The organism is Pseudomonas sp. NFX98 (assembly GCF_047784845.1).
GTDB lineage: Bacteria > Pseudomonadota > Gammaproteobacteria > Pseudomonadales > Pseudomonadaceae > Aquipseudomonas.
In genome coordinates, this window is the sequence record NZ_JBLNNF010000013.1 from 172,690 (window position 1) to 215,503 (window position 42,814).

Annotated in this window: 45 protein-coding genes and 1 tRNA gene (1 of these 46 cut by a window edge); 15 read left to right on the plus strand and 31 right to left on the minus strand. The window is 59.4% G+C overall.

Features of this window, described 5'->3' with window-relative positions; translation table 11 throughout:
* The 3 genes in view from ACM110_RS18710 to ACM110_RS18720 are tightly spaced (at most 34 nt apart) and all read right to left on the minus strand, a layout consistent with a single transcriptional unit that may run on beyond the window.
* On the minus strand, positions 1–277 hold the start of the coding sequence (locus ACM110_RS18710) for a winged helix-turn-helix domain-containing protein (RefSeq protein WP_416128929.1). It extends 410 nt beyond the left edge of the window; the window shows 277 of its 687 coding nt (coding positions 1–277); its start codon is at positions 275–277; its stop codon lies beyond the left edge, outside the window.
* A 34-nt stretch (positions 278–311) separates the two neighbouring features.
* A complete protein-coding gene (locus ACM110_RS18715; RefSeq protein WP_416128930.1) occupies positions 312–1,067 on the minus strand; it encodes an EAL domain-containing protein in 756 nt (251 codons plus the stop codon).
* 27 nt (positions 1,068–1,094) lie between these two features.
* Positions 1,095–1,835, minus strand: a complete 741-nt coding sequence (locus ACM110_RS18720; protein WP_416128931.1) for a winged helix-turn-helix domain-containing protein — start codon at positions 1,833–1,835, stop codon at positions 1,095–1,097.
* 533 nt (positions 1,836–2,368) lie between these two features.
* Here ACM110_RS18720 and ACM110_RS18725 point away from each other — a divergent pair.
* The gene (locus ACM110_RS18725) at positions 2,369–3,202 is read left to right on the plus strand and encodes an undecaprenyl-diphosphate phosphatase (protein ID WP_416128932.1); all 834 of its coding nucleotides are present in this window, start codon (positions 2,369–2,371) and stop codon (positions 3,200–3,202) included.
* 48 nt (positions 3,203–3,250) lie between these two features.
* Here the strand turns inward: ACM110_RS18725 and dusA are convergent, their stop codons facing one another.
* Entirely contained in the window at positions 3,251–4,246 is a 996-nt protein-coding gene (gene dusA, locus ACM110_RS18730) for a tRNA dihydrouridine(20/20a) synthase DusA (protein ID WP_416128933.1), read from the minus strand.
* A gap of 225 nt (positions 4,247–4,471) precedes the next feature.
* On the opposite strand from dusA, the gene ACM110_RS18735 reads away from it, so the two are divergent.
* Positions 4,472–4,693, plus strand: a complete 222-nt coding sequence (locus ACM110_RS18735; protein WP_416128934.1) for a hypothetical protein — start codon at positions 4,472–4,474, stop codon at positions 4,691–4,693.
* A gap of 68 nt (positions 4,694–4,761) precedes the next feature.
* Here the strand turns inward: ACM110_RS18735 and ACM110_RS18740 are convergent, their stop codons facing one another.
* The 6 genes from ACM110_RS18740 to ACM110_RS18765 form a co-directional block, all read right to left on the minus strand.
* The gene (locus tag ACM110_RS18740) at positions 4,762–5,553 is read right to left on the minus strand and encodes a transporter substrate-binding domain-containing protein (protein WP_416128935.1); all 792 of its coding nucleotides are present in this window, start codon (positions 5,551–5,553) and stop codon (positions 4,762–4,764) included.
* Positions 5,554–5,633: 80 nt separating this feature from the next.
* Positions 5,634–6,554 carry a copper homeostasis membrane protein CopD gene (gene copD / locus ACM110_RS18745; protein ID WP_416128936.1) on the minus strand — a complete coding sequence of 307 codons (921 nt, stop codon included), beginning with the start codon at positions 6,552–6,554 and terminating at the stop codon, positions 5,634–5,636.
* Positions 6,555–6,557: 3 nt separating this feature from the next.
* Positions 6,558–6,941, minus strand: coding sequence for a copper homeostasis periplasmic binding protein CopC (gene copC / locus ACM110_RS18750; protein ID WP_416128937.1), 384 nt, complete (start codon positions 6,939–6,941; stop codon positions 6,558–6,560).
* Positions 6,942–6,996: 55 nt separating this feature from the next.
* Complete coding sequence (locus ACM110_RS18755) at positions 6,997–7,881, minus strand: copper resistance protein B (RefSeq protein ID WP_416128938.1); 885 nt, start codon at positions 7,879–7,881, stop codon at positions 6,997–6,999.
* 10 nt (positions 7,882–7,891) lie between these two features.
* A complete protein-coding gene (locus tag ACM110_RS18760) occupies positions 7,892–9,589 on the minus strand; it encodes a copper resistance system multicopper oxidase (RefSeq protein WP_416128939.1) in 1,698 nt (565 codons plus the stop codon).
* 107 nt (positions 9,590–9,696) lie between these two features.
* Positions 9,697–10,401 (minus strand): murein L,D-transpeptidase catalytic domain family protein, encoded by a 705-nt coding sequence (locus ACM110_RS18765; protein ID WP_416128940.1) that lies wholly within the window; start codon positions 10,399–10,401, stop codon positions 9,697–9,699.
* 84 nt (positions 10,402–10,485) lie between these two features.
* On the opposite strand from ACM110_RS18765, the gene ACM110_RS18770 reads away from it, so the two are divergent.
* Both ACM110_RS18770 and ACM110_RS18775 read left to right on the plus strand, forming a co-directional pair.
* The gene (locus tag ACM110_RS18770) at positions 10,486–12,237 is read left to right on the plus strand and encodes a L,D-transpeptidase family protein (RefSeq protein WP_416128941.1); all 1,752 of its coding nucleotides are present in this window, start codon (positions 10,486–10,488) and stop codon (positions 12,235–12,237) included.
* Between the two features lie 95 nt (positions 12,238–12,332).
* Positions 12,333–13,121 (plus strand): lipopolysaccharide biosynthesis protein, encoded by a 789-nt coding sequence (locus tag ACM110_RS18775; protein ID WP_416128942.1) that lies wholly within the window; start codon positions 12,333–12,335, stop codon positions 13,119–13,121.
* A 3-nt stretch (positions 13,122–13,124) separates the two neighbouring features.
* Here the strand turns inward: ACM110_RS18775 and ACM110_RS18780 are convergent, their stop codons facing one another.
* A complete protein-coding gene (locus ACM110_RS18780; protein ID WP_416128943.1) occupies positions 13,125–13,967 on the minus strand; it encodes a LysR substrate-binding domain-containing protein in 843 nt (280 codons plus the stop codon).
* Positions 13,968–14,076: 109 nt separating this feature from the next.
* On the opposite strand from ACM110_RS18780, the gene ACM110_RS18785 reads away from it, so the two are divergent.
* The 4 genes from ACM110_RS18785 to ACM110_RS18800 all read left to right on the plus strand — a co-directional run bounded on the left by ACM110_RS18785 (position 14,077) and on the right by ACM110_RS18800 (position 18,819).
* Positions 14,077–14,781, plus strand: a complete 705-nt coding sequence (locus tag ACM110_RS18785; RefSeq protein ID WP_416128944.1) for a haloacid dehalogenase type II — start codon at positions 14,077–14,079, stop codon at positions 14,779–14,781.
* Positions 14,782–14,798: 17 nt separating this feature from the next.
* Entirely contained in the window at positions 14,799–15,575 is a 777-nt protein-coding gene (locus tag ACM110_RS18790; protein ID WP_416128945.1) for an aldolase, read from the plus strand.
* 93 nt (positions 15,576–15,668) lie between these two features.
* Positions 15,669–17,267 (plus strand): diguanylate cyclase, encoded by a 1,599-nt coding sequence (locus ACM110_RS18795; protein WP_416128946.1) that lies wholly within the window; start codon positions 15,669–15,671, stop codon positions 17,265–17,267.
* Positions 17,268–17,412: 145 nt separating this feature from the next.
* Positions 17,413–18,819 (plus strand): DUF1254 domain-containing protein, encoded by a 1,407-nt coding sequence (locus ACM110_RS18800; RefSeq protein ID WP_416128947.1) that lies wholly within the window; start codon positions 17,413–17,415, stop codon positions 18,817–18,819.
* A 55-nt stretch (positions 18,820–18,874) separates the two neighbouring features.
* Here ACM110_RS18800 and ACM110_RS18805 read toward each other — a convergent pair whose 3' ends face one another.
* Positions 18,875–19,186, minus strand: coding sequence for a hypothetical protein (locus tag ACM110_RS18805; protein ID WP_416128948.1), 312 nt, complete (start codon positions 19,184–19,186; stop codon positions 18,875–18,877).
* 327 nt (positions 19,187–19,513) lie between these two features.
* Between ACM110_RS18805 and ACM110_RS18810 the strand changes: the two genes are divergently transcribed.
* Both ACM110_RS18810 and ACM110_RS18815 read left to right on the plus strand, forming a co-directional pair.
* A complete protein-coding gene (locus ACM110_RS18810; RefSeq protein ID WP_416128949.1) occupies positions 19,514–20,308 on the plus strand; it encodes an exodeoxyribonuclease III in 795 nt (264 codons plus the stop codon).
* A 112-nt stretch (positions 20,309–20,420) separates the two neighbouring features.
* On the plus strand, positions 20,421–21,248 hold the full coding sequence (locus ACM110_RS18815; RefSeq protein ID WP_416128950.1) for an arylamine N-acetyltransferase family protein: 828 nt from the start codon (positions 20,421–20,423) through the stop codon (positions 21,246–21,248).
* 62 nt (positions 21,249–21,310) lie between these two features.
* Here ACM110_RS18815 and ACM110_RS18820 read toward each other — a convergent pair whose 3' ends face one another.
* Both ACM110_RS18820 and ACM110_RS18825 read right to left on the minus strand, forming a co-directional pair.
* Positions 21,311–21,634, minus strand: a complete 324-nt coding sequence (locus ACM110_RS18820; RefSeq protein ID WP_416128951.1) for a BrnA antitoxin family protein — start codon at positions 21,632–21,634, stop codon at positions 21,311–21,313.
* A gap of 3 nt (positions 21,635–21,637) precedes the next feature.
* Positions 21,638–21,919, minus strand: coding sequence for a BrnT family toxin (locus ACM110_RS18825; protein WP_416128952.1), 282 nt, complete (start codon positions 21,917–21,919; stop codon positions 21,638–21,640).
* Positions 21,920–22,174: 255 nt separating this feature from the next.
* On the opposite strand from ACM110_RS18825, the gene ACM110_RS18830 reads away from it, so the two are divergent.
* Positions 22,175–23,692 (plus strand): nucleobase:cation symporter-2 family protein, encoded by a 1,518-nt coding sequence (locus tag ACM110_RS18830; RefSeq protein ID WP_338585767.1) that lies wholly within the window; start codon positions 22,175–22,177, stop codon positions 23,690–23,692.
* Positions 23,693–23,761: 69 nt separating this feature from the next.
* On the opposite strand, the gene ACM110_RS18835 is transcribed toward ACM110_RS18830, so the two are convergent.
* The 15 genes from ACM110_RS18835 to antA form a co-directional block, all read right to left on the minus strand.
* Positions 23,762–24,994, minus strand: a complete 1,233-nt coding sequence (locus ACM110_RS18835; protein WP_416128953.1) for a dienelactone hydrolase family protein — start codon at positions 24,992–24,994, stop codon at positions 23,762–23,764.
* Between the two features lie 27 nt (positions 24,995–25,021).
* Positions 25,022–25,810, minus strand: coding sequence for an SDR family oxidoreductase (locus ACM110_RS18840; protein ID WP_416128954.1), 789 nt, complete (start codon positions 25,808–25,810; stop codon positions 25,022–25,024).
* The gene (locus ACM110_RS18845; protein ID WP_416128955.1) at positions 25,807–26,400 is read right to left on the minus strand and encodes a cysteine hydrolase family protein; all 594 of its coding nucleotides are present in this window, start codon (positions 26,398–26,400) and stop codon (positions 25,807–25,809) included. Before ACM110_RS18845 ends, ACM110_RS18840 begins: the two co-directional genes overlap by 4 nt.
* Entirely contained in the window at positions 26,400–26,933 is a 534-nt protein-coding gene (locus ACM110_RS18850; protein WP_338585772.1) for an aromatic-ring-hydroxylating dioxygenase subunit beta, read from the minus strand. The genes ACM110_RS18845 and ACM110_RS18850 overlap by 1 nt, the downstream gene beginning before the upstream one ends.
* Positions 26,923–28,254: an aromatic ring-hydroxylating dioxygenase subunit alpha gene (locus ACM110_RS18855; RefSeq protein WP_416128956.1), complete on the minus strand. Its 1,332-nt coding sequence runs from the start codon at positions 28,252–28,254 to the stop codon at positions 26,923–26,925. The genes ACM110_RS18850 and ACM110_RS18855 overlap by 11 nt, the downstream gene beginning before the upstream one ends.
* A 17-nt stretch (positions 28,255–28,271) precedes the next feature.
* Positions 28,272–29,216, minus strand: coding sequence for a PDR/VanB family oxidoreductase (locus ACM110_RS18860; protein ID WP_416128957.1), 945 nt, complete (start codon positions 29,214–29,216; stop codon positions 28,272–28,274).
* A gap of 223 nt (positions 29,217–29,439) precedes the next feature.
* Positions 29,440–30,243 carry an alpha/beta hydrolase gene (locus ACM110_RS18865; protein ID WP_416128958.1) on the minus strand — a complete coding sequence of 268 codons (804 nt, stop codon included), beginning with the start codon at positions 30,241–30,243 and terminating at the stop codon, positions 29,440–29,442.
* Positions 30,244–30,249: 6 nt separating this feature from the next.
* Positions 30,250–30,936, minus strand: coding sequence for an ABC transporter ATP-binding protein (locus ACM110_RS18870; protein ID WP_416128959.1), 687 nt, complete (start codon positions 30,934–30,936; stop codon positions 30,250–30,252).
* Positions 30,929–31,678 (minus strand): ABC transporter ATP-binding protein, encoded by a 750-nt coding sequence (locus ACM110_RS18875; RefSeq protein ID WP_416128960.1) that lies wholly within the window; start codon positions 31,676–31,678, stop codon positions 30,929–30,931. The genes ACM110_RS18870 and ACM110_RS18875 overlap by 8 nt, the downstream gene beginning before the upstream one ends.
* A complete protein-coding gene (locus ACM110_RS18880; protein WP_416128961.1) occupies positions 31,675–32,691 on the minus strand; it encodes a branched-chain amino acid ABC transporter permease in 1,017 nt (338 codons plus the stop codon). The genes ACM110_RS18875 and ACM110_RS18880 overlap by 4 nt, the downstream gene beginning before the upstream one ends.
* A 10-nt stretch (positions 32,692–32,701) precedes the next feature.
* A complete protein-coding gene (locus tag ACM110_RS18885; protein WP_416128962.1) occupies positions 32,702–33,613 on the minus strand; it encodes a branched-chain amino acid ABC transporter permease in 912 nt (303 codons plus the stop codon).
* Between the two features lie 66 nt (positions 33,614–33,679).
* The gene (locus tag ACM110_RS18890; RefSeq protein WP_338585780.1) at positions 33,680–34,840 is read right to left on the minus strand and encodes an ABC transporter substrate-binding protein; all 1,161 of its coding nucleotides are present in this window, start codon (positions 34,838–34,840) and stop codon (positions 33,680–33,682) included.
* 104 nt (positions 34,841–34,944) lie between these two features.
* On the minus strand, positions 34,945–35,967 hold the full coding sequence (antC, locus tag ACM110_RS18895) for an anthranilate 1,2-dioxygenase electron transfer component AntC (protein WP_416128963.1): 1,023 nt from the start codon (positions 35,965–35,967) through the stop codon (positions 34,945–34,947).
* 19 nt (positions 35,968–35,986) lie between these two features.
* Positions 35,987–36,478: an anthranilate 1,2-dioxygenase small subunit gene (gene antB, locus ACM110_RS18900; RefSeq protein WP_416128964.1), complete on the minus strand. Its 492-nt coding sequence runs from the start codon at positions 36,476–36,478 to the stop codon at positions 35,987–35,989.
* 2 nt (positions 36,479–36,480) lie between these two features.
* Complete coding sequence (gene antA, locus ACM110_RS18905) at positions 36,481–37,884, minus strand: anthranilate 1,2-dioxygenase large subunit (protein ID WP_416128965.1); 1,404 nt, start codon at positions 37,882–37,884, stop codon at positions 36,481–36,483.
* Positions 37,885–38,244: 360 nt separating this feature from the next.
* Between antA and ACM110_RS18910 the strand changes: the two genes are divergently transcribed.
* The 3 genes from ACM110_RS18910 to ACM110_RS18920 all read left to right on the plus strand — a co-directional run bounded on the left by ACM110_RS18910 (position 38,245) and on the right by ACM110_RS18920 (position 41,765).
* Positions 38,245–39,495 (plus strand): OprD family porin, encoded by a 1,251-nt coding sequence (locus tag ACM110_RS18910; RefSeq protein ID WP_416128966.1) that lies wholly within the window; start codon positions 38,245–38,247, stop codon positions 39,493–39,495.
* A 259-nt stretch (positions 39,496–39,754) separates the two neighbouring features.
* Positions 39,755–40,768: an AraC family transcriptional regulator gene (locus ACM110_RS18915; protein WP_248691348.1), complete on the plus strand. Its 1,014-nt coding sequence runs from the start codon at positions 39,755–39,757 to the stop codon at positions 40,766–40,768.
* 1 nt (position 40,769) lies between these two features.
* On the plus strand, positions 40,770–41,765 hold the full coding sequence (locus ACM110_RS18920) for an AraC family transcriptional regulator (RefSeq protein ID WP_416128967.1): 996 nt from the start codon (positions 40,770–40,772) through the stop codon (positions 41,763–41,765).
* Between the two features lie 79 nt (positions 41,766–41,844).
* On the opposite strand, the gene ACM110_RS18925 is transcribed toward ACM110_RS18920, so the two are convergent.
* Positions 41,845–41,920, minus strand: a tRNA-Asn gene (locus tag ACM110_RS18925).
* Positions 41,921–42,150: 230 nt separating this feature from the next.
* On the opposite strand from ACM110_RS18925, the gene ACM110_RS18930 reads away from it, so the two are divergent.
* Positions 42,151–42,381 (plus strand): hypothetical protein, encoded by a 231-nt coding sequence (locus tag ACM110_RS18930; protein WP_416128968.1) that lies wholly within the window; start codon positions 42,151–42,153, stop codon positions 42,379–42,381.
* Here the strand turns inward: ACM110_RS18930 and ACM110_RS18935 are convergent.
* Positions 42,378–42,587 carry a hypothetical protein gene (locus tag ACM110_RS18935; RefSeq protein ID WP_416128969.1) on the minus strand — a complete coding sequence of 70 codons (210 nt, stop codon included), beginning with the start codon at positions 42,585–42,587 and terminating at the stop codon, positions 42,378–42,380. The two genes, ACM110_RS18930 and ACM110_RS18935, sit on opposite strands and share 4 nt — an antisense overlap.
* Between the last annotated feature and the right edge of the window lie 227 nt (positions 42,588–42,814).

Below are 42,814 nucleotides of genomic sequence, written 5' to 3' on the forward strand. Positions count from 1 at the left end.
GAGCCGCTTGCCACTCGGACTTGAATGTCGAAAGAATGCGCTGTGTATCATGCTTGATAACAGGCGAGATCATTCTGTCCACGTGCGGGAAAATAAACTCCATAAGCTTAGGGGCGGAGGAAGGTGGGGCCACGCCTTCTACAAACATCTTGGCTTGTGACGTACCGAACGAGTTATATCGCTTGCTGGAGAGTAACGTCTCCAGTTCCAACTGTAGCGCGGGACTATGAGTGACTACTACAAAGTATTTTCTCGGGAGGTTTGTACCGCTTTCCATGTCTCTCTCCTGAATTGCACGCCTGGGTATTGGTTTAAAGGTTGTCGGCAGGGGAGTAATGGCTCCCTTGGAAATAATCGAAGGGCAAGGCTCGCGCCAATACATGGCTTGCAGCATGCTCTACTCTGTCCGCAATAAAGCTGACTTTGGTATTGTGAGCCTGCAGGGTCATACGCTCGTAGAGTCGATTGAATAGTTCCGGGTTGCCCGTGAGTTTGAGGCTCAAGTCTAAGGTGGAAACAGAGATCTTTATATAGTCGAATAGATTCAGGGTTGTAAAGATCTCGATACTTTCGTCGTGAATGTTGAAACCGTCGAATGCGATTTCGATACCGTGATCTTTCAATAGATACACGTTATGGATGATTTTCTTTTTGTCGGTAAAGTTGACCGCCGGAAAAGGTAGCTCATTGAGTGCGACCACCAGTGTCTGACCAAATCCGCGCAGGGCCTCGTTGCACTGGATCAGTTCTTCGGTGAGGGCAGCATTAATGAGCGCTGACTGTTCGATACAAACGAATCGGCGACTCAAATACTTGTTTTCGCTAGAGGCGTTGCGCTCTTTTAATGAGAAGGCAATCAGCCGAGTGTGCATCAGTGCTTCACTGTAGATGCTGCTCATCTGATGCGTTGCTGGTGCGTAAGATGCAAGAGTGGACAGGAACTGGCTGTCGTCGGTTTTTACTCTGATCTCGCTGCCAAATGGGCGGTCATCGCGTGTAAGAATCAGTTGCCGAGACAAATACTGATTTGCACGGTCGAAGCGAGGCACGCATTCGGTTGCGTTCATAATGCAATAACTCCGTTGCATAAATAATCAGGTGGAAGAAATCAAACCCCTGATTAAGCGATATCCATACCCGCGAATACTTTGAATGGCGTTGGTGCCATACATGCCTTTTATTTTGCCGCGAAGGCGGCTGATCGATTTTTCCAAGGCTCTCGGGTCATAAAAATTAATATTGAGGCCCATGGCTCTGGCGATTTCGTCATGGCTCAATATATGGTTTTTCGTTTCAGAAAAAGCTTCAAGAATTTTCATTTCTGCAAACGATACATCAAGTTTTTTATCATCTCCGATGAGGCACATACGCGTGGGGTCGAGAAGCAGGTTGTCCTTTGACTGCCATTCCTGACTACCAAAAAAATCGGAAAATACCTGGACGTTATCGTCAGGAGCGCTGCTGAATTTTACGCAGTAATCCGCACCGGCAAGATAGTACTTCATCTTGTTGTAAGTGCCTGATCCGGTGATCGCTGCAAAAATTATTGACGCCATATTGTTGGCGCGCAGACCTTCGATCAATGCAATGCTTTCAATGAACGCCTGAGGGTTGTCAACGACGATAAAGACCGCTCGATACAACTCCGGGTGCATATTCCTATTGAATGAGTTGCTGTAGCACGTTGCATCGACGGGTACTTCATTGCCTGCGTGACTGGCGACTAACTCACGGAAATCCTCAGCTGACATATGGGTCCGCCCAATGGTGAGAATCCCTGTCTGCTCCCTTGCGTGGTTGTGGTTTGAGGTCGTTTTGTTACCTGTAAGCATCATGCTTTGACTCGGCTGGGTGCTGACGTTTGGATGTTAAAGCACCGATTCTCATTTGTGACTGACAATTGGTAACATTTCACCGGAATTTGAAGTGGTCGACACGGTTTTTCTAACATTGTTGATGAATCTGACGTGATCGTTTGCTCTCCAGAGGAATGGAGCGCTCAATTATCTGAGACACTCCGGACGATATGAGAGCATAGCATTATGCCATCTTTTTTCCCGATATCCCGGTTTCACGAACCCATAGGCTGTACGTGTGGCTGGCGCTTGTATCGTTTTTTGTTTTCTATCGAAAGTTCACCAAGCCTTGAAAATCTGTTGTCGATTGAGGGGGCTCATGCAGTTTCGGAGAGCGATATATCCTTTAATAACTTGTATATAACTTCTTGATTACAGCTGCGGAGGCTGGACATTTAATAACAAGCGGTTCTAATGCGCGGCTTGATGCGTTTTACTATTTCTTTCGCCTAATGTTCGAATGGTCAACAGACCTTGCACGCGAGAGTCGCGAGGGTCTACACGGGGGGTTAATGGATTTTTGGACTACGGTAACGGTTTTGATTTTAGGGGCAGTCGAGGGGCTCACGGAGTTTCTGCCCATATCAAGTACCGGGCACCAGATTATTGTCGCGGACTTGCTCGATTTCGGCGGTGAGCGAGCAATGGCCTTTAACATCATTATCCAACTAGGGGCGATCCTGGCGGTCGTCTGGGAGTTCCGGCGCAAGATCCTCGAAATCGTTAGTGGATTGCCGACCCAGCGTAATGCGCAACGGTTTACCTTGAATCTATTGATTGGATTTATGCCTGCCGTTGTCCTCGGAGTACTGTTCGCCGATAAAATTCACGAATACCTGTTCAACCCGATAACCGTAGCGGTGGCGCTGGTCTTGGGTGGCATCGTCATGTTGTGGGCTGAGCGACGCGTCCATGTGGTGTACGTCGACCACGTCGACGATATGCGCTGGACCGACGCCCTCAAAGTCGGTTTTGCGCAATGCCTGGCGATGATACCGGGCACTTCGCGCTCGGGATCGACCATTATCGGCGGGCTGCTGTTTGGTCTGTCACGCAAGGCCGCGACCGAGTTCTCGTTCTTTCTGGCGATGCCAACCATGGTTGGCGCCGCCGTTTACTCCGGATACAAATACCGAGACCTGTTCCAGGCCGGCGACTTGCCAGTCTTCGCCTTGGGCTTCGTGACAGCGTTCGTGTTCGCCATGCTCGCGGTACGCGGTTTGCTGAAGTTCATCGCCAGCCACAGCTACGCCGCATTCGCTTGGTATCGAATTGCATTCGGTTTGCTGATTTTGGCAACGTGGGTATTCGGTTGGGTCAACTGGACTGAAGCGGCGGCGCTCTGAACACCGGCACCAGGTTGCGTGAGCTGGAACCTGGTGCTCAATCAGCGCTTAACGCCCTTCAAGCAACTGCGCCGCCTGATCCAGCAAGGCCAACGGATCTTTGGCCTTGTGGATATCCACGGACAACAGCTGCCGAAATTTGCGCGCCCCTGGAAAACCGGTGCCAAGCCCCAACACATGTCGCGTGATGTGGTGCATCGAACCGCCCGCAGCGATGTGCGCGGCGATGTAAGGCCTCAATTGCGCGAGTGCTTCGGCGCGAGTGACCACCGGCGCGGTGCTGCCGAACAACTGCTGATCCACTTCAGCCATCACATAAGGATTGTGATAAGCCTCGCGGCCGAGCATCACGCCGTCGAACGTCTGCAAATGCTCACGGCAGGCTTCCAGCGTCTTGATCCCGCCGTTGAGAATAATCTCCAGCTCCGGGAAATCCGCCTTCAACCGCGCCGCCACGTCATAACGCAGCGGTGGAATGTCACGGTTCTCCTTCGGCGACAACCCCTCCAGAATCGCGATCCGCGCATGCACGGTAAAACTCGTGCACCCGGCCTCGCGAACCGTGCCGACGAAATCACACAACTCCTCGTAGCTGTCACGCCCATTGATGCCGATGCGGTGCTTCACCGTCACCGGAATCGACACCGCATCGCGCATTGCCTTCACACAATCGGCCACCAACTGCGGATGCCCCATCAGGCATGCGCCGATCATGTTGTTCTGCACCCGATCACTCGGGCAACCGACATTCAGGTTCACCTCGTCGTAGCCGTGCTCCTGCGCCATGCGTGCACACGCGGCCAGGTCCAGCGGGACGCTACCACCAAGCTGCAAGGCAAGCGGGTGCTCGGCCTCGTCATGGCGCAGGAAACGCTCGTGATCGCCATTGAGCAAGGCACCGGTGGTGACCATTTCGGTGTAGAGCAGGGCATTTCTCGACAGCAGGCGCAGGAAGAAGCGGCAATGGCGGTCCGTCCAATCCATCATCGGCGCGACGGAGAACCTACGGGACAGCGGGGCAGGTGTTGCGGTAGCTACGGACATTGGGGATCTGGAATCGGTGAGGCTGGGAAGCGGGGGAGTTTAACAGGATTGGACTTTTGAGGTTTGGACAGGTCCAGGGACATTGATCGCGCGATTGATTTCAGAAGCCTTCCTACCTGAACCAACGCTGTCGCCCAGCAAAGTTTCATATTCCCCGCCTGACCAGAGGCCTACGATGAGTACACAGGATCAAGCCACCGCGCCCCCACCCACAGGAACAAAAAAATGCTCTCAAACCTCATCAAAGTCGCATTGATCGCCGGTGCTGTGCTGTTGAGCGCCTGTTCGGGTGTGAGTACCGATCACCGTTATGCGGATGACGCCCAGTTCTCTAATGGATTCGGGCCGGGGCCGACCAATAACAACCCCAATAAACTGAATTTCCATGGCAGTGCGCTCGGCAACAGCTTCGGTGAGTACAGTTCCGGCCTGTTGCACGACGACTGAGTCCCGAACGAAAACAAAAAAGGCGCTCCTGTAGAGGGGCGCTTTTTTTGCTGTTCGCAGGCGTCTCGTTACTTGACCTCAGGCACCGCCAACCACTGGCCTAAAACCTTCTGATAATTCCCCGTCACCTTGGCCAAATGCAGCCACTGATCGACATACAACTTCCAGGTCATGTCATCCCGAGGCAACAGATAGGCCTTCTCGCCGTACTGCATGTATTGCGTCGGATTGACCGCACACAGCCCCGGTTTTTGCTTTTGTTGATACAGCGCTTCCGACGCATCCGTGATCATCACGTCCGCTTTCTTGTCGAGCAGTTCCTGAAAAATGGTCACGTTATCGTGCAGTTGCAATTGCGCCTTGGGCAGGAAGGCGTGAACGAAGGCTTCATTGGTGCCGCCAGCCGGTTCGACCAGCCGAACCGAGGGTTGGTTGATCTGGTCGATGGTCCGGTACAGCGCCTGGTTTTCGCAACGCACCAGCGGAATCTTGCCGTCGACGTCCAGGGTGGTGCTGAAGAACGCTTTTTTCTGCCGTTCCAGTGTGACCGAGATTCCGCCCATGCCGATGTCGCACTTGCCCGCGAGCATGTCGGGCATCAGGGTTTTCCAGGTGGTCGGCACCCATTCCACCTTGACGCCAAGACTGTCGGCCAAGGCGCGGGCCATCGAGATATCGATGCCGGAATATTCGCCGTCTTCGGCTTTGAAGGTGTAGGGCTTGTAGTCACCCGTGGTGCAAACCCGCAGCTGGCCTTGTTGAATGACGCTGTCCAGATGCGATGGGCTTTCCTGAGCCTGGGCGCCAAACGACAGGGCGATCAGGCCACCGAGCATCAAGGTGCTTTTAATATTTTTCATTGTTATCGGGCTTTTGTGATGGAGTGGCTTGGAGGAGGGAGTGTAGTGAAAACTTTCAGGGACTTAAAAGTGAGCGAGCATTACTGTCCGCCCATCTCCGGACTCAGTGTCCCCAGCCACGCCACCAATCCGACAATCAAAACCGCTGCAACCAGTTCCATCATCACGCTGCGATGTAACGCATTCGCCGCGACTCGGTGTTGACCATCGCGCAATGATCGCTCCAGAAACGGTCCCAAGTGGAAGCGGTTCAGCGCGGCGAGTACGAGCATGCCGGCAAACAGCGCGACTTTGATAAACAGCAAAATCCCGTAGGCGCTGAGAAATACTTCGTCGACTTTCGGCCCGGCGATGAAGAGGTAGTTCACAACACCGGTCACTGCGATGACCGCCACAATCAGTGCGCCTACAGATTCAAACCGGCTGACGGCACGAGCGAGCAGACGGATGCGTTTCTCGGTTTGCAAGACGTTGGTTTGTGACATCAAGGCAAACGCGACCAGCGCACCCAGCCAGGCGCCCGCGGCCAGCAGGTGCAAAATGTCCGCGGTGAAATGCCAGATGCCTTCGTCCATTGCGCCGTGGCCAGTCCACGCCAGAGAGGCGAGGGCGACACCGCCAGCTAAAGCCGTCAGCACTAATCCAACAGTCGGAGCGCGAGGGTGGATCAGCATCGCCAGCCCAGCGACGAGCAGCGCGATGATCCGAATCGTCCAGGCCGAGCCTGCGTCCGTTTCCAACACCATCATTTCAATGTGCGGACGCAGTTGGGCAAGGTTCGACTCGCCGCTCATGTTGCTGACCATCAGCAGCATGCCAACGACGGATAGCACCATTGCGAGCACGGTCGTCGCCCCCAGCAATGATCGAAACGGTAGTACTGCCCCTGAAACCCGCTCCGGCCCTCTGAGGCTGTACAGACCAAACAACGCCACGCCAAACAACAGCAGCAAATCCACATACAACGCAAATCGCAGGACGATGTTGGCTGAGTCGCTCATCACTCACTTCACTTTGAAAGTAACGTTGCCGGTGATCGGGTGGGTGTCCGACGACACGGCGCGCCACTCCACTTTGTAGGTGCCAGCGGGCAGAGGCGATAGCGGGGTGATGAGCATGGTTTTCGGGTCGCTGCCGCCGCTGACTTTGGCTTTCATGGGCATGGGCGAGTGGGCCATGCCGGGCATTTCGGTCATGGCCAGTTTTGCACCGGAAAACTGCGTCACCAGGTTTTCGGAAAAGTGCAGTTCGATGGTGCTCGGTGCTGCACCCTGCGCACCTTCGGTGGGGCTGGAAGACAGCAGCTTCGGATGGGCTTGAGCGAGACCGCTCAGCAGCAGCCAGGTAGACAACAACACAGATATAACAGTGATTTTGATGGTGCGCATGCAAGGCCTCTCGCCGCTCAATGCGGCTGATTTTTTAGTGTTTGGGTTAACGGGTTCAGAACCACATCCGTACGCCGAGAACCAGGCGCGCCTCGCTGCGGTCCTCGCCTTCTGTGGCGGCGTAATCGGCGGTTTTGCCGTAGGTGCGGTTCCAGGTCACGCCAATGTACGGCGCAAATTCCCGGCGGATTTCGTAGCGCAGGCGCAGGCCGGCTTCGCTGTTGGACAGGCCGGAGCCGATCCCCCGTTGTGGATCGTTTTTGCCGTAGAAGTTGAGCTCGGCGGTGGGCTGCAGGATGAGTCGGTTGGTCAGCAGGATGTCGTAGTCACCCTCCAGTCGCGCGGCGCTCTGGCCGCCTTCGCCAATGAACGCCGTGGCCTCGGCTTCGAAGTTGTACAGCACCATGCCTTGCACGCCGAACGCGGCCCAGGTTTGCGGGGCGCCGGGTTTGAAGTCCTGACGAATGCCGCTGACCACGTCCCACCATGGGCTGATCGCGTGGCCCCACAGCGCCTGGATTTCGGCGTCTTCAGTCTTGCCGTTGGTGCGCTCGCCTTCGGAGCGCATCCACAGGCGATCGATGTCGCCGCCGATCCAGCCGGACAGATCCCAGGCCAGGGTGCTGCCGTCGTCGGCGTCCTGCCATTCGAGTTTGTCCGCAAGGAAGAATGAGTTGAGTGCGCTGTCATGCACACGGTGCCCGGCCGGGTCGACATAAATGGCGGCTCGGTCCGCATCGGTCAACGATGGAATGGGCGTACGACTTTCAGTCGGCGCCGCGGGCTGCATCTGGCCCTCGTCCATGCTTTGCATCTGGCCATGGTCCATTCCTGTCATCTGGCTGTGATCCATGCCCTGCATGTCGTCAGTGGCTGCGATGGCGAAAGAAAACGGCAGGCCGGTAAGGACGGCCATGGCAACGGAGGTGAATCTGATCATGGTTGGCGCCTCATTCTTCCACGCGAACTTCACGGAACATGCCCATTTCCATGTGGTACAGGAGATGGCAGTGATAGGCCCAGCGACCGAGCGCATCGGCGGTAACCCGATAATTGCGGCGTGAGCCCGGTGGCATGTCGATGGTGTGTTTGCGCACCATGAAGTCGCCGTTCTCGTCTTCGAGATCGCTCCACATGCCGTGCAGATGGATGGGGTGCATCATCATCGTGTCGTTGACCAGGACCACCCGGACGCGCTCGCCATACTTGAGGCGCAGCGGCTCGGCGTCGGAAAACTTCACGCCGTTGAACGACCAGGCGAATTTCTCCATGTGACCGGTGAGGTGCAGTTCGAGGGTGCGGCCCGGTTCGCGCCCGTCCGGGTCGTCGAAGGTACTGCGCAGGTCGGAGTAGGTCAGGACTCGGCGGCCGTTGTTGCGCAGGCCGAGGCCGGGGTCGTCGAGTTTGGGTGAGGTGGACATGGCTTGCATGTCTACCAGCGGGTTGTCGTTTTCCGAATCGGGATGGGACTGCATGCCGGGCATGGTCATGTTGCTATGGTCCATGCCGGCCATGCTGCCGTGATCCATACCGCCCATGCCCATGTCATCCATGGTGACCAGCGGGCGCGGGTCCAGCGATGGCACTGGCGCCGACAATCCGGATCTCAACGCGAGAGTGCCGCGGGCATAACCGGTGCGGTCCATCGATTGGGCGAACAGGGTGTAGGCGGCTTCGCTCGGCTCGACAATCACGTCGAAGGTTTCCGCCACGGCGATTCGGAATTCGTCGACGGTTACCGGTTTTACGTGAAGACCATCGGCGGCGACCACGGTCATTTTCAGGCCCGGAATGCGCACGTCGAAGTAGGTCATGGCCGAGCCGTTGATGAAGCGCAGCCGCAGCTTTTCACCGGGGCGGAACACGCCGGTCCAGTTGGCGTCCGGCGCCTGGCCGTTCATGAAGTAGGTGTAGGTGGCGCCACTGACGTCGGCCAGGTCGGTGGGATTCATCTTCATTTCGGCCCACATCTTGCGATCGGCCACTGTCGCGCTCCAGCCCTTCTCGCTGATGTCGTCGATGAAATCGCCCACGGTGCGCTTGTTGTAGTTGTAGTAATCGGACTGTTTTTTCAGGGTCTTCATCAGGCTGGCCGGATCTTCGTCGGTCCAGTCGGTGAGCATCACCACGTAATCGCGGTCGTACTGGAACGGCTCCGGTTCCCTGGCATCAATCACCAGCGGCCCGTAGACGCCGGCCTGTTCCTGCAACCCTGAATGGCTGTGATACCAGTAGGTGCCGTTTTGCCGGACCTTGAATTGGTAGACGTACAAACCACCCGGCTCGATGCCTTTGAAACTCAAGCCCGGCACACCGTCCATGTTTGCCGGCAGCAGAATGCCGTGCCAGTGAATGGAGGTGCTGTCCTTGAGTGCGTTCTTCACCCGCAACGTGACCGTGTCACCTTCGCGCCAGCGCAGGAGCGGGCCGGGAAGGCTGCCGTTGATGGTCATCGCGGTGCGCGGGTTGCCGGTGAAGTTGACCGGGGTTTCACCGATGAACAGCTCGAAATCGCTGCCCGTCAGCACTTGCGGTTGGCCGGGGCTGCTGACAGCCCAGACCGGCGGTCGGCATAACCCGAGGCCGCCCAGCAAGCCGCCGGCGGCCAGGCCTTTGACGAAGGTGCGTCGTGAAGTGTTGGAGCGCATGCCGATTATCCCGTCCGTCAGCCTGGTGAACTTGTCGACGAGGCTAACGGGCGATGGCTTTCAGCAGGCTGAGGCGGGGATTACAGTTTTGACAGGTAGGGCGGTGGTTACTGGCGTTTAGTAGGCTTATCGGACGACGCCACGGTGCCGCTACCGCAATTAATGTACGAAGACGACTTCAGCCAGCGCTGATCCGGATAGTAGGAAAACAGCAGTTGGCCGTCCTTCATCGAGTCGATCAGCCGATGCGCAATCGCCGGCCGGACCGCCGGGCAGCCGAGGCTTCTGCCGATACGGCCGTTGGCGCGCGCCAAGACGGGACTGACGTACGGTGCACCGTGAATGACGATTGCCCGGTCAAAAGCGTTATCGTTGAAGCCCGGCTCCAGGCCTTCCATGCGCAATGAATAGCCGTTCTGGCCGCGGTAGCTTTCTTGCGTGCGGAACAAACCGATACTGGTGGCGAAACTTTCGTTCTGGTTGGAGAACCAGGTAGCCATGTTTTCGCCGCTGTTGCGGCCATGGGCGACGAGTTCGTGAAAGAGCAATTTGCGCTTTTTCAGGTCGAAAACCCACAGTCGTTGTTCAGTCGAGGGCAGGGAATAATCGATCACTGCTAGTCTCTGTGCCGGGACTGCGCCTTGGGCGCGAGTGCACTGGGTGGCGCGTACAGCCAGGGCGATGACTTTTGCATTGGCTTTTGGAGCGGCTTTGGCCAGCGCGACTTCCAGCGAATCGGCGTAGGCTGCGGGTATGCAGACCGACGTCAACAGCAGCGCTGTAAGTAGAAAGCCAAAGCGTTGTAACGACATAAGGTAAGTCTCATCAGGAATATATCGAGTCTAGCAGCGAGTGGAACGCTAGCCTTTTGATTTGCGGGAGATTAAGGATTATCCATGGGGCAATTAACAAGGTTATTCGTCATAAGCCGCGTATTTTTTATGGTCTTTCTGATCAGCGGCGCTGCTTTTGGTGAAAGTTCGCCGATCGTGCCGGCATCTCCGGAAACGACCGTTTTGTCTGCGGCGCCCGATGATGTCGTGGGCCAAGCAATCCAGGCAGTGCTCGAACCGCTGAAATCGGCGTTTCCACCGTTGCTCACTGCGCGCAAGCATCAGCGGGTGGATATCAGCCGGGTGGTCATGGATTTTTACTCGCACCGTAATTATCGCGCTGCGTGGACCAACGGACGCGATGTCACCCAGTTGCTCAAAAGCCTGAATGACACGCAAATCGATGGCCTGATCCCTGAGGACTATCGGATTCACGAACTGGCCCAGGCGCAATTGGCGATGCAGGCCACCGCGCCGACACCGACGCAATCGGCAGCCTTCGATATCGCGCTGACCCGCACCTACATCACTGCGCTGCTGCAATTACGACGCGGCAAAGTCGATCCGTCGCGGCTGGATTTTCACTGGAATTTCGACCCGGTCGGCGTTGATCCCCGTGAGGACGTGAACAGTTTCTTCACCGCCCTCGACGATCACGACGTGGCACGCGGGTTCGCCCAGGCTCCGCCGCAGGAAGCGGTTTACCGCAGCATGCGAGAGGCCTTGGCGCAGTTGCGCCAGGTACGCGATGCCGGCGGTTGGCCGAAAGTTACCGAAGGGCAATCGCTCAAGCCGGGGATGAACGGTACAGCAGTCGCGCAGTTGCGTGCCCGTTTGACGGCCGGTGGATACCTGGCCACTCCGAAAAGCAAGCGTAACGATTACGACGACAGCGTCATCGCGGCAGTGAAGAAGTATCAGACCGAGCAATACCTTGGCGCGGATGGCGTGGCGGGGGCGGCGACCCTGGCGGCGTTGAATGTGCCCGTTGAAGCGCGGATCGACCAGGTCCGGGTGAACATGGAGCGGGCGCGTTGGCTGCTGTACAAACTCCAGGGCACTTTTGTCGTGGTCGACATCGCCGGGTACAAGGTTGCGCTGTATCGCGACGGCCAGCCGATCTGGCGTTCCCGGGTGCAGGTCGGCAAGCCGTTTCGCAGTACGCCGGTGTTTCAGTCCGAAATTACCTACATCACGTTCAACCCCACCTGGACCGTGCCGCCGACGATTCTGGTCAAGGACATGCTGCCCAAGATTCAACAGAACCCGGACTACCTGGCCGCTAACCGGATCAGAGCCCTGGACCGGGAAGGACATGTGCTCGATCCGTCGGGCATCGACTGGTACAACGCGCGCGGTATCACGCTGCGTCAGGATGCCGGCCCCGAGAATTCGTTAGGGCAGGTGGTCATTCGATTCCCCAACGACTATGCGATTTATCTGCACGACACGCCGCATCGCGAGTTGTTTGCCAAGTCCATGCGCGCCACCAGTTCCGGCTGCATCCGGGTGGAAAACCCGCTGCAGTTGGTTGAACTGTTGTTCAACGACCCGGTGCGCTGGAACAGTGAAGGCATTCAAAAGCAGTTGGCCAACGGCAAGACCGAAAACATCAAGCTCCCGGTCAAGATTCCGGTGCTGCTGGCGTACTGGACGGTCGACTTGAGCAAAGAGGGAAGGGTGACGTTCAAGCCTGACGTTTACGGCTACGATTCTCCGGTACTTCGACAATTGAACCTGCCTTCAAAACTGCCCGCTTTGGAATTGCCGGGGGGAGAAAGCACGCTGGTCGTAACAGGACAGAGCAAGCCGTAGCAAGGGAGCGGCGGAATGCGTTTTCAGAGCAAAACTATTGTTCTGGAAACGGGTCAGAGATCATCGATCGACCGACATGGATAGGGAATTCGTTAATGGATGTTGCGCAAAAAAAGCCGTCACTCAGCACCGGGCCACTTCATGTGCGCGACCTGGATGAATGCCGCAACTCTGAAAAAGGCTCAGTGCTGATCATTGCCTCGGGGTCTTCCGCCAAAGACTTTCCGCTGCACAAGTACGCAGACGTTCCAATGATCACCATGAACGGTGCCATTTCGAAATTTATCGGGACAGGCATCAATCCGTTTTTCTATGTGTGCACCGATCAGGGTTTTTCCGAACAGCAACCCGAACTCTTCACAAAAGCCATGCGCCTCAGTGCGCGGGTAGCGTTGTGGGAAAAACATATCTGGCATACCTCGTTCAAGCCCCAGGGGGATCTGTATTTTTTGAGGCGGGCACCGAGACTTTCCTGGCGAGACCTGTTCAGGACGGATAAGGAACTGGTGAGAAATCGCAAGATCGGCAATGGACGCAATAAAACCCTTGGCTTCAGCAAGAACCTCAAGCGCGGCTTTTTTGATGCGCGGACGGTGGCCTACCTGGCCATACAGCTTGCCTATCACTTGGGGTTTAACAAGGTGTTCCTGGTCGGTGTCGATCTGGACCCATCGGTGAGTCGCTTTTACGAAACACCCGGAACGTTCATTTCTCCCTGCGTACTCGACGATCATTTTCATAAGAGAATCCTGCCGTCTTTCGCGATCCTGGCGAAAAGCGTCGTGAATGCGGATTTTCGGGTTTACAACGTGTCCAGCACGTCGAAGATTCCTGTCGATCTCGTCCCACGCGTGACGCTGGATGAACTCGATCGGCTGATCTGACGATCAAACCTGACTCAACTCCACCCGCAGAAACTCCACCAGTGCTCGTTGCAATCCGCTCAGTGCGCCCTCGCGGCTGATCAGTGCCACCTCTGTGGGTGGCAATGGCGGCAGGTCGGTACAAATGCTGTGCTCGGGCAGCACCGCTGAAGCAGGCAATACCGAAATACCCAATCCGCAGGCTACCGCCGCTTGAATCCCGGTCAGGCTGTGACTGCCAAACGCGACCCGCCACGGCCGTTGCGCCACGTCCAGCAGGCGGATGGCCCGTTGTCGATAAATGCAGCCCTGAGGAAACAGCGCCAGCGGCAACACGCCGTTGGCCGGGTCGGTCTGTGCACCTTTGACCCACACCAGCGCTTCCGGCCAGGCGGCCCAACACGGGCCGCTGTCCGGCTCGCGTTTGACCAGCGCAATGTCGATGTCACCGCTGGCGAGTTTCTGCTTGAGGTCGGTGCTCATGCCGCTGACGGTCTCCAGGCGTGCCTGAGGTTTTTCGCGGTTGAAGCCGGCGAGGATCATCGCCATGCGCCGGGCGTCGAAATCTTCCGGCACGCCGATGCGCAGGATTTCCAGGTCGACGTCGCTGGCCAGCGCTTCTACGGCCTCCGAGGACAACGCCAGCAAGCGACGCGCATAGTGAATCAGCATTTCGCCGTGCTCGGTGAGGTTGATGTTTTGCCCCGTGCGATCGCGCATCAGCAATGAATGCCCGACCAGTTCTTCGAGTTTGCGCACCTGTTGGCTCACGGTGGATTGAGTCCGGTGCACGCGCTCGGCCGCGCGGGTAAAGCTGCCTTCATCGACCACACAGACGAAGGTTTTGAGCAGTTCGAGATCGAGCATCGCGGGCACCTTTGATATTCATTTTTCAACTGAGGATTAGGTACTAATTTAATTTCACACTATCACTATTGACGCATAACCTGAAGGCCACACCTCAGAGGATTCCGCCATGACACTTAAAGACACCTCTCGCCCCGAATGGCTGACCTTCGATTGCTACGGCACGCTGATTCAATGGGATGAAGGCTTGAAAGCCGTGGTGGCCGAGATTTTGCGCGAAAAGGGCGAGCACAGCGTGGAGGTCGAGCGCCTGATCGAGGTCTACGACCGGCACGAGCATCGGCTGGAGCAGATTCCGCCGCATCGCTCGTTCCGCCAATTGAGCACCCTCGGTTTGCATCTGGCTCTGGAAGAGCTTGGCCTGGCCAGCGCGCCTGAAGACAGTCAGCGCCTGGCCGCGGCGATTCCGCGGATGCCGCCGTTTCCCGAAGTAATCGCGACCCTCGCGCAACTCAAGGAAATGGGCTTCAAGCTGTGCATCGTCTCCAACACCGACGACGACATCATTGCCGGCAATGTCGCGCAACTGGGCGGCCATATCGACAGGGTCATCACGGCCCAACAGGCCGGCGCCTACAAACCCGATCCGCGATTGTTCGACTATGCGCACGAACAACTTGGCGTCACCCGCGACCAAGTGGTGCACATCTGCGCCAGCCCGACACTGGACCACACCGCCGCCCGGGACATGCACTTTCGTTGCGTATGGATCGACCGTGGCACCGGTCGGCAATTGCTGCCGGATTACCGGCCCGATGCGATATTGAACACACTGGATCAGGTCGTGCCCTTGTTCACGTCCCTTGGCTGGTAACCCACGGAGGCATCGCCATGGCTCACACCCTTGCAGGCAGTTCGCGTCCCTCGATTTACGCCGGCCTCAATCTGGATTCGCCTGCTGTCATCACCGCTCGTATGGAGTTGGCGGCGTGTTTTCAACTGGCGGCGCGTCATGGTCTGGAGGAGGGCATCTGCAATCATTTTTCGGCCATGGTGCCGGGGCGCGATGATTTGTTTTTTGTGAACCCCTACGGCTACGCCTTCGAAGAAGTCACGGCTGACAAGCTGCTAGTCTGCGATTTCCATGGCCATGTGGTTCAGGGCGAAGGTCAGCCGGAGGCGACGGCGTTCTATATTCATGCGCGGCTTCATAAACAGTTGCCGCGCGTGAAAGTGGCGTTCCACACGCACATGCCGCACGCCACCGCGCTATGCCTGCTGCAAGGTCCACCGCTGTTGTGGCTGGGGCAGACGGCGTTGAAGTTTTACGGTCGCACGGCGGTGGACGAACACTACAATGGCCTGGCGCTTGATGAGTCCGAAGGCGATCGCATTGCCAGTGTGATGGGCAACGCCGACATCCTGTTCTTGAAGAATCACGGGGTGATCGTGGCCGGTCCCACTATCGCCGAAGCCTGGGATGATCTGTATTACCTGGAGCGTGCCGCCCAGGTCCAGTTGATGGCAATGGCGACCCAGCGAGAACTTCTGCCGGTGCCCCATGACATCGCCCAACGTTCCTATGAGCAGATGCGCCTGGGCGATGCCGAAAGTGCGCGGGCGCATCTGCACAGTGCGATGCGGCGGTTGCAGCGTTCTGACGGTTGAGGCGGATGGCGACCACGTGACATATGGCTGCCATTTGTTGGTAGTAACCCCGTAGACTTGGCGCACAAAACCAGGGGATTTGGGCCGCCGCCCATGCCTTGCCCTTTCAGGACGCGCTTTTTGCCTACACGCCAGTACGACCCCCACCACGCCCCTGGCGTCGCATTGAAACGCATACCGTTGCGCAAGGCAGCGGTATTGTTCATTGCCACGGTGTGCTTGTGCCTGTGCGCGTTGCTTTATCTGCAACTGGAGCAATCCCGGCGGCATGCCTTGAGCCAGGCCCAGGTCGCCTCGTCGAACCTGACGCGGGCCATGGCACAGCAAGCCGAAGACACGTTCATGCAGGCCGACCTGGTGCTGACCAGTCTGGTGGACTGGATTCAGGTCGATGGATTCGCTCCCTCCCTGAGAGCTCGCTTGCAGAGTACTTTCGCCCGAAGGGTGCAGGCGTTGAGTCAATTGCACGGCATCCTGCTGTTCGACCAGAAAGGCCAGTGGGTCGTGACCTCATTCGAGAATCTGCCTCGGGGACCGGGCGTGGCAGACCGCGAGTACTTCAAGTTTCACCAGCAAAACGTGTCGTCCGTGGCGCACATCGGCCCGGCGATTCGCAGTCGGGAAAATGGCGAGTGGATCATTCCGGTTTCCAAACGAGTGAACGACAAGAACGGCCAGTTCCAGGGCGTGTTGCTGGCCGGAATCAAAATGTCCTACTTCGACCAGTTCTTCAAAAGCTTCGACATTGATGACAACGGCTCGATGTTCCTCGGTTTGACCGACGGAACGCTGCTGGCGCGCCGGCCGTTCATGGAGTCGCAGATCGGCACGTCGTTGGCCCAGGGCGAAATCTTTCAGAACCTGCTGCCGCGAGCGCCATCAGGCAACGCGATCTTCACCTCGGTGGTGGATGGCGTTGTCCGTTTGCATGGCTATCGGCAGCTGGAGGCTTACCCGCTGGTGGTCTCGGCGGCATCGTCCCGGGATTCGATTCTGGCGCAATGGTACGACACGGCGTTTCGCTCCAGTGCCATCGTCGCGCTGGTGATGCTCGGCGTGGGCCTGTTCGGTTGGGTATTCATCCGTCAGGTGCGCGTCGGCGAACGGGTCGAGGCGGATTTGCGCAAGGCCCAGGAAGCGCTGGAGTTGATCGCCACCCACGACAGCCTGACCGGTCTGGCCAACCGGCGATTGTTCGAGCGGGCGCTGGATATCGAGTTCGGACGTGGCGCACGCCAGCACAGTGCGTTGAGCCTGATCATGCTCGATATCGATTACTTCAAGTGCTACAACGACACTTACGGCCATGTGGTGGGGGATCACTGCCTGGCTGAGGTTGCGCGGGCGGTCAAAGCCTGCTGCCATCGCAAGGCCGACCTGGCGGTGCGTTACGGTGGTGAAGAGTTTGCGGTGTTGCTCCCCGATACCGACATTCATGGCGCCATGACGATAGCCGAACATATCCGCCGCAGCGTCATGGACAAAAACATCAGCCACAGCGGTTCGCCCACCGGGTACGTCACGGTCAGCCTCGGCTGTTATTCGTTTATACCGACGGGGCGCGACAGCATGGAAGTGTTTATCCAGCGTGCGGACGCGGCGCTGTACCAGGCCAAGCATTCGGGGCGTAATCGCTCGGCCGTGCTGTCGATGGAGGGCGGCGTCCCGGCGCTGATGCGCTCGGATCGTTGAAGCGTTTCGCCCCGGTTGTATCACCCTCGAAACACCACAAACGGCCCGGCTGTCCGCCTGTCAAAAGTTGTCCTGTTGATCGTCTAGAGTTCCGTAAGCTCTGCCGAACCCGGCAGATCTCCCTTACGCACGGATGATCGCCAACATGCCGATAACCCAAGCATTGACAGCCGTTGCTCTAACCGTTGCAGCCTCCGCCGTTTTTCCGCTGACCAGTCACGCGCAATCGAAAATCACTGCCGAAGAGGCGCATGCAATCGGCGTGGATGCCTACGTTTATTTCTATCCGCTGCTGACCATGGACATCACCCGCCAGCAATTCACCAACATCGAACCGGGCAAGGAATTCGGTAAAGGTCCGATGAACATGTTTGTGAGCGTGCCGCAATATCCACCAGCAGATTTCAAAGGCGTGGTGCGCTCCAACTTCGACACGTTGTATTCCATTGCCTGGCTCGACTTGACCAAAGAACCGCTGGTAATCGCCGCGCCGGACACCGCCGGGCGTTTCTATTTGCTGCCTATGCTCGATATGTGGAGCGACGTGTTCGCCTCGCCGGGCTGGCGCACCACCGGCACCGACGCGGCGCAATTTCTGGTGACGCCACCGGGCTGGACCGGCACCGTGCCGGCAGGGATGAGTCACTTGCCGGCGCCAACACCCTTTGTCTGGATCATCGGCCGCACCAAGACGGATGGCGCAGCTGACTACGCGGCCGTGCACAAGATTCAGGCGGGCTATACCGTGACGCCGTTGTCGCGGTTGGGCAAAGAAGCGGAAGCGGTCAGTGTGAAAATCGATCCGGCCGTGGACATGAAAACCCCGCCCAAAGTCCAGGTCGATACGATGTCGGCCGGCAGCTACTTCGCCTATGCCGCCGAACTGCTGAAAGTGAACCCGCCGCACATCACCGATCAGCCGATGCTGGCGCAGATCAAGCGCATCGGCATTGAGCCCGGCAAGCCATTCAACCTGGATGCGCTGGACCCTGATGTAAAAGCGGCGCTTGCAACGGTGCCCAAGGACGCGCAAGCGCTGATGGCGTGGAAGTTGCCGACGCTGGCGCGGGTGGAGAACGGCTGGTCGATGAACACCGACACCATGGGGGTCTACGGCAACTATTACCTCAAGCGTGCGATCGTTGCCCAGGTAGGGCTCGGCGCCAACTTGCCCGAGGATGCGATTTATCCGTTGAACGTGGGCGACTCAAACGGCAAGGCGCTCGATGGCGTGAATAAATACGTGCTGCATTTCGACAAAGGGCAAGAGCCGCCGGTGAATGCGTTCTGGTCAGTCACGCTGTACGACCCTGAAGGTTTTCAGGTCGGTAATAAACTGGACCGTTTCGCGGTCAGCAGCTGGATGCCGTTCAAGACCAATGCCGATGGATCGCTTGATCTGTATTTCCAGAACGAAAGCCCCGGCAAGGAGCTTGAGGCCAATTGGCTGCCGGCGCCCAAAGGCCCGTTCAACCTGACCATGCGTTTGTATGGGCCTCGGGCCGAAGCAATGAACGGCAAGTGGAACCCGCCTGCGGTCAAACAGATGTAAAACTCAGGCAGTTAAAGGCAGCCAACGATGCTCACCATCGGCTGCCTTTACGCGTTCAGCTGCCCGTCCCGCCGCCAGCACCGCCGGTTCCACCACCCGCCGAACCGGTACCGCCACCTGCGCCCGAGCCACTGTTGCCGCCTGCACCACCCGCGCTGCCGCTTGAAGAACCCGTCGCGCCGCCATCCCCGGAATTGCCGCCAGAAGGCGCAGCGGGGGTATTGTCGGGCGGCATGACGGGGCCGCTGGTTGCACCGGACTTGGTGCCCGTCGCATCAGCGCCGTCGTTGGAGGCTGCAAACGAGGTCAAGGACGCCGCAGACAGCAATCCGGCCATCAACAGGGAGGTAATTTTGATGTTCATCATGGTACGTCTCCAAAGGTGAGTCGTTACCTGATGTTGGTGTAAAGGGCGGGGTGCTTGGTGCCGGCTGGATGACGAGCGGCACATTCCACGTTCAACCGAAAACCCTGCGGGAGCGAGCTTGCTCGCGATGAGGCCGGCACATTCAACATCTTCATCGATGGAACCACCGCTATCGCGAGCACGCTCGCTCCCACATTGGTTTGGCGTGTTAGCGACGAACGAGATCAGACAGCTTGAGTTCAAGACGCTTTACATCCGTCGGCCGACGCAACCACGGGCGGGCACTGAGGTCACAGTTTTTACACCCCGCCAAATGGAACGGTGGTCATGAAAAAGCTGCGAATTGCGACCTTCAACGTCAACGGCATGCGTGCCCGGTTGCCGAACCTGCTGGCCTGGCTTGAACGCGAGAAACCGGACATCGCCTGTCTGCAGGAGCTCAAATCGGTCGACAGCGCCTTTCCCGCTGCCGAGCTTGAGGCCATCGGCTACGGCGCGATCTGGCAGGGGCAGGCGTCGTGGAACGGGGTGGCGATTCTGGCGCGGGATGCGCAGCCGCTGGAGAGTCGGCGAGGGTTGCCGGGCGATGAAGGAGACAGTCACAGTCGATATTTGGAAGCCGCCGTGCATGGTGTGCTGGTGGGCTGCCTGTACCTGCCCAATGGCAACCCGCAGCCGGGGCCGAAATTCGATTACAAACTGGCCTGGTTCGAGCGGCTGATCCGCCATGCGCAGACGTTGCAGGGCAGCGATCACCCGGTGGTGCTGGCGGGCGACTACAACGTGGTTCCTACCGACATGGATATCTACAACCCGCGCTCCTGGCTCAAGGACGCCTTGCTGCAACCCGAGAGCCGCGCGTGCTACCAACGTTTGCTGGATCAGGGCTGGACCGATTCACTGCGCCACTTGTATCCCGAGGATCGGCTCTACACCTTCTGGGATTACTTTCGTCAGCACTGGCAGAAAAATTCCGGCTTGCGCATCGATCACCTGTTGCTCAACCCGGCCTTGAGCCCTTACTTGCAGGACGCCGGTGTTGATGCCTGGGTGCGCAACGAACCGCATGCCAGCGACCATGCGCCAACCTGGATTCAACTGGACTCGCGCAAACGCCGTTGATTGTTTTTGCGGGGCCATTGGCTAAATCAATTGTCGTGCGCAACGGTTCATCCCTTATACATAGCGGCCATTGGCGGAACGATCCGCAGCCGCCGTGCAAAAGGACTGAACGATGAGCGAGCCACGCCTGACCGACCGTGCGCTGTACCTGCGGCGCCTGGGCTTCGATGCGCCTCCGGCACCGACCCTGGAAACCTTGCTGCAGCTCCAATTGCGCCACACCGGAGCTTTCCCGTTTGAAAATCTCACCACACTGTCGGGCGAACCTGTGCTGATCGACCTGCCGTCGATAGAGCAGAAAGTCCTGCACAACGGGCGAGGCGGGTACTGCTACGAACTCAACTATCTGTACCTGATTTTGCTTCAGGAATTGGGATTCAACGCGCGTGGCATCAGCGGCCGCGTGGTCATGGGCCAGCCCGAAGGCGCATGGACCGCTCGCACCCATCGCTTGACCCTGGTGACACTGGACGGCGTGCGCTACATCACCGATGTCGGCTTCGGCGGCATGGTGCCCACCGCGCCACTATTGCTCGACAGCCCTGCCGAGCAATTCACGCCTCACGAACCCTATCGCATTGAACAGCACGAAGATGGCTACACACTCCGCGCAAAGGTCGGCGACGAATGGCGAGCGATGTACATCTTCGATCTGCAACGCCAGGAAGACATCGATTACAGCGTCGGCAACTGGTACGTCTCGACTCATCCGGAATCATCGTTCGCCAAGCAGTTGATGGTGGCGCGAACCGGGGAAGGTTGGCGGCGTACGCTCAACAACGGCAGTTTCGCGATCCATCGCATAGGCCATGAGAGCGAACGCCGGCAGGTGGACGATGTGCCGCAACTGATCGCCTTGCTGGAAAACGAGTTCGGCATTCGGGTGCCGCCCCATGCGACCTTGATGCACACACTTGAACGCTTGATCGAACCGCAATAGAAACAGCATCGTGCACACAAAAAAGGGGCAGATTGAAGCAATCTGCCCCTTTTTGCGTCAGTTCAGGGTTGTGCATCGGGTTCCATCACACGATGAATTTCTCTGAGGGCCTCCAACAATTTTTTCTCCAGGTTTTTCAGTTCGGGAACCGTGACCCCGGATTTGAGGTGCGCGGCAGAATTGGCCTCAGCGACTTTGCCATCGGCCAGCAACGCCCGGCGCAGAGTGTTGTTGATTGCGGTCTGGTAGCCGTAGCCCTCACTTTCGGCCAGCGCGCGTGCCGCCTCAATGACGACATCATCGAGCATGATGGTGATGCGGGTCTTGCCTTTGCTGGAGGCCACCGCCCCGCGCTTGGCGTTACTGAAGTCGTACTCGTCTTTCATGGGTCAAGCCTCCAGATACTGGCGCCGCTCGTTTTTGCTGGCGAGGCGCGCTGAAATGATTCGAACGAAATTCGGGTCACGGTAGGTGTACGCGACGACCAGCAAACGCCCTTTGTTATCCAGCCCCAGGGTGATCCAGCGTTGTTCATCATGGTGATCGTCCTGAAAGGTCAGGGCGCGCTCGTCATGGAACACCGGTTCTGTCTCGGCGAGGCTGATCCCTTGGTGCTTGAGTTTGTTGGCTGCGTTCTTTGCCTTGTGATACTGAATTTCGAATGGCTTCATTATGCATACTTTATATGTATATGGAAGGTGGCGATCACGACCGATGGTCGCCAGGAATTCAAAAGACTAGCGGGCGGGGGAGAATGGCTCGCGAGGATGTATTTCAAGGTTTTAGGTGCGATTGCGCACGATGGCAGACGGCTTGCATGACCAACCGTTCATAATTTGACGGGCAAGTTGTATACAACTCTATAGACATTTGTCCTGAGTCTTGCATACAGTGTGCGCATAACAAAAACCAGGGAACCCCCTAACATGAAAACGCCCCATGTTTCACACCAACGGCCAGAAGATGAAAATCTTGGTATCGGCGCGAATATGGCTTACGGCCTGCAACATGTTCTGACCATGTACGGCGGCATTGTCGCGGTGCCTTTGATCATTGGTCAGGCGGCCGGCCTCTCGCCGGCGGACATTGGATTGTTGATTGCTGCTTCATTGTTTGCGGGGGGGCTGGCGACGTTGCTGCAAACCCTGGGTCTACCGTTTTTCGGTTGTCAGTTGCCGCTGGTACAGGGCGTGTCATTTTCCGGCGTCGCGACCATGGTGGCGATTGTCAGCAGCGGTGGTGAGGGAGGGTTCCAGTCGATTCTGGGGGCGGTGATAGCGGCGTCCCTGATTGGATTGCTGATCACGCCGGTGTTCTCTCGAATCACCAAGTTCTTCCCACCGCTGGTCACGGGCATCGTGATCACCACCATCGGCCTGACGTTGATGCCGGTGGCCGCACGCTGGGCCATGGGCGGTAACAGCCATTCCCCAGAGTTCGGCAGCATGGCCAACATCGGCCTGGCCGCAATGACACTGGTGCTGGTGCTGCTGCTGAGCAAGATTGGCAGCGCGACCATCTCCCGTCTCTCGATCCTGCTGGCAATGGTCATCGGCACGATCGTCGCGGTGTTCCTGGGCATGGCGGATTTCTCATCCGTCAGCGAAGGTCCGATGTTCGGCTTCCCGACCCCGTTCCACTTCGGCATGCCGACCTTCCACTTCGCGGCAATCCTGTCGATGTGCATCGTGGTCATGGTGACGCTGGTGGAAACCTCGGCGGATATCCTGGCGGTCGGTGAAATCATCGAGACCAAGGTTGACTCCAAGCGTCTGGGCAATGGTCTGCGCGCCGACATGCTGTCGAGCATGATCGCGCCGATCTTTGGCTCCTTTACCCAGAGCGCCTTCGCCCAGAACGTAGGGCTGGTGGCGGTGACCGGGATCAAGAGCCGTTACGTGGTGGCTACCGGCGGTCTGTTCCTGGTGCTGCTCGGCCTGCTGCCGTTCATGGGCCGGGTCATCGCCGCCGTGCCGACCTCCGTTCTCGGTGGCGCCGGTATCGTGTTGTTCGGCACCGTCGCGGCCAGCGGCATTCGTACGCTATCGAAGGTCGACTACCGCAACAACGTCAACCTGATCATCGTGGCAACCTCGATCGGCTTCGGCATGATCCCGATCGCAGCACCGAACTTCTACGATCACTTCCCAAGCTGGTTCGCCACGATTTTCCATTCCGGCATCAGTTCGTCGGCGATCATGGCGATCGTGCTCAACCTGACCTTCAACCACCTCACGGCCGGTAACTCCGACCAGCAGTCGGTGTTTGCGGCGGGCACCGAGCGGGTCTTGCGTTATCAGGATCTGGCAGCGCTGCGCGAAGGGGATTACTTCAGCGACGGCAAGTTGCATGACTGTGATGGCAAGGAAATTCCGGTGGTTGAGGTGGACCACGGGCATGGCGAGCCACGGGCGGTGCATGCGAAAAGCAGTGAACATGTCTGACGTTTTAGGCGAATGAAAAAAGGCCGTTCTGTTGAATGACAGATCGGCCTTTTTGCATTCATGCAGTCTCTATTGTTCGCTTTGCGTCCAGCGCCCCATCAACGTGTTGGACGGCAGTTGTTCATCCAGCAGCTTTCTCGCCGTTTCCACCCCGGCCACCGGCAGCCCTTCAGGGTTCAGCAAGCCAATCTGCACCAGTACGCTGGCCTGATCCCAGTAGATGTGCTCGTGGTACAGCTTGTCCCCGCGGAACTTGATCACGCCCAGCATCGGAATCTCGACGTATTTTCCGGTGGGCGCCACGTTGGGCAGCATCCAGTCGATTTCGGTGCTGTGGGTGAAGCACATGATGAATTCATCGACGATCTGCAATGCGCCGATGGTGCGTGAGATCGGGATGAGCTTCATGTCAGGCGGGTTGCCATGGACAAAATGGTGTTGGTAGAAGCGGCTGAGTTGCTTGGCGCCGACGCCGCCGGTCATGGTCGGGATATGGTTGACGTAGGGCTCGGCGACCATGGTCGCCATGGTGGCCGGTACGTCGCGGGTCTCGAATTCGTGGCGGATGTGGTCTTCCCACAGGGCTGACAGGTTGAAGTGGGGGCCGATCTCGCGCTTGAGGGCGGCGATGCTGCGCTCATGGGCCATCAGCGAGGCCGGTTTGTCGTAGTGTGAACTCCCGGCCCGGGCGAAGGCGTGGTCGACGCCTGGGTACACGTAGATTTCGGCCCTGTCGTTGCCGGCCAGGTGTTGGCTGATCTGGGCGCGGGCGCTGGCGTCGCAGTAGCCATCGTTTTCGGCAAAATGCAGGACCAGGCGGCCCTTGAGGTTTTCCGATTCGTGCAGCAGGTGTTCGATGCCCATGCCGTAGTAGCCGACGGCGCAAGCCACATCGGTGCGCGTGGCGGTCAGCCAGGCCAGCTTGCCGCCCATGCAGAAGCCGACATAACCCAGGCCCGCGCTTTCGACTTCAGGCAGCGCACGCAGGGCGTTGAAACTGGCGTCGATGTCCGTGACCGCCTTGTCCACATCCAGGCGCTGAAACAGGTCGATCGCCGTCGCAAAATCGGCTTCGGTGTAGCCCAGGTCAATCCCCGGTTGCAGGCGCCAGAACAGATCCGGCACCAACGCCACATAGCCTTCCTCGGCATAGAAATCGGCCACGGCGCGCATGTTGGCGTTGATCCCGAAAATCTCCTGGCCGATCACTACCCCGGGGCCTTTGCCGCTGGCCGGCAGGGCCAGGTAACCGCTGAACGTGGCGTTGCTGTCCGTTGCCCGGATCTCAATCATCTTGCCCATGTCATCTACCTCATTCGGTTATCAGATTTATTGGCTGTCACGGTGTTGCTGGAACCACACGCGCGGCGACACGCCGCGGTCAGGCCCGAGAATCGAAAAGCCGCCATCCACCGGCACGTCGACACCGGTCATCCAGCCGGCACCGGCACTGCACAGAAACGCCACCACGCTGCCGATCTCATGACCCCGGCCGATGCGCCCGAGCGGATGAAAAGGCGCCCCGACCCGATCGGCCAGTTGCGGATCGTTGTCGCTGAACTCGGCGACGCTGGGCGACCAGGTCCAGGCCGGGGAAACGCTCAGCACGCGGATTTGCTCCGGGGCCAGGGTCATCGCCAGGTTTTTCGTCAGTTGCAGGATGCCGGCCTTGGACGCAGGGTAGAGCGCGCGCCCGGCCGCACCGAATTTGCCGCCGGTACTGCCGATGTTGATCACCACGCCGCCGCTGGGCAGGTGCACGGCGGCCTTCTGGGTAAAGATCGCCGCCGACACCAGGTTGACGTTGAGGGTTTTCAGCCACTGCGCGCGGTCCGACGCCAGTCCCTGATCGGCGTACAGGCACGCGTTGTTGACCAGAATGTCGAGCCTGCCGAAGCGGGCCAGCGTGGCAGCGATGCACGCGTCGATGTCTTCGTCGCGCTCCACATCGCAGGCGCAAAATCCGCAGTCCAGCGCTTGCGCCAATGCCAGACCACTGTCGGCGTTGCGCCCCACCAGCATCACCCGGGCACCCTCAGCCAACAGCTGCCGAGCGATGTCCAGACCCAGCCCTTGCGTGCTGCCGGTCACAATCGCCACTTTGCCTTCGAGCATCATGACAAGTCCTCCAGCGCTTCGTTGACGTGACTGATACGGGCGATCAGCGCCATGCTCGCCAGCGAGGCCGCGTGTACGCCGCTGTCCGCGCTGGCGCAGGCATCGGCCGCGACCGTCACCTCGAAACCGCAATCCACCGCATGGCGCACGGTGCTTTCCACCACCGAGTGGGTTGCCACGCCGGCGATCAACAGGTGCGAGGGATTGAACCGGCGCACCACGGTTTCCAGCGGTGAGCCATAAAACGCATTGATCCTGTTGTGGGAGACGACGAACTCGCGGCGACTGTTCAGTGGCGTTAGGGCGCTGAAAAACTCCGCGCCCCAACTGCCCTCCCGGACGGCGCCAAGGGTGGCGACCGTGCGCAGGATCGGCGCGTTCTGGATCAGGTCGGCGTAGTCCGGTCGGAACGCCACACGCACGTGAACGATCGGCCAGCCCTTGGCGCGTGCGCCGGCGAGCAATCGGCCGGCCGCATCGAGCAGCGCCGCACGCACGCTGTCATCAGCCCCCAGCCCGACCCGAATCTTGCCCTCGGGGTGCAACACGTCGTTCTGATAGTGCAGGGCGATCACCAGTGGCGTGTTCATCACACGAACACCTCAAGGTTGGCGAACACATCGTTGCAGTTGATGAGGTCCACGCGCTTGAGCTGGATCTGCCAGCCACCACCCTCCTGGGCGGCCAATTTGTAGGTGTAGCGACCGGCGAGCTGGCGTTGTTCCAGGCGCCATTCGCTGTACTGGAAGCTGGCGCTGATCACCAGCAAGCCCTGGGCGTCAAGACCTTCGACCATGACGTTGCCGACCAGGTGCGCGGTTTGGGTCTGCGGTTGCTGCGACCAGTTGCGGGCGTTTTCCACCCGCCGGATCCGCACTTCGCGCAGCATGCGGTTTTCCCAGAACAGCGAGATATGGTCGAACGGGTTGGCTTGCTCGTGCTTGTGCGGCACCCAGTACATGCCGGTGTCGGTGAACAGCTTGTCCCACTCCCAGAAACGTCGCTCATCGAGCAGGCGCGCTTCCTGATAAAGAAACTGTTCGATCTGGCGCAGGGTCTCGGCTGGCACCTGAGCGGGGGTCAATTGGCGGGTGTCGACGTCGATTCGGCGGTCAAGCAGCATGGGTGCTCTCCTTGGCAATCAGGGTGGCAGTCATGAACTGTTTCCAGGCGGCGAACTGGTTGCGCATCGGCAGTTCGCTTGTGCCGTTGATGGACACTGCGCCGTCTTCCAGCGACTTATCGGTGCCGGCGTAGCGGTGCATGCTGATCCACTCGCCACCACGGGTCATGTTGCCTTCCTGACACCGAGCATAGACTTCGACGTCGTCGGGCATCACGTTGGAGGAGGGCGAGTTGATGACGTTGGCGTAGGTCAGCGCGCGGTCGAATACGGCATCCGGAGCACCCTTGCAACGGAAGGTCTGGATCTCGACCATGGTCTGGTCCACGGCGATGGGACGGATGACCCGGAATTGCATGAACACCGTGTGCGGTGATCCGCTGCCGTAAATCACCGTGTTGTGGCGATTCATGCCCAGGATCTCTTTGGCACGCTGCTCGCCATAGGCCTGGCTCAGGCAGTCGAAGTGGGCGCGGGAGACCTCGTCGCGCTCGGCGGCGGCCGGGTCGAAGATCGCTTCCATGTAGCCGTGGCCGTTGTGGTAGGCGCGCAGTTCGAGTTTTTCCCAGAAGTCGTAGGGTTCGCCATTGCCGTCCATGATCAACAGTTCGAAGGGCATTTCACCGATGGCTTCGGCTTCGCCACGCGCCGCGTCTACCGACGATTCGTGGGTGACGCGGGCGTGCATGGTGTCGTGCAGGTTCTCGTAGAACACTTTCCAGTTCGAGCGCTGCTGAACACGGAAGATGCCGCCAGCCACCTCGACTTCGCCGACCGGTGAGCGGTCGCAGAGGTTGTCGATGGAAGTGATGACGCCACCCAGAAATGCTTTCAGGTCCGGTCCGAACGCCGCCTGGCTGGCGAACACGAAGCCGCGATAAGTCTCGACGCGGGCGACGCTGACCATGGAAAAATCCGGGTGCTTGGGGTCGTAGCAAGTGCCTTCGAAACCGCTCTTGAGCGGCGCCGACAGATGCTGGCCGTCGAGTTTGAAGGTCCAGGCGTGGTACGGGCAGCGGAAGAATTTGCCGACACTGCCGTCGCCGTCGGCAACCAGTTTGGCGCCTTTGTGCGGGCAGCGGTTGTACAGCACGCTGACCTGCTGGTTGGCGCCACGCACCATGATCACGTCCTGATCGCCGATGCGCGTGGTGTGATAGTCGCCGGGGTTCTTCACCTGGCTTTCATGGCCGACGTAGATCCAGGCGTTGCCGTAGATGCGCTCCATTTCCAGCTTGAACAGGGTCGGGTCGGTGTAGACGCTCTTGTGAACGCTGTCCTCGCGGATCAAGGCAGCGATTTGTTCGTTGGTCGGTATCACGGGATGTCCTCGGCTTGTCACAGATCGAGCACCAGCAGCGCGCTGCTGGCACGGGAGACACAGGTGCAGAAACTGCCGCTGGCGCGGTCGCGCTCCGACAGGCAGATGTCGCGGTGATCGGGTTGGCCGTCGATGACTTGGGCGACGCACACCCCGCAGTCACCCCGTCGGCAGTCGAACATCGGGTCCAGACCGGCCTGGAGCATGGCCTCCAGCACGCTTTGCCCGGCGGCCACTTGCAGGTTCACGCCGCTTTCGCGCAGGTGCACCTCAAAGCCTTTGTCGCCAGCCACTTCCAGGGCGCCGCTGAACAGTTCGTAATGCAGGTGATCTTCTGCCCAACCCTGTTCGCGAGCGCAGGCCAACACACTGCTGAGCATGGCGGTCGGGCCGCAGATGTAGAGGTGCAGGCCGGGTCTTGGCGTGGCCAGGATCGCAGCGGCAGGAAAGCGTTTTTGCGGGTCGCCGCCGCTGATCCAGCAATGGTTGTCCGGGCAGGCGCGGGCCTCGGGCAGATAGGCCATCTGCGCTTCATCGCGACCGGCGTAGTGCAGGGTGAACGGCTTGCCCGCCGCGTGCAGCGACCGGGCCATGCCAAGCATCGGGGTGATGCCGATTCCGCCGGCGATCAGCAATGCATGTTCGGTGTTTTCACACAGTGGGAAGTGGTTGCGTGGCGCATCGGCGAGCAGTTCATCGCCGACCTTGAGCGAGTGCACCCAACGCGATCCACCGCTACTCGCTTCTTCGAGCTGGACGGCGATTTCGTAGTGTTCACTGTCGGGCAGGTTGACCAGTGAATAGGCCCGGCGTTGAGCGCGACTGCCCGGTACATGCAGCTCCAGATGGGCTCCGGCGGTGAAGTCCGGCAGCGGCTGGGCATCGCTGGACACCAGCAGCACGCGGCGGATTCTGGGGGTCAGAGGATCAATTTGTTGGACCCTGAGCGAGAGGCTGGACATACGCAATTCCTGTCTGAATTCGTAGTCACTGTATGAAGCTTGAGAGGGTCAAAAAAGCCGCAAACGGCAAACCGGTATCCACTTCTGGCGAGAGTGATCCACTTCCTGAAAACATGTACCCCGTACCCTGTAGGAGCGAGCTTGCTCGCGATGGTCGTCAACGATGACGCGGCGAACCTGATTCCCCGCGGTGTTCTCTGGTTCATCTCGAGCAAGCTCGCTCCTACAGGGAATGGGGGGGCAGGAGTTTCAACAATGCACGCAAGTGTTCGCCATCAACCCTGGCCAGATCGTCGAGCACCGCGAAGTGATGACACCCGGCAAGCTCGACAAGGCTCACAGTCTGGCCGGCCTCAAGGCAGGCACTGGCGTATTCGCGCGAATGCCGAATCAACTCCGGCAATTCATCCCCGCCCACGGTCACCAGCAACGGTGCGCCATTGCCGATCAGCCTTTGCGGGCTAAAACGGCGGATCTCTTCTTCGCTCAGTTGCAGCTTGTCGTTGAGCCAGCAGCGGCGGATGGGTTCAAGCTCCATCAGGCCGCTGATCGGCATGGCCAGGGTCACCAGTGGATGCCGTAGATACAGCGCGGTCAGATGGCCACCCGCCGAGTGCCCGCACAGCACCACCTGCTGACCAATGTTCAAGGCTTCGCGATGCGCCAAAAGATAGTCCAGTGCCTTGCCGATCTGGCCGACGATGGTGCTCATGCTCGCTTCGGGCGCGAGGGTGTATTCCAGCAAACCGACATTGAAGCCGGCCTCAATCAGGCCTTCGGCGATAAAGGCGTAGTCGTCCTTGTCCGAGGCCTGCCAGTAACCGCCGTGAATGAACAGCAGTGTTGGTGCCCCGGCATTCGCCTGCGCATACCAGTCGAATCGCTCGCGCATGGCATTGCCATACGGCACATCACGCTGCCAGGCGTGGCTCGCATAAGTCTCGGCGCTGCGCTGGCGAAAACGCTGCATGATCTGCGGAAAATTGCCCACGGCGGCGACGTTGTTGTAAGCCTGATCGAGGTCCATGGCTGCTCACACTCCCAGGTAGCGTTGCGACAATTCGGGTTGGGCCGCCAGCTCCAGCGGTGTGCCGTCCCAGACCTGTCGACCCTTCTCGATGATGTGATGGCGGTCGACCACTCGAGCCATTTCCTTGAGGTTTTTGTCGATCACCAGAATCGTCTCGCCCTCGGCCTTGAGGGTGGCCAGGCAACTCCAGATCTGTTCGCGAATGATCGGCGCCAAACCTTCAGTGGCTTCGTCGAGAATCAGCAGGCTGGGGTTGGTCAGCAACGCGCGGCCGACCACCAGCATCTGCTGCTCGCCGCCCGACAGCGTGCGTGACAGTTGGTCCTGGCGCTCCAGCAGTCGCGGGAACAGTTCATAGACTCGCGCCAGGTCCCATTTGCCCCGCGTGGACGTGGCCAGCAGATTCTCCCGCACGCTCAAGGTGCCGAAGGCGCGGCGGCCTTCCGGCACAAGACCAAGGCCAGCCTTGGCGATGCGATAGGGCGCGGCGCCGCGCATTTCCGTGCCGTTGATGCGGATACTGCCGGCACTGGGCTTGAGCAATCCCATGATCGATTTGACCGTGGTGGTCTTGCCCATGCCGTTGCGGCCGATCAGCGACACCACTTGGCCCTGCTCGATGCTCAGGTGCATGTCGAACAACACCTGGCTCAAGCCATAACCCGCTTTCAAACCCTGAACTTCAAGCATGTTCTTCTCCCAGGTAAGCGGCCCGTACTTGCGGGTCGTTGCGCACTTGTTCGACGCTTCCGGTCAGTACTGTCTGGCCGTACACCAGCACCGTGATGCGGTCGGCGAGGGCGAATACCGCATCCATGTCGTGCTCGACCAGCAGGATCGCGTAGCGGCCCTTGAGGCTGTGCAGCAACTCGGTCATGCGCGCGGATTCGTCGGCACCCATCCCGGCCATCGGCTCATCGAGCAACAGCACCGACGCTTCCTGAGCCAGCGCCAGGGCAATCTCCAGTTGCCGCCGTTCGCCGTGGGACAGCGCCTGCACCGAGTCTTGCGCGCGAAGGCCCAGGCCCACCTGCTGCAAGTAGCCGAGTGCCGGTTCCAGCAGGCGGGTGTCGCGGCTCAACGGGCGCCACATGCCGAATGCCTTGCCCTCGCGGGCGGCGATGGCCAGGGCGACGTTCTCCAGCAGGGTGAACTCGGTGTAAAGCTGGCTGACCTGAAAAGCCCGCGCCAGCCCCAGGCGCGGCCGCTGCCAGGCCGGCACGTGGGTGATGTCCTGGCCGTTGAGATGAATCTGGCCCCGGTCGGGGAAAATCTCGCCGGCAATCTGCGCGATCAAGGTGGACTTGCCGGCGCCGTTGGGGCCGATGATGGCGTGCAGTTCGCCCTTGAGCAGTTCAAGGCTGGCGCCGTTGGTGGCTTTCACGGCACCGAAGGCTTTGTGCAGATCACGAATCGACAGTTGTGCGCTCATGGGCGTGCCTCCACGGCGGCGTTCGGTTTGACGGCAACCACCTTCGGCTTGCGCTGCAACAGGCTCAGCAGCAAACCGTAAACGCCTTTCTTGCCGAACAGCACCACCAGCAGCAGCAATGGTCCGAAGATCAGCATCCAGTGCTCGGTCCATTGGCTCAGCACCTGTTCAAGACCCAGGTAGGTAGCGGCGCCCAGCAGAGGGCCGAGCAGGGTGCCGACGCCACCGAGAATCACCATCGCCATCAGCTCGCCGGACTTGTGCCAGGCGCCCATGTCGGGGCTGACGAACAGTGCGTAGTTGGCCCACAGAATCCCCGCCAGACCACCGCCGGTGCCGGCGATCACAAACGCCGTCAAGCGATAGCGCAAGGGTTTGAGGCCCAGGCTGACGGTGCGCCGCTCGCTCTGCTTGAGCCCGCGCAGGACAAACCCGAAGTGCGAATTGACCAGCCGTCGACACAGCAGCAACCAGCCGGCCAGCAAGGCCACGCACAGGTAGTAGAAGTGGTTGGCGTCAGTCAGATCCAGTGCGCCGAGGGTATTGCGCTCGTTGAGCAGAATGCCGTCGTCGCCGCCGTACAGCGACAGCGAGCCGAGCACGAAATAAAGCATCTGGCCGAACGCCAGGGTGATCATGATGAACTGCACGCCGCTGGTGCGCAGCGACAGATAACCCACCAGCAGCGAGAACAGCGCGCACACCAACAGGGCCAGCGGCCACACCACCAGCGCGCTGTTGTTGCCTTCCCAGCCCCACAGCGGCAGGCCTTGGGACGTGTGAAAGGCAATGACGCCGACGATGTAACCACCGAGGCCGAAGAACGCGGCATGGCCGAAGCTGACCATGGCGCCGTAGCCGATCAGCAAGTCCAGACTGATGGCCGCCATGCCGTAGATTGCGAGGCGGGTGAAGAAGCTGACCAGGTAAGGCTCGTGCAGCCAGTGGGCCAGCAGCGGCATGCAGGCGAAGGTCGCCAGGCACGCAAGGTCAATGATGAGGCGTGGTGACATAGCGTTCTCCTCAGGCGCGGGCCGGCAGCAGGCCGCGCGGGCGCACCAGCAGCACCAGGGCCATGACGATGTAGGCGCTGGCGGAAATCAGCCCGGCGCTCAGGGTGCCGCTGGTTTCGCTGGGCAACAGTTGGTCCAGCAGCGGCGGAATGTAGGCACGGCCCAGGCTGTCCACCATGCCGATCAGCAAGGCTCCCACCAACGCGCCGCGCACCGAGCCGACACCGCCGACGACGATGACCACGAAGGTGGTGATCAGGATCTTCTCGCCCATGCCGATTTCCACCGACAGCAACGGTGCGGCCATGAAACCCGCCAGGCCACACAGCACGCAGCCGAACACGAACACCAGGGTGTACAGCCTTGCGATGTTGACGCCCAGCGCGCCGACCATTTCATGATCGTCGGCACCGGCGCGAATCAGCATGCCCAGGCGTGTGTGGTTGATCAGCAGCCACATGCCGACCGCCACGATCAGCCCGGCGGCGATGAACAGCAGCCGGCTGACCGGGTACATCAATCCCGGCAGCACTTCGACGAAACTGGAGTACCACTCGGGCGTGGGCATCGCCGGTGGGCTGCGGCCGAAGATCAGGGTCAGCAGTTCATTGCTGAAAAACACCACGGCCAACGTCGCCAGCACCTGATCCAGGTGATCGCGATTGTAGAGGCGGCGCATGATCGAGGTTTCGATCAGCGCGCCATAGCAGGCCGAGCCGACCAACGCGGCCAGGCCGCCAAGCCAGAACGAACCGGTGGCCATGGCGGTGTAGGCGGCGCAGAAAGCCCCGACCATGTAAAAGGCGCCGTGGGCCAGATTGATCACGCCCATGATGCCGAAAATCAGGGTCAGGCCTGAGGCCAGCAGAAACAGCAAGGCGCTGTATTGCAGGCCGTTGAGAATCTGTTCGAGCAATAGCATTGCTGCGTTCCTCATGAAAACGCCCCGCAGTTGTGCTGCAGGGCGAGGACGGGAGTCAGGTGCCGGTCAGATCGCGCATTGAGCGGCGTAGCTGTCGACGTGGCGGGTCGCCAGGGTCTTGATCGGTACTTCGATCAACTTGCCGTCGGCGCCGGCCTGCACTTGCAGCAGATACCAGTCGATCACCGGGTGTTGGTTCTGGGCGAAGCTGAAGTCACCGCGAATGGAATCGAACTTGACGTTCTTCATCGCCGACCGGAAGGCTGGCTGGTCTTTGAGATTACCCTGGGAGGTTTTCAGGGCGGCGCCGATCAACCGGGCCGTGTCGTAAGTCTGGGCGGCATACACCGTCGGGACGCGTTTGTATTTCTCGGTGAAAGCCTTGACGAAGGCCTGGTTGGCCGGGTTGTCCGATTGCGGGTTCCACAGGGTGACGATGTTGGTGCCCTTGGCCACGTCGCCGGTGGCGGCGAGCATGCGCTCATCCATGGAGAACACCGGCACCACCATCGGGATTTGCGCCGACAGGCCCGAGCCGCCGTATTGCTTGGCGAAGTTGATACCGCCGCCGCCCGGGTGAAACTGGAAGATCGCATCCGGCGCCAGCGCCCGCACGCGCGCCAGTTCCACCGAGAAATCCAGCTGATTGAGCTTGGTGTAGATCTCGGTCACTTCGCCTTTGAAGGTGCGTTTGAAACCGGCCAGTGCATCACGGCCACCCTGATAGTTGGGCGCCAGGATCACCATCTTCTTGTAGCCCAGTTCATTGGCGGCGACGCCGGCCATTTCGTGCGGGGTGTCGTTCTGGTACGAGCCGACGAAGTAGTTGGCCATGCACTTTTCACCGGCAAGGGTCGACGGCGCGGTGTTGTTGCTGACGTAGAAACCGTCCTTGGTAGCGGTGTTGATCACGGCCGCCAGCACGTTGGAAAAAATCACCCCGGTGTACAGCGAGATACCGTCCAGGCTCATGCGGTCGGCGATCTGCTTGGCCTTGGCCGGTTGCAAGCCATCATCTTCCACGATGAGTTGCACCGGCACGCCGCCGAGCTTGCCGCCTTCCTGATCGATCGCCAGCTGGAAGCCGTCTCGCGAGTCTTCGCCCAGGTAACCGGCGGGGGTGGAGAGGGTGGTGATGAAGCCGATTCGGACTGGCTCCACGGCCTGGGCAGCCGTCGCTGCGCAGAGGGAGGTTGCCAGACATGCACGCAATACCAGGTTTTTCATGAGGCGGCCTATGAAGTAGGTCGTGCCAACGCACGGTAGATGTCGATGAGGGCAGTGATTCAGTGTTCGGTCGGGCCGATTGATTGTTGTTATGGGTCGCTGTGTCAGCTGTTGCTCTCGGTGAACTTCTCCAGATAAAGGCGGCTTTGATCCAGGCCCTGCTGCTGGCGCCAGTCCTTGATCGACTCGACCATTGGCGGCGGGCCGCACAGGTACAGGTCGAATGGCTGGTCACGCAGCTCGGCCAACTCCAGGTGTTCGGCGATGTAGCCGGTCTTGCCCGGCCAGTCGGGGTTGGGGTTGCTGACCACGGGTGTGAAACGGAACCCCGGGATCCTGGCGGCATAGGCCTCGATGCGTGAGATCTCACACAGGTCCTCGGCTTCGCGCACGCCGTAGTAAAGGTGTACCGGGTGACCGCAGCCTTGCTGCTCGGCGATCTGGTCGAGCATGCCGAGGAATGCCGACAGCCCGGTGCCGCCGGCCACCATCACCAGCGGGCGGTCGATATGGCGCAAGTAGAAGGCACCCAGTGGCGCCTCCATGTGAATCACGTCACCGACCTGGCAGCGATCGCGCACGTAGTCGGTCATCACGCCGCTGGGCAGCAGGCGAATGAGGAATTGCAGGTTGCTGCTGCCCGGCGCGCACGCAAACGAATACGAGCGCCGATGCTCGGTGCCCGGTACTTGCAGGCGTGCGTACTGGCCCGGCAGATAGTCCAGCGCCGCGCCCGCTGCGCCGACCTCCACGTGCACGATGGCGGTGGTCGGGGAGACCTGTCGAACCTCGCTCACAGTGCCTTGCAAGCTGCTCGGGCCGCTACTTCCGCAGAGGCTCGAATCGAAGTCGAAGTAGAACGCGGCATCCGACTGCACCCGCGTCTGGCAGCTCAGCACCTTGCGTTCAGCCAGGTCGCTGGCCGACAGCGCTTTATCGTCCACGTAGTCCTGGGTGTATTGCCCGGATTCACAGCGGCCTTGGCAGGTCGCGCAAACCCCTTCGCGGCAATCCAACGGAATCTTGATCCCGCTGCGCAGGGCCGCGTCGAGCAGGATTTCATTGTTCTGCACGTTGCAGAAGAGTGTTTTGCCGTCGGCGAAACTGAAGGCGACCTTGTACGTCATGAGCGTTAATCCGCAGGGTTCAGAAATGGTAGAAATCGAGTACGGAGTTGATCGTGTCGTTGAGCAGCACCACGTGCTTGCGGGCGATCTTCCAACTCTCGCCGTCGGGGCGCAGGCGGTAGGTGGCGCGGCCGAAGAATTGCTCGGCGGTCTGCATGCGGTAGTACAGCGTGCTCCAGTTGACGCGCACCTCCAGCTCATCGTCCTGCAGCGGCGCGATGCGCACGTTGCTGATCAGGTGCAGGGTGCGCGGCATCGGAATGGTCGACGCCGCCTTGCCGGTGCGAATGCGAAACACCCGGTCTTCCAGGCCACCCCGGTTGGGGTAATAGATCAGCGACATGCCTTTTTTCGGGTCGGTGGTGTAGACGTGCTCCGAATCCCATTGCGGCAGGTGGAACTCGCTGTCGTCACTGAACATGGCCAGGTAGGTGTCCCAGTCCTGGGCATCGCAAGCCTCGGCGTTGCGGTAGAGAAATTGCTCGATGCGGTATTGCAGTTGCGAATTCATGTTCACACCTCACGCAGTTTCAACGGTTGTTGTTCGGCCGCCTTGCGCGCCAGGCCTTCGAGCAAAAAGCGCTGCCAATTGGCGTGCTGGTTGACGTACAGGCCTTCATGGGTGAACTCGGTGCCGGTCAGTGCCGGCGCGATGCCAATGGCTTCGCTGTTGCGGGTGGCGCCTTTGACCCACTTGCCTTCGCCACGGGAAATATCGCTCCAGCGTTCCAGGCGGGCCTGGAAGCCACGTTGGGCTTCACGAAATTCCACGAGGTCATCGGGGGTGCCCATGCCGGACACGTTGAAGAAGTCTTCGAATTGGCGAATGCGGTTTTCCCGATCGGCATCCGACTCGCCGACCACGCCCACGCAGAAGCTGTTGATCTCGGTTTTGTTCCAGGCCAGCGGGCGGATGATCCGCAGTTGCGAGCTGATCTGGTCGAGGAAAAACATGCTCGGATAGACGTTCAGGTTGCGCAGGCGATGCATCATCCACTCGGCCTTGCCCTGGCCGTGTTCCTTGACCAGACGCGGCATGATGCTGGCGTAGCCGGGGCGCACGGCCGGGTTGGGCATGTCACTGAACAGCACGCTGTGGCCGTTGTGGAAGGCGAACCAGCCGTCGTCGGTTTCCTTGTCGCCGGCCCCCAGCTTGCTGTAGTCCAGGGTGTCGCCGGCGCTCAGGCCTTTTTCGGCGTTGACCTGCTGGCGGTGCTGCACGGTGGCCACGTAGTTGTAGTGGACGGTGCTCACGTGATAACCGTCCAGACCGTTCTCGTTCTGCAGTTTCCAGTTGCCGTCGTAGGTGTAGGCCGATTTGCCCGGCAGCACTTCGAGCTGACCGGTGGGCGACTGCGCCACCATCATGTCGAAGAACACCTTGGCGTCACCGAGGAAGTCTTCCAGGGTGTCGGTGCCCTCCACGTTGAGGCTGACGAACACAAAGCCGTTGTAGCTTTCGATGCGGGCCTTTTTCAGGCCACGGGTGGCCTTGTCGAAGCCTTCGGAGTATTCGCCCGGCGCCTTGACCTTCACCAGCCGGCCATCGCTTTTGTAGCACCAGGCATGGAAGGGGCAGGTGAAGGTTGACTGGTTGCCCTTGCCAACGCGGGTGAGGGTGGTGCCGCGGTGCTGGCAGGCGTTGATCAGCGCGTTGAGACGACCTTCACCGTCGCGGGTGATGATCAGCGGCTGGCGGCCGGCGCGCATTGTCATGAAGTCGTGATTATTGGCGATCTCGCTTTCGTGGCAGGCGTAGATCCAGTTCTTCTCGAAAATCAGTTCCATTTCCAGATCGAACAATTCCGGGTCGGTAAACATATCGCGGGCAATACGATAAACACCATCTTCCGGACGGAAGTCCAGGCAACTTTCGATATAACTTTTCCACTGTTCGACACTTCGTGCAGTTGTCATTTCCCGGTCCTCGGCCAATGGGCTAATTCATGGGTTCATTTAATGCCTTGGTGGCGGGCAGGGTCTATCCGCTTAATAGTGGAAACCCATCCGGAAAATAAGCCCCGTTCTTCGGCTGTTACCGGCTTATCCCCGTAAACACTGACTTTTGTCGTGCTTGTCGGCTGAGCAAATGGCTATTTGTCGTTCAGTAACGGGATAGCCGCTGACGAACTTGTTACGGCTTAATTTCAATCGAAGCACCATCAGAGTGTCTCGCTGCAGGTCGCTGGAAACTGCCATTGCTCATGGCCTTGGGTTCCGTACCAAAAGTGCCTTCTATTCATGTGTTGCTAAATAAGCAGCAGGGGAAGAAATAATATGTTGCATAAGACTTGGTTCGTTCGGGGGGTTCAAACAATTGGCTTGTTGACGCCATTGTTGGCACAAGCAGATGTGGTCAATGACAGCAAGCTGACGCTGGGTACGCGCAACTTTTACATCGATCGGGATTACAAGGAGAACAACCCGCCCCATTCGCGAGTGGGCAGCTGGACCCAGGGTTTCGACCTGCGTTTCGCCTCCGGCTATACCGAAGGCCCGGTGCAGTTCGGCCTCGATGCAGAGGCGCAATATGCGTTTCGCCTGGACGGCGGTGGCGGGCGCGGCGATGACACGATCATCCCTTACAGCCAGAGTCGTCAGGAGCAGGCCGATGAATACAGCCGCGGCGGTGTGACGCTGAAAATGCGTTACTCGAAAACCGAGCTGAAAGTCGGTGAGTTGCGGCCGTTTCTGCCCGTGGTGATCATTGACGACTCGCGCCAACTGGTCACGACCTATCGGGGTGCCTTGCTCGAATCCAAGGAGGTCGACCGTCTGACATTGACCGCCGGGCGGCTGACGGAGATCGGTGCGCGTAACTCCTCCAACTACGAAAAACTTTACCTGCAAACCGGCTCCGGCGTGCGCCATGGCAGCGACGGCCTTAACCTCGCCGGCGCCAGTTACGCTTTCACCCCATCGCTGACCGGCACCTACTTCTACGCGCAACTGGAAGATATCTACCAGCAGCACTACCTGGGTATCACCCATCTGGCGGATCTGGGTGACGGTTATGGACTGAAGACAGACCTGCGTTACTTCAACAACAGCGAAGACGGCGACGCGCTCTACGGCGACATCGACAACCGCTCCTACGGCGCCATGACCTCGCTGAAAAAGGGCGGGCACCGCTTCGGCGTGGGCTACCAGCGCATGCTCGGTGACAGCAACTTCCCGACCCTGGGCGGTTATGTTCCACAGCCGTTTCTGGTGAACTGGTCACGGGTGGGGTTCATAAAACCCAACGAAAAATCCTGGCAACTGCGTTATGACTACGACTTTGCCGCCCTCGGCGTGCCGGGTCTTAACTTCATGACCCGCTACTTCAAGGGCACGTCGGTGGACCGTGGCGACAACCTCAGCCAGGCAGCGGAGCAGGAGCGCAACCTGGTGTTGTCTTATGTGGTGCAAAGCGGCCCGCTCAAAGGCGTGGGCGTGGAGGCGGGCAATGTCGTCGCCAAATTCAGCCACGGCAATGACTGGGTGGAGAACCGCCTGATCACCACTTACACCTGGAAATTTTGGTAACGTCCTGCCCTCAAATCGAACGCGGTTGTGCGCTGAAGTGACGCCTTGGGTAGCGCAATTCCCAGGGCGTTGACCCTTGCCGGCACCGTCGCTGTGCGCATCAACGCCGCACAGCGCGTTCGATATCCAGATAGTTTCCGATTACTAGCCAAAAAATGCGGATATCGCCTGTTCGCACCGGCTGGGCATAGCCCTTGCAAACGTAATGAGAATACGCGCCGAAGAGCGTGTCGATGTCCATTGCCGTGGGTGTACTGAAATGACCGAACCAAATGTTGCCCAGTTTCGAGATATCCGCATAGATCGCTACGACCTGGCTGGTGCCCGTGCGTGGATGGCCGGTATTTGTGGGCCACACGAACTGCAGACCAGCCAGCCAAACCGGATTCAGTTTCACCACAAGGCCAATGTGTTCAAATCCATGTCCACGACCTTGGGCCGGATGGAATACGGCACCGACGTGACCATCGGCGTCGAGGATGCCGAACACCTCAATTGCTACAGCCTGAGCCTGCCGATACGCGGCGAACAGGAGCTGCTCAAGGACGGTCGCCGGTTGCACTCCAGCCAGGACCAGGGCCTGATCGTGACACCGCACGAAACCCAGGCACTGACCATGGCCGGAGACTGCCACAAGATTTCCGTGGTGATCACCCGCATGGCCATGCGCCAGACCCTGGAAGGCATGCTGCAGCGTCCGTTGGAAATGCCGGTGAAATTCGAGCCGGTGATGGACGCGGTCAACGGTGCCTCGGCCTCCTGGTGGCGGCTGGCCCGTTACTACATCGATGAGCTGGAGCGCGGTCAGGATCTGTTCAATCAGGTGTTCTTCACCCGCGATATCGAAAGCGCGTTGATCAAGGGCCTGATCCTTTCCCAGCCCAACAACTACAGCGCCGAACTGCGTGACCAATTGGGCGCCAAGTTGCCGTACTACCTGGTGCGCGCCAAGGACTTCATCGAAAGCAACGCCCGCGAAGACATGCACCTGGAAGACATCGAGGCGGCGGCAGGGGTGTCGCGCTTCAAACTGTTCGAAGGCTTTCGCAAGCACTTCGGCGTCTCGCCCATGGCTTACCTGAAAAAGTATCGCCTCGGCGCCGTGCGTCAGGAAATCCTCGAAGACGCCTCGGTGCGCAACATCTCGGTGATCGCGATGTGCTGGGGGTTCTCGCATCTGGGCCGGTTCGCCAGCGAGTACCGCAAGCTGTTCAACGAAACGCCCAGCGCCACTCTGCAACGCAGCGAAGCCCGTCGCAATCGGTCGCTTTGAGATGACGACCTTACAAGCCGCCACCGCCAACAGCGTGGGCCTGAACTTGTCGTTGATGTGCCGCGAGCCGGTTTTCACCAGCCGCTCGGCGCAGGAAACCCAGCGCTTGATGGGGCAAGCGTTGGTGGAGCATGAGCTGAATTGGCCACGGGGCGGCGTCGATACGGCGTTCTATCGCGGCCAGGTTGCCAGCTGCGAACTGTATGCGCTGCGTTACGGCGGCCAGGTAGAAATCCGGCCGCAGCCTTTCGAAGATTTCGTGCTGGTACAAATGCCGCTGCGCGGCAATGCGACCCTCGAGTCCGACGGCATGGGCTATGGCGTCAGCCCCGGAGAAGTGGCGATTCTGTCTCCGCGTGAACACGCGCGCGTGGTGTGGGAGGAGGGCTGTGAGCAACTGATCCTCAAACTGCCTCGGGCACTGATCGAGGCGAGCCAGCAAGCGCTGGCCGATGACTTGCCGTCAGGCTTCACGTTGGCGCCGGTCAGTCGCCTGCAACGGCCACTGGCGATGCGCTGGTTTCGTCTGGTCAGCGAGTTGCTGGAGCACTTGCCCGAGGGCGAGGCGAGCGCAACGCCTTCACGCTGGCTACAGCATCTGGAGCAAAGCCTGCCGCTGTTTCTGCTCAGCCATTGTGGCGTTGCACAGCAAGACTCGCCTTCGTCGCGGCAGCCCACCCGCCAACTGCAAAAAATCGACAGCTGTATGCGCGAACACCTTGCGCAGGGCATCAGCCTGGCTGAACTGGCGGTTGCTGCCGGGGTGAGCATTCGCAGCCTGAACACGTTATGCCAACGCGAATACGGTCAAAGCCCGATGGACCGTTTGCGCGGATTACGGCTTGAAGCCGCGCGGGAATATTTGCTGGCGCGACCGCACGCCAGTGTGACTGAGGTGGCGCTGGAGTTCGGGTTTGGGCATGTGGGGCGATTTGCCAATTACTATCGGCAGCGTTTTGGAGAGTTGCCCAGGCAGACGGTGAAGTCTCAGGCATGAGCAGAAAACGCGAGCACAAAAAAACCCGCCATTAGGCGGGTTTTTTTGTGGTCGGAGATTTTGATCTCCGAACCTTGTCTGGCTCCACGACCTGGACTCGAACCAGGGACCCAGTGATTAACAGTCACTTGCTCTACCAACTGAGCTATCGCGGAATGGCGCCTATGTTACTGATTCAAAAAGAGAAGTCAAGCATCAGATAGCAACTCGACGGATTCATCGGGACGGACGGTGGTTTATCGTTGATTGGCGGTTACCGGAATCGCCTCAGGGAGCTACCATGACCGCCCGGAAGTGGTTACACGCGCTGCCGGCCATTCGCCGAAAAGGTACGCGCCATGTCTCGCTTGACCACCACAACACCCGAAACCAACGAGGTGCTCGCATGAGCATCGCACAGATCAGCCTGCCTAAAGGTGTTGGCCCGCACGCTGAAAAACTCTTCGACGCGATCACCCAGGCCAGCACCGCTGATGAGTTGAATCGCGCCGGTGGCAAGGCCGAAGGGTTTGTTTTGGGGCTGGAAAGCACCAAGGCGATCAAGAGCCAAATCGCCGAGTCGCTCTACGTCGCCTATGACGACGCCGCCAGCCAACGCGCGAGCGAACTGGCTTAACCGCCGAAGGTGATCGTGCCCATCATCAGTTTGGCGTAGAGCGCCGTGGCGCCCAGTTGCACAAGCCATAGCGCCAAACCACCGAGAAATACGCCGGCAGCGACTTGCATCACCAGGTTGTTGCCGCGTTTGGCCGGGGCGCGGGGGACGAAGCGATCCAGCTCATCCAGGTCATCGCGATCAGCGCGAAGGTTGTCGTTTTTCATTTGGGTTCTCGTCAGAAATACGGGGTGTACATAAAACCTGTGGGAGCGAGCTTGCTCGCGATGTGGGCATTGCATCCAGCATATGTATTGGCTGGATGAACGTCATCGCGAGCAAGCTCGCTTGTATGCTAGGACTTGAAGGGAGGAGGAGGGACAAGGCTCGATTCTGACTGTTAGCGCAGTACAGATCCGTGGGAGATTTCGCCCCTCCTCCTTTCACCCAAGCG

What these genes read in the sequence shown, in the direction of transcription:
- ACM110_RS18715 (WP_416128930.1), bottom strand. Translation starts at nt 1,067, where the DNA reads ATGAACGCAACCGAATGCGTGCCTCGCTTCGACCGTGCAAATCAGTAT.
- ACM110_RS18720 (WP_416128931.1), bottom strand. Translation starts at nt 1,835, where the DNA reads ATGATGCTTACAGGTAACAAAACGACCTCAAACCACAACCACGCAAGG.
- ACM110_RS18725 (WP_416128932.1), top strand. Translation starts at nt 2,369, where the DNA reads ATGGATTTTTGGACTACGGTAACGGTTTTGATTTTAGGGGCAGTCGAG.
- dusA (WP_416128933.1), bottom strand. Translation starts at nt 4,246, where the DNA reads ATGTCCGTAGCTACCGCAACACCTGCCCCGCTGTCCCGTAGGTTCTCC.
- ACM110_RS18735 (WP_416128934.1), top strand. Translation starts at nt 4,472, where the DNA reads ATGCTCTCAAACCTCATCAAAGTCGCATTGATCGCCGGTGCTGTGCTG.
- ACM110_RS18740 (WP_416128935.1), bottom strand. Translation starts at nt 5,553, where the DNA reads ATGAAAAATATTAAAAGCACCTTGATGCTCGGTGGCCTGATCGCCCTG.
- copD (WP_416128936.1), bottom strand. Translation starts at nt 6,554, where the DNA reads ATGAGCGACTCAGCCAACATCGTCCTGCGATTTGCGTTGTATGTGGAT.
- copC (WP_416128937.1), bottom strand. Translation starts at nt 6,941, where the DNA reads ATGCGCACCATCAAAATCACTGTTATATCTGTGTTGTTGTCTACCTGG.
- ACM110_RS18755 (WP_416128938.1), bottom strand. Translation starts at nt 7,881, where the DNA reads ATGATCAGATTCACCTCCGTTGCCATGGCCGTCCTTACCGGCCTGCCG.
- ACM110_RS18760 (WP_416128939.1), bottom strand. Translation starts at nt 9,589, where the DNA reads ATGCGCTCCAACACTTCACGACGCACCTTCGTCAAAGGCCTGGCCGCC.
- ACM110_RS18765 (WP_416128940.1), bottom strand. Translation starts at nt 10,401, where the DNA reads ATGTCGTTACAACGCTTTGGCTTTCTACTTACAGCGCTGCTGTTGACG.
- ACM110_RS18770 (WP_416128941.1), top strand. Translation starts at nt 10,486, where the DNA reads ATGGGGCAATTAACAAGGTTATTCGTCATAAGCCGCGTATTTTTTATG.
- ACM110_RS18775 (WP_416128942.1), top strand. Translation starts at nt 12,333, where the DNA reads ATGGATGTTGCGCAAAAAAAGCCGTCACTCAGCACCGGGCCACTTCAT.
- ACM110_RS18780 (WP_416128943.1), bottom strand. Translation starts at nt 13,967, where the DNA reads ATGCTCGATCTCGAACTGCTCAAAACCTTCGTCTGTGTGGTCGATGAA.
- ACM110_RS18785 (WP_416128944.1), top strand. Translation starts at nt 14,077, where the DNA reads ATGACACTTAAAGACACCTCTCGCCCCGAATGGCTGACCTTCGATTGC.
- ACM110_RS18790 (WP_416128945.1), top strand. Translation starts at nt 14,799, where the DNA reads ATGGCTCACACCCTTGCAGGCAGTTCGCGTCCCTCGATTTACGCCGGC.
- ACM110_RS18795 (WP_416128946.1), top strand. Translation starts at nt 15,669, where the DNA reads ATGCCTTGCCCTTTCAGGACGCGCTTTTTGCCTACACGCCAGTACGAC.
- ACM110_RS18800 (WP_416128947.1), top strand. Translation starts at nt 17,413, where the DNA reads ATGCCGATAACCCAAGCATTGACAGCCGTTGCTCTAACCGTTGCAGCC.
- ACM110_RS18805 (WP_416128948.1), bottom strand. Translation starts at nt 19,186, where the DNA reads ATGATGAACATCAAAATTACCTCCCTGTTGATGGCCGGATTGCTGTCT.
- ACM110_RS18810 (WP_416128949.1), top strand. Translation starts at nt 19,514, where the DNA reads ATGAAAAAGCTGCGAATTGCGACCTTCAACGTCAACGGCATGCGTGCC.
- ACM110_RS18815 (WP_416128950.1), top strand. Translation starts at nt 20,421, where the DNA reads ATGAGCGAGCCACGCCTGACCGACCGTGCGCTGTACCTGCGGCGCCTG.
- ACM110_RS18820 (WP_416128951.1), bottom strand. Translation starts at nt 21,634, where the DNA reads ATGAAAGACGAGTACGACTTCAGTAACGCCAAGCGCGGGGCGGTGGCC.
- ACM110_RS18825 (WP_416128952.1), bottom strand. Translation starts at nt 21,919, where the DNA reads ATGAAGCCATTCGAAATTCAGTATCACAAGGCAAAGAACGCAGCCAAC.
- ACM110_RS18830 (WP_338585767.1), top strand. Translation starts at nt 22,175, where the DNA reads ATGAAAACGCCCCATGTTTCACACCAACGGCCAGAAGATGAAAATCTT.
- ACM110_RS18835 (WP_416128953.1), bottom strand. Translation starts at nt 24,994, where the DNA reads ATGGGCAAGATGATTGAGATCCGGGCAACGGACAGCAACGCCACGTTC.
- ACM110_RS18840 (WP_416128954.1), bottom strand. Translation starts at nt 25,810, where the DNA reads ATGATGCTCGAAGGCAAAGTGGCGATTGTGACCGGCAGCACGCAAGGG.
- ACM110_RS18845 (WP_416128955.1), bottom strand. Translation starts at nt 26,400, where the DNA reads ATGAACACGCCACTGGTGATCGCCCTGCACTATCAGAACGACGTGTTG.
- ACM110_RS18850 (WP_338585772.1), bottom strand. Translation starts at nt 26,933, where the DNA reads ATGCTGCTTGACCGCCGAATCGACGTCGACACCCGCCAATTGACCCCC.
- ACM110_RS18860 (WP_416128957.1), bottom strand. Translation starts at nt 29,216, where the DNA reads ATGTCCAGCCTCTCGCTCAGGGTCCAACAAATTGATCCTCTGACCCCC.
- ACM110_RS18865 (WP_416128958.1), bottom strand. Translation starts at nt 30,243, where the DNA reads ATGGACCTCGATCAGGCTTACAACAACGTCGCCGCCGTGGGCAATTTT.
- ACM110_RS18870 (WP_416128959.1), bottom strand. Translation starts at nt 30,936, where the DNA reads ATGCTTGAAGTTCAGGGTTTGAAAGCGGGTTATGGCTTGAGCCAGGTG.
- ACM110_RS18875 (WP_416128960.1), bottom strand. Translation starts at nt 31,678, where the DNA reads ATGAGCGCACAACTGTCGATTCGTGATCTGCACAAAGCCTTCGGTGCC.
- ACM110_RS18880 (WP_416128961.1), bottom strand. Translation starts at nt 32,691, where the DNA reads ATGTCACCACGCCTCATCATTGACCTTGCGTGCCTGGCGACCTTCGCC.
- ACM110_RS18885 (WP_416128962.1), bottom strand. Translation starts at nt 33,613, where the DNA reads ATGCTATTGCTCGAACAGATTCTCAACGGCCTGCAATACAGCGCCTTG.
- ACM110_RS18890 (WP_338585780.1), bottom strand. Translation starts at nt 34,840, where the DNA reads ATGAAAAACCTGGTATTGCGTGCATGTCTGGCAACCTCCCTCTGCGCA.
- antC (WP_416128963.1), bottom strand. Translation starts at nt 35,967, where the DNA reads ATGACGTACAAGGTCGCCTTCAGTTTCGCCGACGGCAAAACACTCTTC.
- antB (WP_416128964.1), bottom strand. Translation starts at nt 36,478, where the DNA reads ATGAATTCGCAACTGCAATACCGCATCGAGCAATTTCTCTACCGCAAC.
- antA (WP_416128965.1), bottom strand. Translation starts at nt 37,884, where the DNA reads ATGACAACTGCACGAAGTGTCGAACAGTGGAAAAGTTATATCGAAAGT.
- ACM110_RS18910 (WP_416128966.1), top strand. Translation starts at nt 38,245, where the DNA reads ATGTTGCATAAGACTTGGTTCGTTCGGGGGGTTCAAACAATTGGCTTG.
- ACM110_RS18915 (WP_248691348.1), top strand. Translation starts at nt 39,755, where the DNA reads ATGACCGAACCAAATGTTGCCCAGTTTCGAGATATCCGCATAGATCGC.
- ACM110_RS18920 (WP_416128967.1), top strand. Translation starts at nt 40,770, where the DNA reads ATGACGACCTTACAAGCCGCCACCGCCAACAGCGTGGGCCTGAACTTG.
- ACM110_RS18930 (WP_416128968.1), top strand. Translation starts at nt 42,151, where the DNA reads ATGAGCATCGCACAGATCAGCCTGCCTAAAGGTGTTGGCCCGCACGCT.
- ACM110_RS18935 (WP_416128969.1), bottom strand. Translation starts at nt 42,587, where the DNA reads ATGAAAAACGACAACCTTCGCGCTGATCGCGATGACCTGGATGAGCTG.